At 70.4% G+C, this 42495-nt stretch carries 33 protein-coding genes, 1 tRNA gene and 2 pseudogenes; 17 read left to right on the top strand and 19 right to left on the bottom strand.

Features of this window, described 5'->3' with window-relative positions; genetic code table 11:
* From EES42_RS46415 to EES42_RS27150, 7 genes and pseudogenes are all read left to right on the top strand, one after another.
* Positions 1 to 133: pseudogene (locus EES42_RS46415) on the top strand (amino acid ABC transporter ATP-binding protein); the annotation flags it as partial.
* Positions 134 to 202: 69 nt separating this feature from the next.
* Positions 203 to 1039 (top strand): glutamate ABC transporter substrate-binding protein, encoded by an 837-nt coding sequence (locus EES42_RS27175; RefSeq protein ID WP_124720931.1) that lies wholly within the window; start codon positions 203 to 205, stop codon positions 1037 to 1039.
* Between the two features lie 75 nt (positions 1040 to 1114).
* Complete coding sequence (locus EES42_RS27170) at positions 1115 to 1780, top strand: amino acid ABC transporter permease (protein ID WP_124720930.1); 666 nt, start codon at positions 1115 to 1117, stop codon at positions 1778 to 1780.
* Entirely contained in the window at positions 1777 to 2676 is a 900-nt protein-coding gene (locus EES42_RS27165; protein ID WP_124720929.1) for an amino acid ABC transporter permease, read from the top strand. The genes EES42_RS27170 and EES42_RS27165 overlap by 4 nt, the downstream gene beginning before the upstream one ends.
* Positions 2677 to 2915: 239 nt before the next feature.
* The gene (locus EES42_RS27160) at positions 2916 to 4532 is read left to right on the top strand and encodes an FAD-dependent monooxygenase (protein WP_124720928.1); all 1617 of its coding nucleotides are present in this window, start codon (positions 2916 to 2918) and stop codon (positions 4530 to 4532) included.
* A 225-nt stretch (positions 4533 to 4757) separates the two neighbouring features.
* Positions 4758 to 5276 carry a cupin domain-containing protein gene (locus EES42_RS27155; RefSeq protein WP_124720927.1) on the top strand — a complete coding sequence of 173 codons (519 nt, stop codon included), beginning with the start codon at positions 4758 to 4760 and terminating at the stop codon, positions 5274 to 5276.
* A 20-nt stretch (positions 5277 to 5296) separates the two neighbouring features.
* Complete coding sequence (locus EES42_RS27150; protein ID WP_124721525.1) at positions 5297 to 5704, top strand: rhodanese-like domain-containing protein; 408 nt, start codon at positions 5297 to 5299, stop codon at positions 5702 to 5704.
* Positions 5705 to 5868: 164 nt separating this feature from the next.
* Here the strand turns inward: EES42_RS27150 and EES42_RS44920 are convergent, their stop codons facing one another.
* Positions 5869 to 6150: a hypothetical protein gene (locus EES42_RS44920; RefSeq protein WP_164495330.1), complete on the bottom strand. Its 282-nt coding sequence runs from the start codon at positions 6148 to 6150 to the stop codon at positions 5869 to 5871.
* A gap of 32 nt (positions 6151 to 6182) precedes the next feature.
* Between EES42_RS44920 and EES42_RS27145 the strand changes: the two genes are divergently transcribed.
* Positions 6183 to 7019 (top strand): hypothetical protein, encoded by an 837-nt coding sequence (locus tag EES42_RS27145; RefSeq protein ID WP_124720926.1) that lies wholly within the window; start codon positions 6183 to 6185, stop codon positions 7017 to 7019.
* A gap of 749 nt (positions 7020 to 7768) precedes the next feature.
* Here EES42_RS27145 and EES42_RS27140 read toward each other — a convergent pair.
* Positions 7769 to 8161 carry a hypothetical protein gene (locus tag EES42_RS27140; protein ID WP_124720925.1) on the bottom strand — a complete coding sequence of 131 codons (393 nt, stop codon included), beginning with the start codon at positions 8159 to 8161 and terminating at the stop codon, positions 7769 to 7771.
* A 67-nt stretch (positions 8162 to 8228) separates the two neighbouring features.
* On the opposite strand from EES42_RS27140, the gene EES42_RS44915 reads away from it, so the two are divergent.
* Positions 8229 to 8387: a hypothetical protein gene (locus EES42_RS44915; protein WP_164495332.1), complete on the top strand. Its 159-nt coding sequence runs from the start codon at positions 8229 to 8231 to the stop codon at positions 8385 to 8387.
* Between the two features lie 178 nt (positions 8388 to 8565).
* On the top strand, positions 8566 to 9210 hold the full coding sequence (locus EES42_RS27135; protein WP_124720924.1) for a DUF6197 family protein: 645 nt from the start codon (positions 8566 to 8568) through the stop codon (positions 9208 to 9210).
* Between the two features lie 82 nt (positions 9211 to 9292).
* On the opposite strand, the gene recX is transcribed toward EES42_RS27135, so the two are convergent.
* Together recX and recA are read right to left on the bottom strand one after the other, a co-directional pair.
* Positions 9293 to 9946 carry a recombination regulator RecX gene (gene recX / locus EES42_RS27130; protein ID WP_124721524.1) on the bottom strand — a complete coding sequence of 218 codons (654 nt, stop codon included), beginning with the start codon at positions 9944 to 9946 and terminating at the stop codon, positions 9293 to 9295.
* Positions 9947 to 10027: 81 nt separating this feature from the next.
* Positions 10028 to 11155 (bottom strand): recombinase RecA, encoded by a 1128-nt coding sequence (recA, locus tag EES42_RS27125; RefSeq protein WP_124720923.1) that lies wholly within the window; start codon positions 11153 to 11155, stop codon positions 10028 to 10030.
* Between the two features lie 270 nt (positions 11156 to 11425).
* Here recA and EES42_RS46410 point away from each other — a divergent pair.
* Positions 11426 to 12117 (top strand): annotated as a pseudogene (locus tag EES42_RS46410) (SDR family NAD(P)-dependent oxidoreductase).
* Between the two features lie 30 nt (positions 12118 to 12147).
* Here the strand turns inward: EES42_RS46410 and EES42_RS27115 are convergent.
* Together EES42_RS27115 and EES42_RS27110 are read right to left on the bottom strand one after the other, a co-directional pair.
* The gene (locus EES42_RS27115) at positions 12148 to 13323 is read right to left on the bottom strand and encodes an AI-2E family transporter (protein WP_241196671.1); all 1176 of its coding nucleotides are present in this window, start codon (positions 13321 to 13323) and stop codon (positions 12148 to 12150) included.
* Positions 13324 to 13617: 294 nt separating this feature from the next.
* A complete protein-coding gene (locus tag EES42_RS27110) occupies positions 13618 to 13812 on the bottom strand; it encodes a DUF3046 domain-containing protein (protein WP_114247022.1) in 195 nt (64 codons plus the stop codon).
* Between the two features lie 79 nt (positions 13813 to 13891).
* On the opposite strand from EES42_RS27110, the gene EES42_RS27105 reads away from it, so the two are divergent.
* Positions 13892 to 14806: a hypothetical protein gene (locus EES42_RS27105; protein ID WP_124720922.1), complete on the top strand. Its 915-nt coding sequence runs from the start codon at positions 13892 to 13894 to the stop codon at positions 14804 to 14806.
* Between the two features lie 117 nt (positions 14807 to 14923).
* On the opposite strand, the gene EES42_RS27100 is transcribed toward EES42_RS27105, so the two are convergent.
* From EES42_RS27100 to EES42_RS27090, 3 genes are read right to left on the bottom strand one after another with little or no spacing between them, the layout of a single operon-like run.
* Positions 14924 to 15229 (bottom strand): AzlD domain-containing protein, encoded by a 306-nt coding sequence (locus EES42_RS27100; protein ID WP_124720921.1) that lies wholly within the window; start codon positions 15227 to 15229, stop codon positions 14924 to 14926.
* Complete coding sequence (locus EES42_RS27095) at positions 15226 to 16107, bottom strand: AzlC family ABC transporter permease (protein WP_241196616.1); 882 nt, start codon at positions 16105 to 16107, stop codon at positions 15226 to 15228. The genes EES42_RS27100 and EES42_RS27095 overlap by 4 nt, the downstream gene beginning before the upstream one ends.
* Before the next feature lie 10 nt (positions 16108 to 16117).
* Positions 16118 to 16987 carry an AraC family transcriptional regulator gene (locus EES42_RS27090; RefSeq protein ID WP_124720920.1) on the bottom strand — a complete coding sequence of 290 codons (870 nt, stop codon included), beginning with the start codon at positions 16985 to 16987 and terminating at the stop codon, positions 16118 to 16120.
* Between the two features lie 150 nt (positions 16988 to 17137).
* On the opposite strand from EES42_RS27090, the gene EES42_RS27085 reads away from it, so the two are divergent.
* From EES42_RS27085 to EES42_RS27075, 3 genes are read left to right on the top strand one after another with little or no spacing between them, the layout of a single operon-like run.
* Positions 17138 to 21817 carry an Lhr family ATP-dependent helicase gene (locus EES42_RS27085; RefSeq protein ID WP_124720919.1) on the top strand — a complete coding sequence of 1560 codons (4680 nt, stop codon included), beginning with the start codon at positions 17138 to 17140 and terminating at the stop codon, positions 21815 to 21817.
* Positions 21818 to 21855: 38 nt separating this feature from the next.
* A complete protein-coding gene (locus EES42_RS27080; protein WP_124720918.1) occupies positions 21856 to 22656 on the top strand; it encodes a DNA-formamidopyrimidine glycosylase family protein in 801 nt (266 codons plus the stop codon).
* Positions 22657 to 22706: 50 nt separating this feature from the next.
* The gene (locus EES42_RS27075) at positions 22707 to 23471 is read left to right on the top strand and encodes an SDR family NAD(P)-dependent oxidoreductase (protein ID WP_124720917.1); all 765 of its coding nucleotides are present in this window, start codon (positions 22707 to 22709) and stop codon (positions 23469 to 23471) included.
* A gap of 749 nt (positions 23472 to 24220) precedes the next feature.
* Here EES42_RS27075 and EES42_RS27065 read toward each other — a convergent pair.
* The 9 genes from EES42_RS27065 to EES42_RS27025 all read right to left on the bottom strand — a co-directional run bounded on the left by EES42_RS27065 (position 24221) and on the right by EES42_RS27025 (position 38329).
* Positions 24221 to 24400 (bottom strand): CsbD family protein, encoded by a 180-nt coding sequence (locus EES42_RS27065; protein WP_124720915.1) that lies wholly within the window; start codon positions 24398 to 24400, stop codon positions 24221 to 24223.
* A 214-nt stretch (positions 24401 to 24614) separates the two neighbouring features.
* Entirely contained in the window at positions 24615 to 24998 is a 384-nt protein-coding gene (locus EES42_RS27060) for a helix-turn-helix domain-containing protein (RefSeq protein ID WP_018105285.1), read from the bottom strand.
* Positions 24999 to 25107: 109 nt separating this feature from the next.
* A complete protein-coding gene (locus EES42_RS27055) occupies positions 25108 to 25617 on the bottom strand; it encodes a CinA family protein (RefSeq protein WP_124720914.1) in 510 nt (169 codons plus the stop codon).
* On the bottom strand, positions 25614 to 26327 hold the full coding sequence (pgsA, locus tag EES42_RS27050; protein WP_124720913.1) for a CDP-diacylglycerol--glycerol-3-phosphate 3-phosphatidyltransferase: 714 nt from the start codon (positions 26325 to 26327) through the stop codon (positions 25614 to 25616). Before pgsA ends, EES42_RS27055 begins: the two co-directional genes overlap by 4 nt.
* Positions 26324 to 27799 carry a 30S ribosomal protein S12 methylthiotransferase RimO gene (rimO, locus tag EES42_RS27045; RefSeq protein ID WP_124720912.1) on the bottom strand — a complete coding sequence of 492 codons (1476 nt, stop codon included), beginning with the start codon at positions 27797 to 27799 and terminating at the stop codon, positions 26324 to 26326. Before rimO ends, pgsA begins: the two co-directional genes overlap by 4 nt.
* A gap of 144 nt (positions 27800 to 27943) precedes the next feature.
* Positions 27944 to 28744: a helix-turn-helix domain-containing protein gene (locus EES42_RS27040; RefSeq protein ID WP_124720911.1), complete on the bottom strand. Its 801-nt coding sequence runs from the start codon at positions 28742 to 28744 to the stop codon at positions 27944 to 27946.
* A 204-nt stretch (positions 28745 to 28948) separates the two neighbouring features.
* A complete protein-coding gene (locus EES42_RS27035; RefSeq protein ID WP_124720910.1) occupies positions 28949 to 31717 on the bottom strand; it encodes a DNA translocase FtsK in 2769 nt (922 codons plus the stop codon).
* A 263-nt stretch (positions 31718 to 31980) separates the two neighbouring features.
* Entirely contained in the window at positions 31981 to 32655 is a 675-nt protein-coding gene (locus EES42_RS27030) for a response regulator (RefSeq protein ID WP_124720909.1), read from the bottom strand.
* Positions 32656 to 32899: 244 nt separating this feature from the next.
* On the bottom strand, positions 32900 to 38329 hold the full coding sequence (locus EES42_RS27025) for a HAMP domain-containing protein (RefSeq protein WP_124720908.1): 5430 nt from the start codon (positions 38327 to 38329) through the stop codon (positions 32900 to 32902).
* A 401-nt stretch (positions 38330 to 38730) separates the two neighbouring features.
* On the opposite strand from EES42_RS27025, the gene EES42_RS27020 reads away from it, so the two are divergent.
* Entirely contained in the window at positions 38731 to 41376 is a 2646-nt protein-coding gene (locus EES42_RS27020; RefSeq protein ID WP_206433603.1) for a SpoIIE family protein phosphatase, read from the top strand.
* 33 nt (positions 41377 to 41409) lie between these two features.
* Positions 41410 to 42189 (top strand): 2-phosphosulfolactate phosphatase, encoded by a 780-nt coding sequence (locus tag EES42_RS27015; protein ID WP_346775431.1) that lies wholly within the window; start codon positions 41410 to 41412, stop codon positions 42187 to 42189.
* A gap of 58 nt (positions 42190 to 42247) precedes the next feature.
* Here the strand turns inward: EES42_RS27015 and EES42_RS27010 are convergent.
* Positions 42248 to 42320, bottom strand: a tRNA-Thr gene (locus EES42_RS27010).
* Between the last annotated feature and the right edge of the window lie 175 nt (positions 42321 to 42495).

Genomic DNA, 42495 nt, shown 5'->3' with positions numbered 1-42495 from the left:
GCGCTCGGCCGCGAACCGGGTCGTCTTCATGGCGGACGGAAAGATCGTCGAAGAGGCCACGCCCGACCAGTTCTTCAGCAACCCGCGCAGTGACCGGGCCAAGGACTTCCTGTCGAAGATCCTTCACCACTGATTGATCCTGCGCCTCCGGGCCCCGGACCGGCTGATCACTCACATCGCGTCAACTCTAGGGAAAACCACCATGCAGCTTCGTAAGGTCACCGCCGCCTCGGCCGCCGTGCTCGCACTCGCCATCACCGCCACCGCCTGTGGCTCCAACAAGGACGACGGCGGCTCGGGCGACGGCAAGAAGATCACGATCGGCATCAAGATCGACCAGCCGGGCATCGGTCTGAAGACCCCCGACGGCAAGTACACCGGCTTCGACGTCGATGTCGCCACGTACGTGGCCAAGGAGCTCGGCTACGACGCCAAGGACATCGTCTTCAAGGAGACCAAGAGCGCCGACCGCGAGACGGCGATCGAGCGCGGTGACGTGAAGTTCATCGCCGCCTCCTACTCGATCAACGACGAGCGCCTGCAGAAGGTCGACTTCGCCGGTCCGTACCTGCTGGCGCACCAGGACATCCTGGTCCGCGCCGACGACAAGTCGATCAAGTCGCCGGCCGACCTGAACAACAAGAAGCTCTGTTCGGTCGCCGGCTCGACCTCGGCGAAGAACGTCAAAGACAAGCTGGCCCCGAAGGCGCAGCTCCAGACCTACGGCGGCTACTCGGAGTGCCTGACCGGCCTGGAGAACAAGGCCATCGACGCGCTGACCACCGATGACAGCATCCTGGCGGGCTTCGCCTCGCAGCAGAACTTCCAGGGCAAGTTCAAGCTGGCCGGCTTCAAGATGACCAACGAGAACTACGGCATCGGTCTGAAGAAGGGCGACGCCGACCTCAAGAAGAAGATCGACGACGCGCTCACCAAGATGGTCTCGGACGGTTCCTGGGACAAGGCCGTGAAGGACAACTTCGGCCCGGCCAACTACAAGAACGAGGTTGCCCCGAAGATCGGCAACATCGTCAAGTGAAGCAGGGCTGACCGGGCGCGCCGTCCGTGAGCGGCGGCGCGCCGTGCCCTCCTACACGCGGAAGCGCGGGAGATCGTGTTCGACTTTCTTGAAGGTTACGACCTGCTGGGGGCCTTCTGGGTGACGGTGCAGCTCACCGTCTACTCCGCTCTCGGCTCCCTCATATGGGGAACGCTGCTGGCCGGCATGAAGGTCAGCCCGGTCCCCCTGATGCGTGGCTTCGCCACCGCGTACGTGAACGTGATCCGGAACATTCCACTGACCGTGATCATCGTGTTCTCGTCGCTGGGTCTGAACCAGACGCTGACCATCTCGCTCGGCGCCGATGTCATCGAAGACATCAACTTCCGGCTGGCCGTACTCGCCCTGGTCGCCTACACGGCCGCCTTCGTCTGCGAGGCGCTGCGCTCCGGCATCAACACGGTGCCGATCGGCCAGGCCGAAGCGGCGCGCGCACTCGGGCTGAGCTTCACGCAGGTGCTGCGGCTGATCATCCTTCCTCAGGCGTTCCGTGCGGTGGTCAACCCGTTGTCCAACGTGCTGATCGCGCTGACGAAGAACACCACGGTCGCCTCCGCGATCGGTGTCATCGAAGCCTCCTACCTGATGAAGGACATGATCGAGGCCGAGGCCCAGCTGATCCTGATCGCGCTGGTCTTCGCTTTCGGCTTCGTCGTTCTGACCCTCCCGACCGGCCTGATCCTCGGCTGGGTGAGCAAGAAGGTGGCGGTGAAGCGATGAGTTCCGTCCTCTACGACGCCCAGGGCCCCCGCGCCAAGCAGCGCAACATCCTCTACACGGTGCTGTTCGTCCTGGGTGCCGCGGCGGTGGTGTGGTGGGTGTATGACGGCTTGGCCGAGAAGCACCAGCTCGACTGGATCAAGTGGGAGCCCTTCTTCACCAGTTCCCAGCCGTGGGAGACGTACATCTGGCCGGGCTTCCAGAACATGATCAAGGCGGCGTTCTTCGCCCTGATCATCGCGCTGCCGTTGGGCGCCCTGTTCGGTATCGGCAGGCTCTCGGACCACCGCTGGGTACGGATGCCGGCCGGTTTCGTCGTGGAACTCTTCCGCGCCGTCCCGGTGCTGATCCTGATGATCACCGCGAACGCGGTGTACGCGGAGTACACCACCATCGACACCGATATGCGTCCGCTGTACGCCGTGGTGACCGGACTGGTGCTGTACAACTTCTCGGTCCTCGCCGAGATCGTGCGGGCCGGAATCGAGACCTTGCCCAAGGGCCAGGCGGAGGCCGCCAAGGCGCTCGGCATGCGCAAGAGCCAGATCATGCTGTCCGTGCTGCTGCCGCAGGCGGTGACGGCCATGCTGCCCGCGATCGTCAGTCAGCTCGTCGTCATCGTGAAGGACACCGCGCTCGGCGGCGCCATGATGACCTTCCCCGAGCTGCTGGCATCGGTCCGCCCCATGAGCGCGAACTACGGTGCCAACACCATCGCGTGCTTCACCATCGTGGCCCTGATCTACATCGTCGTGAACTTCGCGCTCACCACGTTCGCGAGCCGGCTGGAGCGCTGGCTCCGCCGCAACAAGAAGAGCAAGGGCACCGCCGCCGGGGGCGCACCGGAGACGATCGGTACGCCGTCGCTCGTCGTCGACGACGGGCGCGCCGTCTGACGGTTCGTCGCATTGCGGTCCCGAGGGGTGGTGGCAGATCTGCCACCGCCCCTCGCCGCCTTCCGGTGTCGCTTGACGCGGGCACCGGCAGTAGGTTGCATACGTTCTGTGATCGCGCCCCCTGTCCTCTCCGCCGCCACGCCTCCTCAACCCGCCGTCCGTCTTTCGAGCCGCTCGCCTCTCGCGTCCGCGTCGTCCGAACGGATCTCAGGATCTGCACGGATCTCAGGAGTCGTGCCGTGGACCCGGTGATCGTCGTCGGTGCCGGGCCGGTCGGCCTGGCGCTGTCGCTCGCCCTCGCGGCGCAAGGGGTGCCCTCCGTCCTGCTCGACGAGGACCCGGGCAAGGACGAGACACGCCCCGCCCGCACCGTGGTGCTGCGCGAGGACACCGCGGCCCTGGTGGAACGGCTGGGCTGCAAGGCGCTGCGGCACGAGGGGGTGCGGTGGGCCGGGTGGCGGTCGATGCGGCGCAAGCAGCTGGTGCGTGAGCTGCCGCTCGGCGAGGACTCGGCCGAGGGCGATGCGTTGCCGGCGCCCATCCATCTGCCGCAGCACGTCCTGACGCGGGAGCTGAGGGGCGCGGTGGCCGCGCAGGAGCTGGTACGGGTGGCCCCGTACAGCCGGATCGACACCCTGGAGCAGGACGCCACCGGCGTCACCGTGCACACCAGGGAGCCGAACGCGACCTGGTGGCGCGGGAGTTACCTGGTGGGCTGCGACGGCGCCAGGTCCACCGTGCGCAAACTGCTCGACGTCCGGTTCCCCGGGCGTACGGCGGTGGAGCGGCATGCCGTCGCGGCGCTGCGCACCGAGCTGCCCTGGCCCGGACAGGCCGTGCTGCACCGGCTGCCGCCGTGGCGCACCGGCGGTGCCGAGGTCACGGCGCGGCCACTGCCGGACGGTGTCTGGCGGCTGGACTGGCTGCTGCCGCCGCCGCGCGGTGAGCTCGTCACCCCGGACGCGCTGATCACCCGGGTCCGGGACACCCTGGCGGGCTGGTGCGGGGAGACGCCTCCGTACGAACTGCTGGACACGGGCGTGTACACGCTGCACCACCGGCTCGCCCTGCGCTGGCGGGTCGACCGGGCCTTCCTGGCCGGCGACGCCGCCCATCTGCTGGGCGCACTGGGCACCCAGGGGCTCGACGAGGGGCTGCGGGACGCCGAGAACCTGGCCTGGAAGCTGGCCCAGGACTGGCACCACGGCACCTCCGACGTACTGCTCGACAGCTACCAGGCCGAGCGCCGGGCCGCGGTCGCCGCGCGGCTGCGCGCCGCGGACCAGTCGCTGCCGATACTGCGTGGCGGCGGAGGGCTGCGGACGCTGGTACCGGGGAGCGCACGGGAGCACGATTCGCTGCTCGCCGACGGACATCTGGGCTGTGGCCCCCTCGGTGCGCCCCCCTCGTACTCGCATTCGCCCCTTGCGCCCCCACGCGCCGAGGCGCACACATCTGTCGGTACGCCCCCCGGTGCGCCGGTGGCCGATGTGCGGGTGACGGCCCCCGACGGCACGACCGTACGGCTCCGGGAACGGCTGGGGCAGGGGCATCTTCTGGTGGTCCTGGTGGCGCCCGGGACCGGGGTCTGGGACCGGCGTCACTGGATGACCGCCGGTGTCATGCCCCGCCTCGCCGCGGCCGTCGACGCCCTGCCGATGAAGGGTGAGCTACTGGTGACCGAGAGCTACCCGGGAGCGTCGGCCCACACCGTCCTGCTGGTCAGGCCGGACGGTCATCTCGTGGCGTCGTTCGGCGGGGTGCAGCCCCGGGACCTCTTCGCGGCGGCGGACGCGGTACGTGGCGGAGCGGTGCGCGCCGCCGTGCGTTCCGACCAGACTGCGGGCATCAATTGACCGATGCGGACGTAGATGGTGTACTCCGGAACGTGACCGACACCGATGTGCGCCTGTGGCGGAGGGTCCATATGGACCTCGTCCGCTATGCGGGCTGCGTGTGTCGGCCGTCCTGCTGAATCGCCTTTTCCTGCCCTGCCGTGCGCGCTGCTGCCGTACGGGCGGGCGTCCGCGCGAACCCTCAGGACGGTCTCTGTGTCTGCCCCTTCGTCACCCTCTGTACGCATGTCCTCCGCCGCCGATGACGCCTCCGGTCCGACGGCCGCGGAGCTGCTCGACTTCGTCCGCCGCGTCGCCTCCGACGCCGAGATCGTCGCCTCGCTCCCCCTCGATCCCGAGGGCCGTACCTGGGTCCAGCTCGAAGGGCCCGGCGGCAGCGAGGCATGGCTGATCGGCTGGCCGCCGGGCACCGGTACGGGCTGGCACGACCACGCCGACTCGGTCGGCGCCTTCACCACCGCGGCCGGCACGCTCAAGGAGCTGTCGCTCGCCGCCCGGCTGCCCACCGACGGCTGGAAGACCCTCGAACTCACCGAGGGCATCGACCGTTCCCGCGAGTTGGCCACCGGCCAGGGCAGGGCGTTCGGCCGCCATCACGTCCACGAGGTGCTGAACGAGTCGGACACCGAGCATGCCGTCTCCGTCCACGCGTACTACCCGCCGCTGCCCCGGATCCGGCGCTACAGCCGCAACGGCGCGCTGCTCCGCCTTGAGCAGGTCGAACGGCCGGAGGACTGGCAGTGAGCGACAGCCACCGGGGCGACATGGAGCCGGCCGGAGCCGGGTCCGGGATCGGGATCGGGATCGATGAGCTGCTGGAACAGGTCCGGGCGGGCTACGTCCGGGTCGGCCCGCAGGAGACATCCGCCGCCGCCGCGGACGGCGCACTCCTCGTGGACATCCGCTATGCGGAGCTACGGGAACGGGACGGGCTGATTCCGGGGGCGCTGGTCGTCGAGCGCAATGAACTGGAGTGGCGCCTCGACCCGCGAGGAAGCCATCGAGCCCCACAGGCGGTGAGCCACGATCTCCGGATCGTGGTGATCTGCAACGAGGGCTACGCATCGAGCCTCGCCGTGGCATCCCTGCGACAGCTGGGCCTGCACCGGGCGACCGACCTGATCGGCGGCTTCCAGGCGTGGCGCGCCGCAGGGCTGCCGGTCGAGGTGTGACCGGTGGGGCCCGGGACGGGCGGGCCCCCGGGACGGGCGGGCCCCCGGGACGGGCGGGCCCCCGGGACGGGCGGTCAGCCAGGACGGCGGCCCACCCGGCCATTCACCGGGCCGACGCCATCCGAACGGCGCCGGCCGCGCCCCGGCCCGGCCCGGTCACCCGTTCAAGGGTTGCGCGCCACGGCCCCCGAGGTGAACCACTGCACAAGCGCAGCCGCGAAGTGCACTCCGGCCCGTGCGGAGTCGAGACTCTCCGACACGGTGCCGCCCTGGTTCCCGTGCCGGGAGGTCTGCCCGTCCCACAGGGTCCGCATCATCGCCTCGACCGGTGCGATCGGGTCCTTGTCGGCGGGCGTCGGGACGGCGACGGTGAACTTCGCGCGTGCGTTCCCGGTCTCACCGAGCATCATGCCGAGCGTCGCCCGTCCGTGCCTGGGCTGGATCACCGCGTGGGCGGCGGACTCGGGGGAGAGAGCATATGAAGGTCGGACTGTCTGAACTCCTGCAACGGTGCATGGACGAAGTCCTGCGAGCGGTGGAAGGCCAGGACCTGAAGTCGATCGACCAGGTGATCGCGTACCTGACGGCGCTCGACGAGGCGCTGCGGGAGGCGGCCGATGCCCTGCCGGTGCTGCGGTACGCGCTCGGTACGGCCTGGCGGGCCCGCGCCGAGGTGGCGGTCTCGGCGGCCGCGTACGACACGGCGGCCGCCCTCTTCTCCGAGGCGGCGGAAGGGCATGCGGAGGACGATCCGCGGCGTGGTGCCTACCGGATGCAGGCGGGCGAGACTCTCATCGCCAAGTTCGACCACTCCGAGGACCTCAAGGACGTCGACGACGCCGTCGCCGTACTCCGGACAGCGTTCACCGAGGTCTCGCGGACCGCTGAGGCGCCGGGCGGAATCGTCGAAGCAGCCGGCAGGCTCGGGCACACTCTCGCGTACCGGGCTCACCTCGCCTCGGACCTTGAGGCGTTGGGCGAGAGCATCCGCATGCTGCGTACGGCCGTGGACCATTGCACTGCCGAGGAGTCGGAGCGGTGGCGCGCTGTGATGGCCAACGCGATGCACCTCCACGGGCGGCTGACCACAGTCTCGGCTGACCCGCCATCACCTCTGGTCACCGAGAACCGCCGCACACTCGACGTATCCGACCCCACCACAGGGAGCTGCTGGAGCAGAACCGGGTGCTGTCCCACCTCGCCTCCCTGGTGGCGGCGAAAAGACTGTCTCCCGGAGCGGCCGTGGATAGGGCGTCCGACCCGGCCTGGTCCCTGGACCCTTCGGTGGTGCTGTCCACTGCGGCGAGCGCGATGAATCTCGCCTCGGGCGGCGAAGCCGGGCAGATGATCGTGCTCGCCCGGCTGCTGCTCGACACCGCCCGTCGCCGTTGGGGCACCGATCCCGGTTCTGTGTGGTGGGCCGTCGGCCGCCTCCACCGCACGGTGGGCCTGCTGGCGCTGGACGAATTCCCCAACGGCCGTCTCTACGAGGAGCTCTGTGCCGGCGCCGACGAGAGGACGGAGCTGCTGCGCGGCCTCCAGCAGGACGTCGGCTCCGACGACGAGGTGGCGCGACAGGCGCTCGCCCAGACACTCGCGCGGGCGCTGCTCGACGCGGCCGACGCGCGCACAGCGCCCTACTTGGCCCTGGTCGACACCCTGGCCCACCCGCTGGTCGGTGCGCAGGAGTTGAGGTCGCGGGCCGCCGAAGGGGATTACCGGGTCAATCGGCGCATCGAGTTCCATGCCGACCAGACCCAGCCGGACGCCTTCACCCCGATGCCCGATCCGCTCGGCCCCTTCAAGGAGGCGGCGCGTCTGCTGAAGGAGGCACAGTCGCTGGCCACCGGCCATCTCCGGGGTTGCGTCCTGTTCTCACGGGCCCGGGTCGAGGCAGTACTCGACACGTCTCACCCCAACGGGCCCGATCCCCGCTGCCTGCCATGGGTCCGCGAGGCGTACGACCTCATCAAGCCGGCCGACGAGCCGGTACGCTCCATTCAATTGCTGCACATGCTCGCGTTGTTCGACGAGGCGCTGGTCCCCGAGACCATCGAGGAACTGCTACCGGTCCCCACCGGATCGGCCACGAGCGCCGAAGGACGAAGGCGCAAGACCGAGATGGTCACGGCGGCCCTCAACCTCGCTCTCGCAACGGGACGCCGGAATCTGATCCGGCAACTGATCGATGCCCTGCCCGAGGAGTCCGCCGGCAGGCCCGATGCCGACCTGCGCAGGCTGCTGATGACCGCCGCGCTCCACGCACTGCCGCAGGACCGGATGGAATGCCCGGCCGGTCCGTTCGACGTCACGGAGTCGTACCGGGCGATGACGGCCCAGGCCGACGAGGAGAACTGGTCCGATCAGCGCCGTTCCGAGACCGTACTCCACCTGATCGCGCACGCCTCGCGCCACAGCGGCGGCAACCGATCCGCACTCCAGGCCCTGACCGAACATGCGAACGAGGGTCGCCGGTCCTCCGCCACACGCTACGTAGTGGCCGCCTCGACCTATCTGGCCTCTCGTGGGAGACGAGCGGATCTCGATGGTGGTGCGGATACCGGCAGGGCAGCTCGCGCAGGCAACGCTCCAGGTGTCCGCCATCGTGCGCCAACGGCGGATGGGGCTGGTCCCGTACCGCGCCGAACTGCCCAAGCAGGTGCGGCAGGTCAGCCTCCGCTAGATCTTTCGTCCAGGACTTTCGGTCTACGCACCCCTGCATCCCTGCACCGGCACTCGGCTCATCGGGGCCCCGAATCCGCCCCGACACACCCGTACGCCACGTCCCGGTGGAGCAATCCCCGTACCCGACGGACATTGGCCTCAACGCCAAGGACCGACGTAACGGAGATCTCGCACCCATGCCGACCTCCTCTCTCGCCCGCACCCCAGACCAGTTCGACGTGCACGCCGCTCGTCTCCATGACACCGAGGCGTGGCAGCAGATCGTCGCCGGCTGGGACCTCACCACCCCTGAACCCGTACTCCCCGCCTCCCCCGGCGCCTCGGTTCGGCCGCCGGGCGGTCAGCCGGCCGACTGGCGCGACCTGCTGTCCGTGCCGGTCGATCAGCTCATCGCCGAATCCGTTCGCGCCCTGCCTGCGACCGCGCCGCGCGAACGGCCGCTTCCCGGGCGGTTGGGCGCGGTCCTCCCCGATCGGCTTCACTCCTGGCGGCGCATCGGCCAGCCCGAGGTACGGCCCTCCACACACCTCGCCTACGCAAGGCAGATCCTGACCGAATGGGGCTGGCAGAACACCCCGTACCGGCTCCGCAACGCACGCGGCGCACGGTGCATCTGCGGTGCCCTCCTCACCGCGCACCGCCTGGGCTACGGCTCCCTCGACACCGTGGACCGGGCCGGCGCCTGGCTCGTCGCCGAACTCCGCTCCCAGGGCTGGACCGGGCTGATCGGGCCCTGGAACCGCTGCCCCGGCCGCACCGCCGCAGATGCGCTCGCCCTGATCGACGCCACCATCACCCGCGCCGCCCTCGCCGGGCAGTGATCACTCCGCCTCCCCCGCAGGCAGTCCGACCATGGACGGCCGCACCCCCGACGCTCCCCCGCACAAGTCCGTACGCACCCGGTCAGAAGGGCTCGTCCAGACCCTCCGTGTCCTCGCCCTCTTCCTCCAGCGCCTGCCGCACGACCCGTAGGGCCATGCCCTCCCCGTACCCCTTGCGCGCGAGCATGCCCGCAAGGCGGCGCAGCCGCTTGTCCCGGTCCAGGCCACGGGTGGAGCGCAGTTTTCGCGCGACCAGCTCGCGGGCGGTCGCCTCCTCCTGCTCCGAGTCGAGCTGCCCGACGGCCTCGTCGATCACGGCGGAGTCCACCCCCTTGGTGCGCAGCTCACGGACGAGAGCCCGGCGGGCCAGTCCGCGCCCGTGATGCCGGGACTCCACCCAGGCGTCCGCGAACGCCGCATCGTCGATCAGCCCGACGTCCTCGAAGCGCGAGAGCACTTCTTCGGCCGCCTCGTCCGGGATCTCCCGCTTGCGCAGAGCGTCCGCAAGCTGCTTGCGCGTGCGCGGGGTCCCGGTGAGTAGGCGCAGACAGATGTTGCGCGCCTGCTCGACCGGGTCTCGCGGCTCCCCTTTCTCGGCCCTCGACGAGGAAGGGGAGCCGCTGCTCCTGGTGCGGGAACGGGCACGGCGGCCCGCCCCCTCGCCGAATCCGGCGTCCGAGCCCGTGTCACGGCCGGGACCGGCCTCCGGCTCGTACGCGCCCTCGGACCCGGCCATGTGCCCGGCGGCGCTTCCGCGGCCGGGTCCGGCGTGCTGGTCAGTGGCGCCGACCGGCCACTCCGTACGACGCGTCACGGTCTAGCTCTTGGCCGCCGCGGTCTTGGCCGGCTTGGACTTTCCGGCCGGGGCGGGCACCGACTTCGCGCTCTCGGCCGGAGCCGCGGCACCGCCCGCCGCGTCCGCACCGGACTCGGCGGCGCTGTCGTCGGGCCTGACTCCGACACCCAGCTTCTCCAGGATCTTCTTCTCGATCTCGTTGGCGAGATCGGGGTTGTCCTTGAGGAAGTTGCGGGCGTTCTCCTTGCCCTGGCCGAGCTGGTCGCCCTCGTACGTGTACCAGGCGCCCGCCTTGCGGACGAAGCCGTGCTCCACGCCCATGTCGATCAGACCGCCCTCGCGGCTGATGCCCTGGCCGTAGAGGATGTCGAACTCGGCCTGCTTGAACGGCGGCGCGACCTTGTTCTTGACGACCTTGACGCGGGTGCGGTTGCCGACGGCGTCGGTGCCGTCCTTCAGCGTCTCGATCCGGCGGATGTCGAGGCGCACCGAGGCGTAGAACTTGAGCGCCCGGCCACCGGTCGTGGTCTCCGGCGAGCCGAACATCACACCGATCTTCTCGCGGAGCTGGTTGATGAAGATCGCGGTGGTCTTGGACTGGTTGAGCGCGCTGGTGATCTTGCGGAGCGCCTGGCTCATCAGACGGGCCTGGAGACCCACGTGCGAGTCACCCATCTCGCCCTCGATCTCCGCGCGCGGCACGAGCGCCGCGACGGAGTCGATGACGATCAGGTCGAGGGCGCCGGAGCGGACCAGCATGTCCACGATCTCAAGGGCCTGCTCGCCGTTGTCCGGCTGGGACAGGATGAGGCTGTCGATGTCGACGCCGAGCTTCTTCGCGTACTCGGGGTCGAGGGCGTGCTCCGCGTCGATGAAGGCGACCGAGCCGCCGAGCTTCTGCGCGTTCGCCACCGCGTGCAGCGTCAGCGTCGTCTTACCGGAGGATTCCGGTCCGTACACCTCCACCACACGGCCGCGCGGCAGACCGCCGACGCCGAGGGCCACGTCGAGGGCGGTCGACCCGGTGGGGATGACTTCGATGGGCTCGTTCGGCCGCTCACCGAGGCGCATCACCGCGCCCTTGCCGAATTGCCGTTCAATCTGTGCGAGTGCGGCGTCCAGCGCCTTCTCGCGGTCGGTTCCTGCCATGGGTTCCACCCGATTTGCTTGAGTCGATCGCTTCACGTCAAAGACGCTAACCCCTGCCACTGACAATGGGCCTCGACGTCCTCCCGGCCTGTGGACAACTCCACGGTCGGGCCCGGGAAAACCCGGCCGGAATCCCATGAGAATGGATGTTCGATTTTGGTGTCAAGCGCACCGCGCCGAGCCGATCTGCACCCAGGGTAGCGCCCTAGCATTCCACTTCCGGAGAGTCAAGATCGAGCGGTCGACGCCGTGCCGAATCTCAACTACATGATGACAAAGCAGACAGAGAAAGCGGCTCTGTCCGCCGGGGCGACGCGGGGTGCGGGCCGTGGCATCGCCGTTCAGCTGGGTGCGATCGGGGCGACCGTCTACGTCACGGGACGGACGGACGGGCGGATCGGAACGCTCGGAGATGGACCGCCCGGAGACCGTGGAGGAGACCGCGGCTCTCGTGGACGAGGCGGGCGGGTGCGGGATCCCGGTCCGGGTCGACCATCTGGTGCCCGAGGAGGCCGAAGCGCTCGTGGCCCGCATCCGGAGGGAGCGGGGCTGTCTGCACGTCCTCGTGAGCGACATCCGGGGCGCGCGGATCGAGTGGGACAGGCCGGTCCGGGAGTCCTCCCTGGACACCGGACTGCACACGTTGCGCCTGGCGGTGGACACCCACGCGATCACCAGCCATCACGCGCTCCCGCTCCTGATCGGGACATCGGGAGGGCTGGTCGTCGAGGTGACGGACGGGACCGATGAGTACAACGCCGGTCACTACCGGGGGTCCTTCTTCTACGACCTGGCCAAGGCGTCGGTGAACCGGATGGCGTTCGCGCAGGTCCCTGTCGAGCGGACAGCCGGCGAAGGTCTACGGCTTCACCGATCTCGACGGCGGCCGGCCCGACGCCCGGAGATACGTCACCGAGGTCCAGGCCCCGGGCCGGCCCGCCGACGTGACGGGCTGTCGCTGACAGCCGGAAGAGGGCCGAAGCCCGACGCGGTCAGGCGCGCGCCGGGCCCTCCGGTTCCCCGGCGGTGGCCTGTCCGCCCCCGCCGACGCCCTCGGCCTCGGGGGCGCGCCAGGAACGGCGCAACCGCGTGAGCACCGGCTCGCCGCGCCGGCGGCCCCGGCCGTGCATCCGCGGGTCGTCCGTCACCTCGTACCGCTTCACATACGCGCCGAGGAACGCCTGGAGCGTGGCGACGGCCGGGATCGCGATCAGCGCGCCCACGGCGCCCATCAGGGCCGTGCCCGCGATGACCGATCCGAAGGCGACCGCCGGATGGATGTCGACGGTCTTGGAGGTGAGCTTGGGCTGCAGCGCGTAGTTCTCGAACTGCTGGTACACCACGACGAAGCCGAGCACCCACACGGCGTACCAGGGATCGACGGTGAACGCGATCAGCATCGGCAGGGCGCCCGCCAGATACGTACCGATCGTGGGGATGAACTGGGAGACCAGCCCGACCCAGACAGCGAGCGCGGGCGCGTACGGAACGCCGAGGATCACCAGCAGGATGTAGTGCGCGATCCCGGAGATGAGGGCCATCAGACCGCGCGAGTAGAGGTAGCCGCCGGTCTTGTCGACCGCGATCTCCCAGGCCCGCAGGACCTCCGCCTGCCGGGCGGGCGGCAGCACGGAACACAGCGCGCGCCGCAGCCTGGGGCCGTCGGCCGCGAAGTAGAACGAGAACAGGAAGATCGTCAGAAGGCGGAACAGCCCGCCGAGCACGGTGGTGGAGATGTCGAGCACTCCGGTCGCACTGTTCTGGACGTACTTCTGCAGCCAGTCGGAATGGAGCACGCTGTCCTGGACCTCGACCCTGGAGAGGTCGGTGTGGAAGCTCTTGTTGACCCAGCTGATCACCGAGTCCAGATACTTCGGGAACTCGTCGACCATGTCGACGATCTGGCCCGCGAGCATCGAGCCGAGCAGCACGACGAAGCCCACCCCGGCGATCAGCACCGCCAGGAAGACCAGGAAGGTGGCCAGTCCCCGGCGCATACCGCGCGCCGCCATCCGGCTCACCGCCGGCTCGATGGCGAGCGCCAGGAAGAACGCGATCAGCACATTGATCAGCAGCCCGATGAGCTGGTCGAACGCCCAGCTGCCGAGCCGGAAGCAGGCATAGAGCGCCAGGGCCAGAACCATGGCGCGCGGCAGCCACGCGGGCATGCGCACCAGCCCGCTGCCGACGGGCGCGGAAGATGGCGCGGCCGGCGGGACGGGCGGTGTGGGGGGCGGCTGGGTCTGTGCTGTCTCGTCTGTCGGTGCCACGGTTCCAGTCTCGCCTACGGTCGCGGCGAGCAACCGCCCGCCCCGGACAACAGCACAGGTCCGGCCGCTGACGAACCGGAAATCGGCGTGTGTCCGCGAGGGACCGGAGGCCTGCGCCGGGGCGCGGCGGGCCCGGAAACGTCGCCGGTGGGCGACGGCCCCGGCGTCAGCGGTACGGCCGTGGGCCTCGGGTCAGCGCTTGTCCGCCGGGATGCCGACCGCGGTACAGACACCGCGCCAGACGTCCTTGGTCTCCCAGCCGGCGGCCAGCGCCTGGTGCACCGTCTGCCCGCCGAGTTCGGCCATCACATGATCGCGTGCGAAGGAGTCGGCATACCCGGCTCCGAAGTGGTCCGCCATCCGTTCCCAGAAAATCGTCAACCGCATGACCTCAGTATCCCGCTCCTGAGAGTGCAGCCGGGCCGCTACGTCTTGCCGAGAGCGCTTACCGTCCTACGGTCGGTCCATGGCTGGAACCGGAACAAGTCCCCTCAACCGTGCCGAGCAGTTCATTTGGCTCACGGCCCGTGTCCTGGAACAACGGCGGTTCGCTCATCACTTCCTGGAAGGAAGTGCGGACGCCGTGGAAACCGCACTCGCCGCCTATCTGAACGAGGACGGCGGCTACGGGCACGCGCTCGAACCCGATCTGCGCGGCCCCGTCAGTCAGCCACTGCACACCGCGCACGCGCTCAATGTGCTGGACTCCATCGGGCGCTGCGACGGGCTGCGGGTGGAGCGGATCTGCCGCTTCCTCACCGAGGTGTCGACCAAGGAGGGCGCGCTGCCCGCTCTGCTGCCGACGCAGCGCGGCTATCCCGCCGCGCCGTTCATCCCGATCGTCGACGATCCTCCCGCGGAGCTGTTGACCACCGGTCCCGTCGTCGGGCTCCTGCATCGCAACGGGGTGTGGCACGCCTGGCTGTTCCGGGCCACCGATTTCTGCTGGGCCGCGGTGGACGCGCTGGACAGGTCGCATCCGTACGAGATCGAGGCGGCGCTCGCCTTCCTGGACGGCGCTCCGGACCGGTCGCGGGCGGAGGCGGCGGCCGACCGGCTCGGGCGGCTGGTGCGGGATCAGCGTCTCGCGGTACTGGATCCGGAGCGGCGGGCCGAGTACCCGGTCGCGGCCGGATACGCGCCGGGTGAGCAGCATTTTCCGTACGACTACGCCCGTACGCCCGATTCGCTCGCCCGGCACTGGTTCACCGACGAGGAGCTCTCCCGCTCGCTCGACCATCTCGCGGCCGAGCAGCAGCCGGACGGCGGCTGGCCGGTCGACTGGCGGCAGTGGGCCCCGGGGACGGCCCTGGAGGGGCGGCCCATCGTGACGCTCAAGGCGCTGCTGACACTGCGCGCCCACGGCCGCAGCCTCTACTGAGGCCCGGTCGCCGGCCGGTTCCAGGCGCACGGGTGCCGGTCCTCCACCGACGTGGGTAAGGGGCGCGGTCCCGTGGACCGAGCCCCTTACACATCCACGCGGGGATCTGACCGGGATCTAACCGAGGGCGCGTACCCCTGCGGTGACGGCCACGGCGACGCCCACGACCACGAGGAACGGCGCGCGCAGCACCAGCGCGAGCGCCGCCGCGGCCAGGCCGGCGCCCCTGGCGTCCAGCGCCAGGTGCTGCCCGTCGCCGAACGTCTGCTGCGCGGTGAGTGCGGCCAGGAGCGCCACGGGCAGCAGTGCGGCGAGACGCTGGGCGAGCGGGCGCTCCAGTACGCCTGCGGGCACCAGCAGTCCGAGGAGCTTGGCGAGATAGCAGCCGACAGCGGTCAGCGCGATGGCGATCCAGACGTTCACCGGTCCTCCTCCGTGTTCGTCTGCGTACTCGTCTGCGAGTGCTTCTCCGCGTGCTTCTTCTTGGTGGCCGTTTCCCCGCCCGTTCCCTTCATGCGTCCGCTCAGGAACAGGACGGCAGGTGCGGCGAGCGCCGACAGCAGGACCGGGACGCCTGCGGGGACCACGGGCAGCAGGCCGAGTGCGAGCAGGACCGCGAGCGCGGCGGTGACGCGTTCCGTGGTGCTCTTCAGCATCGGCGCGAGCAGGGCGAGGAAGACCGCGGGCGATGCCGCGTCCAGCCCCCAGGTGTCGGTGTCGCCGAGCGCCTCGGCGCCCAGGGCTCCCAGCAGCGTGGTCAGGTTCCACAGCACATACAGGGTCAGTCCGGTGACGGCGAAGCCGATCCGTGCCGCCCGCCGGGTGGGCTGCGGCAGTGTCACGGCGGTCGTCTCGTCGATGACCCACTGGGCGGCGAAGGGGCGCAGCGCCCGGGGAAGCGCCAGCAGCTGGGACAGCCGCAGGCCGTAGAACGAGTTGCGTACGCCGAGGAAGAAGGCCCCGGCGGCCGCGGTGTACGGATTGCCGCCCGCGGCGAGGGCACCGACGAGGGCGAACTGCGAGGCGCCGGTGAAGACGGCGAGACTGAGCGCGCAGGTCTGCAGCAGGCTCAGTCCGGAACCGGCCGAGGTGACGCCGAAGGCGAAGCCGGAGAGTCCGACGGCTATCCCGACGCCGAGCGCATCGCGTACGACGGCCGCGTCCGGCTTCGCACCGGTCGGCTCCGCACCGTCCGGTCCTGCACCGGCCGCAGCCGGCCGCTCTCCGGGGCCGACCGCGTTGCCGTGGGGTGCGTCGGCCGATTCGCCGACGCCCTCTGGGAATGTTGTCTGTTCTGCCACGCCCGGAACGCTACGTGGGCAGATCGGGACCGGTCTTGTACGTTCTTGCACGTTCGCGCTGGTACGCGCCGGGTGGCACCCCCACGATCCGGGTGAAGTGACGGTTGAGATGCGGCTGGTCGGTGAAGCCGACCTCGGCGGCCGCCTCCGCGGGCGCCGTCCCCGCGTCGAGCATCCGGCGCGCCGCCCGCACCCGGGCATCGGTGAGCCAGGCGTGCGGCGGCATCCCGTACTGCTTCTTGAAGGCTCTCAGCAGCGCGAACGGACTGGTGCCCAGCTCCGCCGCCAGTGCCTCCAGGGTGGGCGGCGCCGCCATCCTGCCTTCCAGCACCGCGCGGGCCCGTGCCGCGTCGCGGGCGCCCGCCGAGCGGGGCGCGCGGACGGGCAGCGCGCTGCCGTACCGGCCCAGCAGTCTCGTGACCATGACCCGCAGCACCGTGTCGGCGGCGAGTGCGTTGCCCTCCTCGGCCGCCCGGTGGACCTCACCGATGAGCCGGGCCGCGTACGGGTCCACGACGCTGGTCTCGGTGAATCCGACCGTGCCGCGCAGGCTCGTCGTGTCGGCCGCGATGTCGTTGATCACCTGGGAGGACGGGTAGAGCGTGGCGTACACCCAGCCCTCCGGCACACCTGCGCGGGCCGTGTGCGGCACCTCCGGGTTGATCATGACGACGGTGCCGGGGCCGGCGTGGACGGTGCCGCCCGGCAGCCCGACGTCCTCGACCCCGCGGGTGATGGTGCCGAAGACATAGCCCTCGTGGCTGTGGCGCGGGAAGGTGTGGCGCACATACCGGGCACGCAGCAGATCGAGGTCGGGCAGTTCCGCGTACTGCCAGTACCTCGCCCACTCCCCCGATCCCGACTCCGGTATCGCCGCCATGCACGAATTCTCGCAGCTCCGGGACAGGGCCGCCGGGGACGGCCGGGCGGCCGTCGCAGGTGGGCGGGGTGCACGGCGCATGAGCCGTCGCGAGTGACGGGGTGCACGGCGTCGGGGCCGTTGTCAGTGGTGGGGTGCACGATGGGGGACATGGCCGGCTCTGCGCTCGATTCGTTCTCGCCCGCGACCCGCGGCTGGTTCGCGGGTGCCTTCAGTGCGCCCACCGCCGCACAGGAGGGCGCCTGGCGCGCCATCGGCGAGGGTTCGGACGTGCTGGTCGTCGCGCCGACCGGCTCCGGCAAGACCCTCGCCGCCTTTCTCGCCGCGCTCGACACCCTGGCGTCCGTCCCACCGCCCGCCGAGGCGAAGAAGCGCTGCCGCGTGCTGTACGTGTCCCCCCTCAAGGCGCTCGCGGTCGATGTGGAGCGCAACCTCCGCTCACCGCTGACCGGCATCCGTCAGGAGTCGGTACGCCTGGGGCTGCCCGAGCCCGAGGTCCGGGTGGGGATCCGCTCCGGCGACACCCCGCCCGCCGAGCGCCGCTCGATGGCGACCCGGCCGCCGGACATCCTGATCACCACCCCCGAATCGCTGTTCCTGATGCTGACCTCGTCCACCCGGGAGGCGCTGTCCGGCGTCGAGACGGTGATCCTCGACGAGGTGCACGCCGTGGCCGGCACCAAGCGGGGCGCCCATCTCGCCGTGTCGCTGGAGCGTCTCGACGAGCTGCTGCCGCGGCCGGCCCGGCGGATCGGTCTGTCGGCGACGGTCCGTCCGGTCGACGAGGTGGCCCGCTTCCTCTCGCCCCGGCGCAAGGTGGAGATCGTCCAGCCGCCGTCCACCAAGCGGTTCGACCTGTCGGTGGTCGTGCCGGTCGAGGATCTGGGCGAGCTCGGCGGTTCCCCCGCCACCGACCCCGACCAAGCGGGCCAGGCGGAGAAGCCGTCGATCTGGCCCCATGTCGAGGAGCGGATCGTCGACCTGGTCCAGCAGCATCGCTCCACCATCGTCTTCGCCAATTCCCGTCGCCTCGCCGAGCGGCTGTGCAACCGGCTCAACGAGATCGCGTACGAGCGGCTCACCGGCGAGACGATCGCCGAGTCCCACTCCCCCGCCGAGATCATGGCCGAGTCCGGTGCGGCGAAGGGCGCCCCCGCTCTGCTCGCCCGCGCCCATCACGGTTCGGTCTCCAAGGAACAGCGCGCCCAGGTCGAGGAGGACCTCAAGGCGGGCCGGCTGCCGGCCGTCGTCGCCACCTCCAGCCTGGAGCTGGGCATCGACATGGGCGCCGTCGACCTGGTCATCCAGGTGGAGTCGCCGCCCTCGGTCGCCTCCGGTCTGCAACGCGTCGGCCGCGCCGGGCACCAGGTCGGCGCGGTCTCCACCGGAGTGGTCTTCCCGAAGTACCGGGGCGATCTGGTACAGGCGGCCGTGGTCACCGAGCGGATGCGGGAGGGCTCCATCGAGGCGCTCCGGGTTCCGTCCAACCCGCTGGACGTGCTGGCCCAGCAGCTGGTCGCCATGGTCTCCCTGGACAGCTGGCAGGTGGACGACCTGCTGGCGACCGTCCGTCGCGCCGCCCCGTTCGCCTCGCTGCCCGAGTCCGCGTTCACCGCCGTGCTGGACATGCTCGCCGGCCGCTACCCCTCCGACGCCTTCGCCGAGCTGCGCCCCCGCGTGGTCTGGGACCGGGTGGCCGGCACGGTCACCGGCCGCCCCGGCGCACAGCGGCTCGCCGTCACCTCCGGGGGCACGATTCCCGACCGGGGGCTCTTCGGGGTCTTCCTCGCGGGCGCCGACCCCAAGAAGGGCGGCGGCCGGGTCGGCGAGCTCGACGAGGAGATGGTGTACGAGTCCCGGGTCGGCGATGTCTTCACGCTGGGCACCACGTCCTGGCGGATCGAGGACATCACCCGTGACCGGGTCCTGGTGTCGCCGGCCCCCGGCGTTCCCGGCCGGCTGCCGTTCTGGAAGGGCGACCAGCTGGGCCGCCCGCTGGAGCTGGGGCGTGCGCTGGGGGCGTTCCTCCGCGAGATCGGCGGCCTGTCGCAGGAAGACGCCCGCGACCGTCTGCTCGCCGCCGGTCTCGACACCTGGGCCGCCGACAACACCCTGTCGTACATCGACGAGCAGCGCCGCGCCTGCGGCCATGTGCCGGACGACCGGACCGTCCTCGTCGAGCGGTTCCGTGACGAGCTGGGTGACTGGCGGGTCGTAATCCATTCCCCGTTCGGCGCACAGGTGCACGCGCCGTGGGCGCTGGCGCTGAGCGCCCGCCTCGCCGAGCGGTACGGCATGGACGCCCAGGTGATGCACGCCGACGACGGCATCGTGCTGCGGCTGCCGGACGCCGACCTGATGGGCCTGGACCTCCTGGACTTCGACCCCGCGCAGGATCCGGCGCAGGACCCGGGCCACGGCCCGGCCAGGGATCCGGCGCCGCCGCCGGGCCTCTCGTACGACAGCGAGCAACCGCCCGTCGGCGCGGCGGACGTGACGTTCGAGCAGGGCGAGATCGGACAGATCGTCACCGACCAGGTAGGCGGTTCGGCCCTGTTCGCCTCCCGGTTCCGCGAGTGCGCGGCCCGCGCCCTGCTGCTGCCGCGCCGCAGCCCCGGCAAACGCACCCCGCTGTGGCAGCAGCGCCAGCGCGCCGCACAACTCCTCCAGGTCGCATCGGAGTTCGGCTCCTTCCCGATCGTCCTGGAAGCGGTCCGCGAATGCCTCCAGGACGTCTTCGACGTACCCGGGCTCACGGAGCTCATGGGTGACCTCGAAGCGCGCCGGGTCCGGCTGGTCGAGGTGACCACTCCGGAGCCCTCACCCTTCGCGCGCTCGCTCCTGTTCGGCTATGTCGCCCAGTTCCTGTACGAGGGCGACTCCCCCCTGGCCGAGCGGCGGGCCGCCGCGCTCTCGCTCGACTCCCACCTCCTGGCGGAGCTCCTCGGCCAGGCGGAGCTGCGCGAGCTGCTCGACGCGGATGTCCTGACCGAGCTGGAGCAAGAGCTCCAGTGGCTGACCGAGGACCGCCGGATCAAGGACGTGGAGGGCGTCGCCGATCTTCTCCGGGTCCTCGGTCCGCTCACCGACGAGGAGTTGGCGGAGCGCGGCGCCCGACCGTCATGGGCTCCGGAGCTGTCCGCGGCCCGCCGGGCCATCCGGGTCCGGATCGGTGGAGCCGGTCACTGGGCCGCGATCGAGGACGCGGGCCGCCTGCGGGACGCGCTGGGCACCGCCCTCCCGGTCGGCGTCCCCGAGGCGTTCACCGAACCGGTGAAGGACCCCCTCGGCGATCTCCTCGGCCGGTACGCCCGTACGCACGGCCCGTTCACCTCCACCGGTGCCGCCACCCGCTTCGGCCTCGGCACCGCCGTCACGGACGGGGCGCTGCAGCGGCTCGCCGCGTCCGGCCGGATCGTCCAGGGCGAATTCCATCCCGCCGGCATCGGCCAGGAGTGGTGCGACGCCACCGTACTGCGCAGACTGCGCCGCCGTTCGCTCGCCGCGCTCCGCCACGAGCTGGAACCGGTCCCGCCCGCCGCCCTCGCCGGCTTCCTCCCGAAGTGGCAGCACCTGGGCAGCAACAGCCTGCGCGGAATCGACGGACTGGCCCGCGCCATCGAGCAGTTGCAGGGCGCACCCGTCCCGGCGTCGGCGCTGGAGAAGCTGATCCTGCCGGGCCGGGTCACGGACTACACCCCCGCGATGCTCGACGAGCTGACCACCACCGGCGAAGTCGTCTGGGCTGGCGCCGGCGCCCTCCCCGGCAAGGACGGCTGGCTGTCCCTCTACCTCGCCGACAGCGCACCCCTGCTCCTCACGCCCCCGCACCCGCTGGAGCTCAGCTCGTTGCACGAGTCCGTCCTGACCGCCCTGGGCGGCGGATACGGACTGTTCTTCCGGCAGATCGCCGATCAGGTCCGCGCCACCACTCATCCGGACTGCTCCGATCCGCAACTCGCCGACGCCATCTGGGAGCTGGCCTGGTCGGGCCGGCTCACCAATGACACGCTCGCCCCGCTGCGCTCGCTGCTGGGCTCCGGCCGCACGGCGGGGTCGACCGCCCACCGCGCCAGACGCAGTGTCCCGCGCGGGCGCTACGGCTCGCTCACCTCCGCCGCCCGGCCCGCGTCCCGCACCGGCCCGCCCACCGTCTCGGGCCGCTGGTCCCTGCTGCCCGCCGTCGAACCCGACCCCACGCACCGTGCTCACGCACTGGCCCGCACCCTTCTCGACCGCCACGGGGTGGTGACCCGCGGAGCCGTCCAGGCCGAGGGCGTCGAAGGCGGCTTCTCCGCGACGTACCGCGTCCTGTCCGCCTTCGAGGACAACGGGCAGGCCCGGCGCGGGTATGTCGTCGAGGGCCTGGGGGCCGCACAGTTCGCGATGGACGGCGCGGTGGACCGGCTGCGTGCCACGTCCACCGCCCGCGACCGTACGGAGCCGGGTGCCGCGCGCCACGCCCTGGTCCTCGCCGCGGCGGACCCGGCCAACGCGTACGGCGCGGCACTGCCCTGGCCCGAGCCGCCGGACGGTGCCGGGCACAAGCCCGGCCGCAAGGCGGGCGCCCTGGTGGTGCTGGTCGACGGCGAGCTGGCGATGTACATGGAGCGCGGCGGCAAGACGCTGCTGGCCTGGCCCACCGATCCGGACGACCCGGCGCTCCTCGCGGCAGCCGGGGCGCTGGCGGCGGCCGCCCGCGCAGGCGCGCTCGGCACGGTCACGGTGGAGCGCACCAATGGCACACCGTCCCTGACCTCCCCGCTCGGCCGCACGCTGGAGGCAGCCGGCTTCCTCGCGACCCCGAGAGGGCTCCGCCTGCGCGCCTGAACCACCAGCGCGCCGCTCCCCACCCGCATCATGGAGGCATGCCCGAAGGAGACACCGTCCTGCAGACCGCCGGACGTCTGCACACCGCACTCGCCGGTCAGGTCCTCACCCGCTCAGACCTGCGCGTCCCCCGGTTCGCCACCGCCGACCTCACCGGCCGGACGGTCCTGGACGTCGTCTCGCGCGGCAAGCATCTCCTCACCCGCGTCGAGGGTGGCCTCACCCTGCACAGCCATCTCCGGATGGACGGTGCCTGGCGCGTCTACGCCCCGGGCGAGCGCTGGCGCGGGGGCCCCACGCACCAGATCCGCGCGATCCTCGCCAATGCCGAGCACACCGCCGTCGGCTACCGGCTGCCCGTCCTTGAGCTGCTCCGCACCCGGGACGAGAGCAAGGCGGTCGGTCACCTCGGCCCCGATCTGCTGGGCCCCGACTGGGATCCCGACACCGCTCTGCGCAATCTGCTCGCCGACCCCGGCCGCCCGCTCGGCGAAGCCCTGCTGGACCAGCGCAACCTGGCCGGAATCGGCAACATCTACAAGGCCGAGCTCTGCTTCCTGGCCCGCGCCACCCCCTGGCTCACCGTCGGCGAACTGCCCGCCCCCACCGTCGTACGCCTGGTCACGACGGCCAAGCAGCTGCTCGAAGCCAACCGCGACCGCCCCATCCGCACGACCACCGGAACGTCCGCGCGCGGACCCGGCCCGAAGGAACGGCTCTGGGTCTACGGCAGGGCCGACCGCCCCTGTCTGCGCTGCGGCACCCCGATCCGCGCCGCGGACCAGGACTCCCGTCCCGCCTACTGGTGCCCGCACTGCCAGTCGGGCCCCACCGGCTGAGGCCCGCCAACTGGTTGACGACCCGTCAGATCCAGTCGTACCGTCCGGTCATGCCCCTCACCGCGTACGACCTCACGGGCCGCTCCGCGTTCATCACCGGCGCCGCGGGCGGCATCGGCCGGGCCTGCGCCGTCCTGCTCGCCGCCGCGGGCGCCACGACGCACTGCGCGGACCTCGACGAGAAGGGCCTGCTGGAAACCCAGGGCCTGATCACCGAAGCGGGTGGCACATCCCACATCCAGGTCCTCGATGTCACCGACCGCAGTCGGGTCGGGGCCGCGGTGGCCGCCGCGGGCGACCTCGACATCCTGGCGGCCGTCGCCGGGATCATGCATACGAGCAACGTCCTGGAGACCTCGGACGAAGATCTCGACCGCGTCCTCGCGGTCAATTTCAAGGGTGTGCTGTACGCCTGCCAGGAAGTGGCCCGCGGCATGATCGCGCGCGGTACGCCCGGTTCACTGATCACCATGGCCTCGGGGGCGGTCGACTCCGCCGGCCCGGGGCTGCTCTGCTACAGCGCGGCCAAGGCGGCGGTCGTCCAACTGACGAAGACACTGGCCACGGAGCTGGGGCCGCACGCGATCCGTGTCAACGCCGTCGCTCCGGGCTGGATCCGTACGCCCATGACCGCCCGCCACGACTCGGACCGGCAGCACCGGGTCGAGGCGACGATGGCCCGGATCTCCCCGCTGGGGCGGGTGGGCGAACCCGAGGACGTCGCCCACACCGTGCTTCATCTCGCTTCCGACGCGTCGGCCTTCATGACCGGCCAGATCCTCCGCCCCAACGGCGGCGTAGCCATGCCCTGGTGACCCGCGTGACCTGTCGGAGCCGCTCCGCACACCGCTCCCCGACGGCGAACCGGCGAACCGCCCACCGAACCCCGAGGACCGGCCACCAGGTGCCGTCGGCCCCCGAGCCGTCCGCTCTCGCGTCCTTCCGGCCCGCACCGGCCGTCGCGGCCACATGTACGGGCAGCAGACTCAGTCCCCATCCACCCGCCGCCACCGCACCCTCGACGAGCCCCGCATGGGCCGGTTCCAGCGCGAGCCGCAGTACGGCCCACCACCACACTCCGCCGAGAACGAGCGCCGGCACCCATCGCCGTACCATGGCTGCCTCCTCCGGCCGAATCTAGTGCGGCGCACTCACCCGGCGGGAGAGCGCATCGGCGCACCACCGGCGCGCTTCGCGCAGCCGCAGACCGTTGCACGCTCTTGCCCGGAACTCCGGGGCGTGCCGCGCCGGATGGGAGCCCGCCACGGCCGGACGCCCTCCGGCACAGAACCGGAATGAGCGGCCCCACCGCACCGCAGCCGGACCGCACAGCGACACAACAACGCTTTGTTCACACCGCGCCGCAAAAAACACCGCGCCGCGACACACGGCGCCGTGCCGAGACCACACCGAGACCGCGTCGCTCCGCGATCCCGCCGGCCGGTGTGCCGCTCCCCGCAGTCTCGCCCGGCAGTGCCCGGACCGCATCCAGAACGGAACGGGAGCCGGCCGGGCACCACCGGACCCCCGCCGTTCTCGACGAGTGGGGGCCCGGTGGAAGCGGTCAGTGCTCGTCGCGGCGCAGGGAGTCCTTCATGCCCTCCGCGCGCTCCTCGGCGCCCTTGGCCCGACCCTTGGCCTGGTCCATCTTGCCTTCGGCCTCCTTGCGACGGTCGCCGGTCATCTTGCCCATGGCTTCCTTCGCCTTGCCCTTGATCTTGTCCTTGGCGCCTTCGTCAACCATTGCGACTCCTTCGGGTAAGGGGATTTCGCTGCCCGTTCGGCATCACCCACGATGACACAAACGAACCAAATCGGTCATTTGAGAGCCATCTGCCCCCGCCTGCCCCGAACACCCGAACCCCGGTGCCTCCCCGAGCACGCAGAAGCCCCGGCCACCCCCGCAAGGGGGCGACCGGGGCTCCACCACACACACGCTTCGCACCGGACCACGCGGGTCAGGCGGCGACGACATCCACCGCTTCCGCGGGCGCCTTGATGGTCACCCGTCCCGTCGGCACACCCGCCACCGACGTCACGGAGACGGAATTGAGCATTGGGCGTACCGGCACAGGCACCGGATCGCTGGCTGCTGCCGACTCGGCCAGTTCGGCCAGCGACAGCTCATCGCTCACTTCACGCATGAGCTCGGACATCCGTACGTCAAGCGCGTCGCAAATGGCGGAGAGCAGTTCGGAGGATGCCTCCTTCTGCCCCCGCTCCACCTCGGAGAGATAGCCGAGCGAGACTCGGGCGGACGAGGAGACTTCGCGCAGAGTACGGCCTTGGCGCTGGCGCTGCCGACGCAGCACGTCACCAAGCAGGCGACGGAGCAGAATCATCGGTGGCTCCCTCCTCGGACCGCGTAGCCGCATCCTTCACGCCCCACCGTACCGCCTTGCGCCGCGGCCGTGCGGGGAGCGATGTCGTGTTCACTCAGGGCTGCAAACATCAATTCCCCCCGTTCTGTTCCGTATCCTGTGCGCTTGCATTCCTGCCGAGTTCGGCGGAGAGCAACTCGAGCACGCTCCGTACGCTCTCTTTACGGATGTCCGCCCGTCCGCCGTTCAACCTCAGCTCAGCCATATTCTCCACGCCGTCCGGCCCGGACACCGCGACATACACCGTCCCCACGGCCTTGCCGTCCTGCGGTTCGGGGCCCGCGACCCCGGTGGTGGCCATGCCCCAGTCCGCCCCGAGAACACGGCGCACACCGGCCGCCATCTGCCGCGCCACCTCGGGGTCGACCGCCCCGCGCTCCGCCAGCAGCACGCCGTCCACCCCCAGGAGATCCCGCTTCAGGGCCGTCGCGTACGCCGTCACGGAGCCCCGGAAGGAGTGCGAGGCACCCGGCACCGATGTCAGCTCCGCCGCGACCAGACCGCCGGTCAGCGACTCCGCGACGGCAAGGGTCTCACCACGCTCCACGAGCAGCTCCAGCACCCGGGCCGCGGCAGTCACCGCTCGGCCTCCGCCGAATCACGGCTCCCCGGGGCCCCCTGGGCCGATCCCGCCGCTACGGCGGCCCGCTCGGCCGCGAGCCCCTTGCGGCGCAGCACGACGGCCTGGCGCACATAGTCGAGCCCGGTGACGACCGTCAGCACGACGGCCACCGCCATCACCCAGAAGCGCAGGGTGGCCAGTGGACCGGTGAGCGCCAGGACGTACATCCCGACGGCCGTCCCCTGCGCCAGGGTCTTCATCTTCCCTCCGCGACTGGCCGGAATCACCGCATGCCGTATCACCCAGAAGCGCATCAGCGTGATGCCGATCTCGCGGAAGAGGATCACGCCCGTGACCCACCAGGGCAGATCGCCGAGATACGAGAGACAGACCAGTGCCGCGCCCATGATCGCCTTGTCCGCGATCGGGTCGGCGATCTTCCCGAAGTCGGTGACCAGGTTGTACGTGCGCGCCAGATGACCGTCGAACAGGTCGGTGATCATGGCGACGGCGAAGGCCGCCCAGGCGAACGACCGCCAGGCCGGGTCGTACCCGCCGTTGTGCAGCAGCAGCAGCACGAAGCCGGGCACCAGCACCAGCCGCAGCATGGTGAGCAGGTTGGCGATGTTCCACAGGCTGGCCTGATTGACGGCCGCAGTGCCCAGCTTGCCGCCGCGGACCGGCTTCGCGCCGGAGCCGCCTGCCGCGGATGCCGGGACTCCCGTCATCTGGCTGCCTCCACGAGTTCGGAACACTCGGCCACCAGGTCCACTCCTTCGGTGCCCACGACCTTTGCCTCGACCATAAGGCCGGGTACGAGGCCGTCGCGTGTGGTGAAGAGCACCTGGCCGTCCGTCTCGGGAGCCTGGTGGGCCGCGCGGCCCACCGCACCGTCCTCGTCGTCCACGGACTCGACCAGCACCTGGAGCGACTCGCCCAGGCGCTCCTCGGCACGCTGCGAGGTGAGCTCCTCGGCCAGCTGCGAGATGTGCGCGAGCCGCTCGGCGATGACGTCGGCGTCCAGCTTGTTCTCGTAGCCGACGGCCTCGGTGCCCTCCTCGTCGGAGTAGCCGAAGACGCCGATGGCGTCGAGCCGGGCACCGGTGAGGAAGCGTTCCAGCTCCGCCAGGTCGGCCTCGGTCTCGCCGGGGAAGCCCACGATGAAGTTGGAGCGGGCACCGGCCTGCGGCGCCTTGTTCCGGATGGTGTCCAGCAGCTCCAGGAACCGGTCGGTGTCACCGAAGCGGCGCATCGCCCGCAGCACACCGGGGGCCGAGTGCTGGAAGGACAGGTCGAAGTAGGGCGCGACCTTCGGCGTGGAGGTCAGCACGTCGATGAGGCCGGGCCGCATCTCGGCCGGCTGGAGGTAGCTGACCCGGATCCGCTCGATGCCCTCGACGTCGGCGAGCTCCGGCAGCAGCGTCTCCAGCAGCCGGATGTCGCCGAGGTCCTTGCCGTACGAGGTGTTGTTCTCGGAGACCAGCATGACCTCCTTGACGCCCTGCTCGGCCAGCCAGCGGGTCTCCTGCAGCACGTCCGAGGGGCGCCGCGAGATGAAGGAGCCGCGGAAGGACGGAATGGCGCAGAAGGAGCAGCGGCGGTCGCAGCCGGAGGCGAGCTTCACCGAGGCGACGGGGCTGGTGCCCAGCCGGCGGCGCAGGGGCGCCCGCGGCCCGGAGACCGGCGCGACGCCGTCGGGGAGGTCCTCGGGGGCGGGGGCCGGTGCGGCCTCCTGTGCGTGGCCGGGAAGCGCCACGGCCGCGTCCTGCCGTTCGGCGGGGCTGATCGGCAGCAGCTTGCGGCGGTCGCGCGGGGTGTGCGAGGCGTGGATGCCGCCGTTGAGGATGGTCTGGAGGCGGTCGGAGATGTCGGCGTAGTCGTCGAAGCCGAGGACGCCGTCCGCTTCGGGCAGGGCCTCGGCGAGGTCCTTGCCGTAACGCTCGGCCATACAGCCGACGGCGACCACGGCCTGGGTCCGGCCGTGGTCCTTCAGATCATTGGCTTCGAGCAGGGCGTCGACGGAGTCCTTCTTGGCGGCCTCGACGAATCCACAGGTGTTGACGACGGCGACATCCGCGTCGGAGGCATCCTGGACGAGCTCCCAGCCGTCCGCTGCCAAGCGGCCTGCGAGCTCCTCCGAGTCCACCTCGTTACGGGCGCAGCCAAGAGTGACAAGGGCGACGGTACGGCGTTCGGGCATGGGCTCAAGACTACTTTGTCCCGGCACTCGCCCTGCCGCGCAGGGTTCCACCGTTACACCGAGTAACAATGCGGCGAGCGCCCGGCGGGATTGCCGGGCGCTCGCCGTGTGTCGGGACCGTCTGGGGAAGCGGTGCGTACGGGGTCAGCCGACCGCCGGGTCGCCCTTGGTGTACGAGAGCCGCTCGACCTGGCCGGGCTGGAACTTGTCCTCGACCTTCTTGCCGTTGACGAAGAGCTCGATCGAGCCCGCGTCGCCGAGGACGAGGTCGACCCGCTCCTGGTCCTGGAAGGTCTTGGTCTGGCCCTGCAGCAGCAGACCGTCGAAGAGCAGCCGCCCGTTGTGGTCCTTGGCGGAGATCCAGCTCTTGCCCTGGCTGGCGTCGAGCCGGACCGTCACCTTGTCCCTGGGGGCCGCGGCGATGGCGCTGTCGGAGGGTGCCGGCTTGGGGTCGACGGGCTTGTCGGACTTCGGTGCGGGGCTCTTCTTGTGCGGCGCGGGGCCCTCCGCGACCTGGGTGGCCGCGGGGCTGTCGTCGCCGCCCTTGAGGAACGTGAAGCCGACGAAACCGACGACGGCGACGATCGCCGCGACCATGGCCGCCGTCCAGTTGGGCCGACGGGGTTCGGAACGGATTCTCTCGGCTTCGAACAGCGGCGCCGCGGGCGTGGGTGCGGGACGGCCGCCGTGTTCCGCGTCGTACTGCGAAACCAGCGGTTCCGGATCGAGCTCGACCGCACGCGCGAGCGTACGGATATGGCCGCGTGCGTACACGTCGCCGCCGCAGCGGGAGAAGTCGTCCTCTTCGATCGCGTGCACGATGGGGATGCGCACCCGGGTGGACGAGCTGATCTCTTCGACCGTGAGACCTGCGGCGATACGAGCCTGCTGGAGCACTCGACCGATCGAAGGCCGGTCGTCTTCGGGGGAGTTGCCGATGGACACGGGGGCGCCTTTCGAGCGTGAGCCACCTGCTGGGTGTTCAGTCTAGGGGTGGTACGAAAGGGTGGGGCAACCGGGAGGAAGGACTTTGTCCTCCATCGGACTCGAAGGCCGTCCGATTCTCCGGACCGCCCCGGGAGGGACAATTCTGCCGCCCCTTCCTCCAAGTTGACGTACGACCCGGCGAAACGGTTGCCCGTAACACCCTTACGAACCGGTTTCCCCGCGGATCAGAGCCAACACCCCGTCCAGTTCGTCGGGCTTCACCATGACGTCGCGCGCCTTGGATCCCTCGCTGGGTCCGACGATGTTCCTCGACTCCATCAGGTCCATCAGCCGGCCCGCCTTCGCGAAGCCGACCCGCAGCTTGCGCTGAAGCATCGAGGTGGACCCGAACTGGGTGGAGACGACCAGTTCGGCGGCCTGGCAGAGCAGATCCAGGTCGTCGCCGATGTCCTCGTCGATCTCCTTCTTCTTCGCGGTGCCGACCACCACGTCCTCGCGGAAGACCGGCGCCATCTGGTCCTTGCAGTGCTGGACGACGGCGGCGACCTCGTCCTCGGTGACGAAGGCGCCCTGCATTCGGGTGGGCTTGTTCGCACCCATCGGCAGGAACAGACCGTCACCCTTTCCGATGAGCTTCTCGGCGCCGGGCTGGTCGAGGATGACCCGGCTGTCGGCCAGGGACGAGGTCGCGAAGGCCAGCCGGGAGGGCACGTTCGCCTTGATCAGGCCGGTGACGACGTCGACCGAGGGCCGCTGGGTCGCGAGCACCAGGTGGATGCCGGCGGCGCGGGCCAACTGGGTGATGCGGACGATGGCGTCCTCCACGTCGCGCGGAGCCACCATCATCAGGTCGGCGAGCTCGTCGACGATCACCAGCAGATACGGGTAGGGCGAGAGCTCGCGCTCGCTGCCCTCCGGCGGCTTGACCTTGCCGTTGCGGACGGCCTGGTTGAAGTCGTCGATGTGCCGGTACCCGAACGCGGCGAGGTCGTCGTACCGCAGGTCCATCTCCCGCACGACCCACTGGAGTGCTTCGGCGGCACGTTTCGGGTTGGTGATGATCGGCGTGATCAGGTGCGGGATGCCCTCGTACGCGGTCAGCTCGACGCGCTTGGGGTCGACGAGCACCATGCGGACGTCGTCCGGGGTCGCCCGCACCATGACCGAGGTGATCAGGCAGTTGATGCACGACGACTTGCCGGAACCGGTCGCACCGGCCACCAGCACGTGCGGCATCTTCGCCAGGTTGGCCATCACATAGCCGCCCTCGACGTCCTTGCCGAGCGCGACCAGCATCGGGTGGTCGTCCTCGGCCGCGTCCGCGAGGCGCAGTACGTCGCCGAGGTTGACCATCTCCCGGTCGGTGTTGGGGATCTCGATGCCGACCGCGGACTTGCCCGGGATCGGGGAGATGATCCGGACGTCGGGGCTGGCAACGGCGTAGGCGATGTTCTTGGCGAGCGCGGTGATCCGCTCGACCTTCACCGCCGGGCCGAGCTCCACCTCGTACCGCGTGACCGTCGGACCTCGGGTGAAGCCGGTGACGGCGGCGTCGACCTTGAATTCGGTGAAGACATTGGTCAGGGCCGCGACGATCGCGTCGTTGGCTGCACTGCGGGTCTTGCCGGGGCCGCCGCGCTCCAGCAGGTCGAGCGAGGGCAGCGAGTAGGTGATGTCGCCGGAGAGCTGGAGCTGTTCGGCGCGGGCCGGCAGAGGCTGGGACTGCGAATCGGGCACCGGCTTCGTCAGATCGGGCACGCCGCCCGAGGGCGCCTGCTGCTTCCCTCCTCCGGAGGCGGGCTCGCCCTCCCTGGCGCCCGGCACCGGTGTGCCCTGGCGTTCGCGCTCGACGGAGACGCCCTGGGTGAGGTCGGCGACGATCGGCGAGGGCGGCATGCCGTTGAGCACCGCCCCGTCGAGTGCCGCGGCCGCGGCGGCCGCCACGTCCACCGCGTCCATGGTGCGGTTCGTCGCGGGCTGCACGGAGGGCCTGCGCGGCCGGCGGCGCTTGGAGAGCGCCTCGGCCTCGGCCTGCTCCGGGTCGTACTCGTCGGGCGCTTCGGAGCGGCGGGCCGGGGAGCGGCGGGAGCGCGCGGGAAGCTGCTCGCGCCACTGCTCCTCGTAGCGCTCGTCGTCGTTCTCCTCGTCCGCCTCGGGGTCGTACTCCGGGTGGAGAAGGCCCAGCTTGGTGCCGAGCAGCCGGAGCCGTTGCGGAATGGCGTTCACCGGGGTGGCGGTGACGACCAGCAGCCCGAAGACGGTGAGCAGCAACAGCAGCGGTACGGCGAGGACCTCGCCCATGGTGTAGATCAGCGGCTTGGAGGCGGCCCAGCCGATGAGCCCGCCCGCGTTCTGCATCGCCGTGGTGCCGTCCTCGCGGCCGGGCGATCCGCAGGCGATGTGGACCTGTCCGAGCACCCCGATGACGAGGGCGGAGAGCCCGATGACGATGCGTCCATTGGCCTCGGGCTTCTCCGGGTAGCGGATCAGCCGTACGGCGATGGCGCCGAGCAGTATCGGTACGAGCAGATCGAGCCGGCCGAAGGCCCCGGTGACGAGCATCTCCACGAGGTCGCCGACGGGCCCGCGCAGGTTCGACCAGGTGCCCGCGGCGACGACCAGCGCGAGGCCGAGCAGCAGCAGTGCGACGCCGTCCTTGCGGTGTGCGGGGTCGAGCCCCTTGGCGCCCCGCCCTATGCCGCGGAACGTCGCTCCGACGGCGTGGGCGGTGCCGAGCCAGACGGCGCGCGCCAGGCGGTACACACCACCGGTGGGCGACGGGGCGGGCTTGGGCGGGGCCGCCTTCTTCGCCGCGGTCTTCTTGGCGGGCGCCTTCTTGGCGGGCGCGGTCTTCTTCGCGGCGGTCTTTTTCGCGGGCGCGGCTTTCTTGGCCGGCCCCGCGGTACGGCCGACGCGCTTCGCGGTGCCCGCCGTGCCCTGGGAACCCTTGCCGGACGTACGTGAGGCCATGGTGCCGAGGTTACCGTTGTCGGCGGCTGTGAACACGTGCGACTGCTGCTTCACCCGACCGTGTCGCCCCACAGGGGCCGCAAACTGACGCCACCTCACCGCGAGTGCCCCGTTTCCGGCCGTGTACCGGCAGGCCGGAAGGGCCAGTTGGGCCCGAGCCCCGCACAACCACCCGTCCCCCGGCGGAAAGCCGCGCCCCGGACCGCCGCCGCCGGACCCGGTCCTCCCCCGATACGCGGACGCGGTGGATGTGGCGTGCGGCGTTACGAGGGAAGGCCGACGCTGCCGCTTCCGGTGCCGGGCTCCAGGGCGTCGAGCGCCCGGCGCAGCCCGGTGAGCTTCCGCTCCAGATGGGCGGCGGTCGCCACCGCCGCGGCGTCCGCCGACTCGTCGTCGAGCTGCTTGGAGAGCGCCTCCGCCTGCTCCTCGACGGCTGCCAGCCGGGCGGAGAGCTCGGCGAGCAGCCCGGCGGGCTCGCCCGCGTGGTCCGCGCCGCCCGGATCGCCCTCGATCTGGAGCCTCAGCAGCGCCGCCTGCTCGCGCAGCTTGCAGTTCTTCATGTACAGCTCGACGAAGACCGAGACCTTGGCGCGGAGCACCCATGGGTCGAACGGCTTCGAGATGTAGTCCACCGCGCCTGCCGCATAACCCCGGAAGGTGTGATGCGGGCCGTGGTTGATCGCGGTGAGAAAGATGATCGGGATGTCCCGGGTCCGTTCCCGCCGCTTGATGTGCGCGGCGGTTTCGAAACCGTCCATGCCCGGCATCTGGACGTCCAGCAGAATGACCGCGAAGTCGTCCGTGAGCAGCGCTTTGAGCGCTTCCTCCCCTGACGATGCCCGGACCAGTGTCTGATCGAGCGCAGAGAGGATGGCCTCCAGCGCCAGCAGATTCTCCGGCCGGTCATCGACCAGGAGGATCTTGGCCTTCTGCACCATGGCCCGTCCTCCTCGCCCCGGAATTGCACCGGGCGCCGCCCCAGGGGACGACTCCCTTACGCCGTCCGTCCTTGTGCCGGTCATGGTAGCCGTACCCCGCCCGTCGCCACACCCTGTCACCGCGATGTCACTGTGCACACAGCCGAAACGCGGTGGGGGACGAGAAGGTTCCCCGTGCAGAGCCTTCTCACACCCCTGCGAGCACAGTCGATCAGCAACTCGGCTGGATTCCCTCGATTAATGATCACTCTCCGCGCATCCACTGCTCCATTACGGAAAGAAGATGATCAGGATCGACAGGCTTGGTGACATAGTCGGAAGCACCGGATTCGATCGCCTTCTCCCGGTCGCCCTTCATCGCCTTCGCGGTCAGCGCGACGATCGGCAGCCCGGCGAACTGCGGCATCCTTCGGATCGCCGCCGTCGTGGCATAGCCGTCCATCTCCGGCATCATGATGTCCATCAGTACGACCGTCACATCGTCGTGCTGTTCCAGGACTTCGATGCCCACGCGTCCGTTCTCCGCGTACAGCACCGAAAGACCGTGCTGCTCCAGCACGCTGGTGAGCGCGAAGACGTTGCGGATGTCGTCGTCGACGATGAGCACCTTCTCGCCGCGGAACCGGAACGTCCTGCGGACCTCGGGCTCCTCCTGCCCGGCGAGCGTCCACGGCTCCGGCGGAGCCGCCGAGGCGGTGCTCCGGGGCGGCAGCGCGGGCCGCCGTTCCGCGCTCCCCAGGCTCTTGCGGCGACGCCGCATCAGCCCGGCCGCACCGCCCGCGTCCGGTGCCGCGGCAGCCGGGTCGGCACTCTGGCCGGCCGCCGGCAGCAGCCCCTCCTCGGCCGCGACACCGTGCCCCTCGATGGGACCGGGACCGATCTGCGGGTACCCCTGCGGCGGCAACTCGCTCGGGTGCAGCGGCAGATACAGCGTGAAGGTCGAGCCGCGGCCCGGCTCACTGGCCGCGTGGATCTCGCCGCCCAGCAGCCGGGCGATCTCCCGGCTGATGGACAGTCCGAGCCCCGTGCCGCCGTACTTGCGGCTGGTCGTACCGTCCGCCTGCTTGAACGCCTCGAAGATCACCAGCATCTTGCTGGAGGCGATCCCGATACCGGTGTCGGTGACCGAGAACGCGATCAGGTCGGCGTCCGCGTCACGCAGCGAGCCGGCCTCCAACAGCTGCTCACGGATGGCGTTCGGCACGTCCTCGTTGGCGTGCCGGATGACCAGCTCGACCGCCCCGCTGTCGGTGAACTTCACCGCGTTGGAGAGGAGATTGCGCAGCACCTGCAAGAGCCGCTGCTCGTCCGTGTGGAGCGTCGCGGGGAGTTCCGGCGAGACCCTGACGGAGAAATCGAGCCCCTTCTCCGCGGTGAGCGGACGGAATGTCGCCTCCACGTAGTCCACGAGCTGAACCAGTGCGATCCGGGTCGGGCTGACATCCATCTTGCCCGCCTCGACCTTCGTCAGATCGAGAATGTCATTGATCAGCTGGAGCAGGTCGGAACCGGCCCCGTGGATCGTCTCGGCGAATTCCACCTGCTTCGGCGAGAGATTACCCTCGGCATTGTCCGCGAGCAGCTTGGCCAGAATGAGCAGCGAGTTGAGCGGCGTACGCAACTCGTGCGACATGTTCGCCAGGAATTCCGACTTGTAGCGCATCGAGACGGCGAGCTGCTCGGCGCGCTCCTCCAGGACCTGCCGGGCCTCCTCGATCTCGGTGTTCTTGACCTCGATGTCGCGGTTCTGCTGGGCCAGCAGTTCGGCCTTCTCCTCCAGTTCCGCGTTGGAGGCCTGGAGCGCCTTCTGCCGGTTCTCCAACTCCTGTGAGCGGTCCCTCAATTGCTCGGCCAGCTCCTGCGACTGTTCGAGGAGCTTCTCGGTCTTCGTGTTGACGCTGATGGTGTTGACGCTCGTCGCGATCATTTCGGCGAGCTGGTTGAGGAAGTCCCGCTGAATGTGGGTGAACGGCTGGAACGACGCCAGCTCGATGACACCGAGCACCTTCCCCTCGAAAAGCACCGGCAGCACGATCACATGTGCGGGAGGCGCCTCACCGAGGCCGGAGGAGATCTTCAGATAGCCCGGCGGAACGTTGTCCACCTGAATGGTCCGCTTCTCCTCCGCGGCGGTCCCGATGAGCGTCTCGCCCGGCCGGAAGGAGGTCGGCATCGAACCCGCCGAGTATCCGTAGCTGCCCCGCATGCAGAGCTCGTACGAGTTGTCCTTGTCGCTGTCCTGGCCGACCGCGCCGGTGTCCCCGGTCGGCATGGCCAGGAAGAACGCGCCGTGCTGCGCGGAGACGACCGGGGTCAGCTCGCTCATGATCAGCGAGGCCACGTCGTCCAGATCGCGGCGTCCCTGCATCAGCCCGGAGATCCGGGCGAGGTTGCCCTTGAGCCAGTCCTGTTCCTTGTTGGTCGCCGTGGTGTCGCGGAGGTTGGCGATCATCGTGTTGATGTTGTCCTGCAGGGCCTGGATCTCGCCGGCCGCGTCCACATCGATCTTCAGGTTGAGGTCGCCGCGGGTCACCGCCGTGGCCACGGCCGCGATGGCCCGCACCTGGCGGGTGAGGTTCCCGGCCATCTCGTTCACCGACTCGGTGAGGTCGCGCCAGGTGCCGTCGACGTCCCGGACCCGGGCCTGACCGCCCAGCTGCCCCTCCGTACCCACCTCACGGGCCACCCGGGTCACCTGCTCGGCGAACGAGGACAGCTGGTCGACCATCGTGTTGATGGTGTTCTTCAGCTGCTGGATCTCACCGCGCGCGTCGATGTCGATCTTCTTGGTGAGGTCGCCCTTGGCGATCGCCGTGGTGACCGCGGCGATCTGGCGCACCTGGCCGGTCAGGTTGGACGCCATCGAGTTCACCGACTCGGTGAGGTCCTTCCACGTCCCCGAGACGCCCGGCACCCGTGCCTGGCCGCCCAGTTCGCCCTCCGTGCCCACCTCGCGGGCGACCCGCGTCACCTCGTCCGCGAACGAGGACAGCGTCGTCACCATGGTGTTGACGGTGTCCGCGAGCTCGGCGACCTCGCCGCGCGCCTCGACGGTGACCTTCTTCCTCAGGTCGCCGTTGGCGACCGCCGAGGAGACCCGGGAGATGTTCCGCACCTGACTGGTCAGGTTGTTGGCCATCAGGTTGACGTTGTCGCTGAGGTCCTTCCAGATGCCGGTCGCACCCGGCACCCGGGCCTGACCGCCGAGGATGCCCTCGGTACCCACCTCACGGGCGACCCGCGTCACCTCGTCCGCGAAGTTGAGCAGCTGGTCGACCATGGTGTTGACGGTCGTGACCAGTTCGAGGATCTCGCCCTTGGCGTCGACGGTGATCTTCTTGGAGAGATCGCCGTTGGCGACCGCGGTGGTGACCTCGGCGATGTTGCGGACCTGCATGGTCAGGTTGTTGGCCATGCCGTTGACGGACTGGGTGAGATCCTTCCAGGTACCGGACACCCCCTGCACCTCGGCCTGACCGCCGAGCATGCCCTCCGTACCCACCTCGCGGGCGACCCTGGTCACCTGCTCGGCGAAGTTCGAGAGCTGGTCGACCATCGTGTTGATGGTGTTCTTCAGCTCCAGGATCTCGCCCCGGGCATCCACATCGATCTTCTGCGACAGATCACCGCGCGCCACCGCCGTGGCGACCTGCGCGATGTTACGGACCTGAGCGGTCAGGTTGCCCGCCATCCCGTTCACCGAATCGGTCAGATCACGCCACACACCGGCCACGCCGGGCACCTGCGCCTGCCCGCCGAGCCGCCCGTCGGTACCGACCTCGCGGGCCACCCGGGTCACCTGCTCGGCGAAGGCGGAGAGCTGGTCCACCATCGTGTTGATGGTGTTCTTCAGCTCCAGGATCTCGCCCCGGGCATCCACATCGATCTTCTGCGACAGATCACCGCGCGCCACCGCCGTGGTCACCTGGGCGATCTGACGTACCTGCGAAGTCAGGTTCCCGGCCATGAAGTTGACGGAGTCGGTGAGCTCCTTCCAGGTGCCGGAGACGCCGTCCACCCGGGCCTGGCCGCCGAGCCGGCCCTCCGTACCCACGTCACGCGCCATCCGCGTCACCTGGTCGGCGAAGTTCGAGAGCTGCGCCACCATCGTGTTGACGGTGTTCTTCAGCTCCAGCATCTCGCCCGCGACGTCCACGGTGACCTTCTGCGACAGATCGCCGTTGGCCACCGCGGTCGTCACCTGCGCAATGTCCCGCACCTGCCCCGTGAGGTTGCGGAACGCCGCGTTCACCGAGTCGGTGAGGTCCTTCCACGTCCCCGCCGCGCCGGGCACCTCGGCCTGGCCGCCCAGCCGGCCCTCAAGACCGACCTCCCGGGCCACCCGGGTCACTTCCGAACCGAAGGACTGGAGCTGGTCCACCATCGTGTTGACGGTGTTCTTCAGCTCCAGCATCTCGCCGGCCACGTCCACGGTGACCTTCTGCGTCATGTCACCGTTGGCCACCGCCGTGGTCACCTGCGCGATGTCCCGCACCTGGGTCGTCAGGTTCCGGAAGACCGTGTTGACCGAGTCGGTGAGGTCCTTCCACGTCCCCGCCGCCCCCGGCACCTTCGCCTGCCCGCCGAGCAGACCCTCGCCACCGACCTCACTGGCCACCCGGGTCACTTCGTCCGCGAAGAGCCGCAGCGTGTCGGTCATCTGGTTGATGGTCTCGGCCAGTTGCGCGACCTCGCCGCGGGCGCTCACCGTGACCTTCTGGGACAGGTCGCCGTTGGCGACCGCCGTGGTCACCTCGGCGATCCCGCGCACCTGGGAAGTGAGGTTCCCGGCCATCGTGTTGACGGAGTCGGTGAGGTCCTTCCACACACCCGCCACGCCCGGAACGGTCGCCTGACCACCGAGCTCGCCCTCCGTCCCCACCTCGCGGGCGACCCGGGTCACCTCGGAGGAGAACGACGAGAGCTGGTCGACCATCGTGTTGACGGTGTTCTTCAGCTGGAGCATCTCGCCGGCCACATGGACGGTGACCTTCCGCGAGAGATCCCCCTTGGCGACCGCCGTCGTCACCAGGGCGATGTCGCGCACCTGCGCGGTCAGCCGGTACGCCATGGTGTTCACGGAGTCCGTGAGGTCCTTCCACGACCCGGACATCCCGCGCACCTGGGCCTGTCCGCCCAGTTTGCCCTCGGTACCCACCTCGACCGCGACCCGCGTCACCTGCTCGGTGAACGCCGACAGCTGGTCGACGAGGCTGTTGACCGTACGGGCGACCTTCAGGAACTCGCCGCGCAGCGGCCGTACCGTCTCGTCCGACGTGTGCGACCGCAGTTCCATCCGCTGTTCGAGATCACCGTCGGCCACCGCCGACAGCACCCGCCCGACCTCCGAGACCGGGCGGGCCAGATCGTCGACCAGCTCGTTGGAGGCGTCGATCGCGGCGGCCCAGGAGCCCTCGCAGGCGCCCGTCTCCAGCCGCTCGGTGAGCTTCCCCTCGCGTCCGACCATCCGCCGCACCCGGGCCAGCTCGCCGGTCAGATGCAGATTGCGGTCGGCGACCTCGTTGAAGACCGCCGCGATCTCCGCCATCACACCGTCGCCCGAGACGGTCAGACGCCTGCGGAAATTCCCGTCGCGCATCGCCACGAGACCCGCCAGCAGTCTGTTGAGCGCTGCCGCGTCGACATCGATGGTTCCATTGCGCTGTTTCTTCACGGACTGTCCGCCTTTTGTGCGCGTGCCTGTGCCCCGCGCCGCCACGCCAGACTCCACCGTGTCCCTCCCGCAGGGGTTGACCGTATCGCTCGGGCCTTATCTGGGAGCTTGCCCAGTTCTTCTTTGGCTCATCGCCACGGCCCACCGTCGACGGGTGACCATGGGGACGTCAAATCGTTGAAACGTACCAGGCCGGACGCAGCCGGGGTGCAACCTCCGATGGTTGTCCCGCATCCCTCCATCGGGATGGCCACACTTGTCCGGTCACAGGTCGGTTCCTGGCCGCTCCTGTCCGAAGTCGCCCCTCGTGTACCCGGCACACAGACCGAGCGTCTAGCCTGGCAGGCGAATCGAAGCGGCGAGAAACGGGCACAGGACTCGGGGAAGCGACGAGACACCACATGGGGAGTTCTGTGATCACCGCGCGCGCGGCCGCCACCTTCGACCCGGTCGGGCGCTCCGTCGCGACCGCCCGCGCCTTCGTCCGGGACACCCTCCAGGGGTGGGGCTACACGGACGTCGTCGACGACGCGGTCGTCCTCACCAGCGAGCTGGTGACCAACGCCGTGGTCCACGCGGGCACCGCCGCCGACGTGCTCTGTCTGCGCACGGAGGACGGCGTCCGGATCGAGGTCTCCGACCACTATCCGGAACGCGAAATCCCGCTCCAGAGCACCGGCCCGGACTTCGGCAGCCCCGACCGTGAGAACGGCCGCGGACTGCTGCTCTGCGCGGCACTCGCCACCCGGTGGGGCGTCGAGTACTCGCCCACCCGCAAGCATGTCTGGTTCCAGCTCGATCTTCCCGAACGCCCGGTGGGCATCCGCTCGGCGGGACCGCTGCTCCCCGTGGGGCTGCTCCCGGTCGCCGACGAGCGCGTCCGGGTGGCGGTCGTCCAGATCGACAGCTCCGGCGCCATCGCCGCCTGGAACGAGGACGCCGCGTTCCTCTTCGGCCACACCGCGGAACAGGTCACCGGCAAGCAGCTCACCGACTTCACGGCCTGGCCCCAGACCCCCGGCACCAACACGGGCATCGTCGACGCGCTCCAGCTCTCGCGCTGGGAGGGCAGCTACGGAATCCGCGGCGCCGACGGCCGGATCATCCCCGTCTACGCCTCGCATCTGAGGGTCCGCGACACCCACGGCGAACCCTCGACCGTCTGCCTGCTCGTCCGCGACTACGAACGCGCGGTGCTCCAGTCACCGGCCCGCACACCGGTGTCCGACACGAACGCCGAGAGCGGCAAGACCGACCCGTTCGAGATCTTCATCGGCTCCCCCGCCCCCGACGACCTCGACGGTCTGCTCCAGCGCACGGTCGAGCGGGCCCGCGACATGCTCGACGCCGACGCCGCCTTCCTCCTGCTGGCGACGGACGACGAAACGGAACTGGAGGTACGGGCCACCACCGGTCTGCCCTCCGCCCGCCAGCGTTTCGCCCGCGTCCCGGTGGAGGCCGGAACGGGACGGTACGGATCCGCCCGGATGCCCGCCGTCCACGAGGACCTGGACAATGTGCCGGGCGCCGTCCCGCTGCTCGGCGGCACCGGGATGCGTTCCGTCGTCACCGTCCCGCTGAAGGTCGAGGGGCGGCTCACGGGCTCCCTGGGCGTCGCCGCCGAGGCTGCCGGCCGCTACTCGAACGAGGAGGCCCTGCGCCTGCAGTTCGCCGCGGACCGGATCGCGCTCGCGGTCGAATCGGCCCGGCTGGGCGAGCTGGAACGGCTCCGCCGCGGCTCCCTGTCCTTCCTCGTCGAGGCCTCCGACCTGCTCGCCGGCACCCTCGACCGGGACCAGACCCTGGCGTTGATGGCCCAGATGACGGTTCCCACCCTGGCCACCTGGTGCGCCGTGTACACGATCGCCGACCAGGCGTCCGAGCCGTACCTCTCCTATGTACTGCACGAGGACGAGGAGCGCATCGACGGCCTCAAGGCCCTGCTCTCCAAGATCGCGCCACCGGACCCGGTGCCGACCCCCGGAGCACGCGTCTGGGCTGCCCCGTCCGAGGCCGCCCACCAGGCGGCCCTGCGCACGTCCATGCGCACCCTCGGCCTCGGTGAGACCGGCCGGCTCGGCGAACCGGGCAGGCTCGGCCCCGGAATCCGTACGACGCTGGCCACCGCGGCCGCCGTGGGCGGGGAGACGGTGGTCCTGCCGCTCGTGGCCCGCAACCGCGTCATCGGCATGCTCACGCTCGGGAAGCCCTCCGACGACCACTTCCGCCAGGAGATCCTGGAACTGGCCGAGGACCTCTCCCGTCGTGCCGCGTTGGCCCTCGACAACGCGCGCCTCTACTCGGAGCGCATGGCGATCAGCCAGTCCCTGCAGCGCAGCCTGCTGCCGCCGGGGCTGCCCGAGGTCCCCAATGTCGAGATCGAGGTCATCTACCGCGCGGCCGGCGAGGGAAACGAGGTCGGCGGCGACTTCTACGACGTCTTCCCGATCCGTGACGGCGCCTACGGGTTCGCCATCGGCGACGTATGCGGTACGGGTCCGGAGGCGGCGGCGGTCACGGGTCTCGCCCGCCACGCCCTGCGCCTCCTGGCCCGCGAGGGCTTCGGCGGCCCCGCCGTCCTGGAGCGCCTCAACGCCGCCATCCTCGACGAGGGCGCCCGCAGCCGCTTCCTGACCCTCCTGTACGGCGAGCTGTGGCCCCAGGAGGACGGCAGCGCACTCCTCAAGGTGGTCTGCGCGGGCCATCCGCTGCCGCTGCGCCTGCACCAGGACGGCTCGGTCGAAGCGGCGGCCGAGCCGCAGCCCCTGCTGGGCGTGATCGAGGACCTCGAACTGTACGAGCAGATGGTCACGCTCGCCCCGGGCGATGTCCTGCTGTGTGTCACCGACGGCATCACGGAACGCCGGGAGGGCACCCGCATGCTCGGCGACGACGGCCTGGCGGACGTCCTGGCGACCTGCACCGGCCTCACGGCGGGTGCGGTGGCGGCACGCATCCTGCGGGCCGTGGAACGCTTCGCCGCCGAGCCGGCCTCGGACGACATGGCCATCCTCGCCATGCGCGTCCCGGAACCGCCCGCCGCCTAGTACACCGACGCCCCCGTGGCCGGGGGCAGTTGGGTGCCTGCCATCGTCATCGCCATGGACGACGACTGGTATCTGCAGGCAGGCAGTGGTGCACGGTTCGACTGGGGCCCCACGGGCGCCGAGCGGCTCTCGTCGGCGGTCGCGTGTCTGGTGGTGATCGACGTGCTGTCGTTCACCACCTCGGTGACGGTGGCCGTGGAGTCCGGCACCCGGGTCTTCCCGTACGCCTGGCGTGACGCCTCGGCAGCGGCCTTCGCGGACCGCGTGGACGCCCGGCTGGCCGTGGGACGGCGCATGGCCACACCCGCATCCCCCTGGTCGCTGTCTCCGTCGGCGCTGAGAGACGCGCCTTTCACTCCACGGCTGGTCCTGCCTTTTCCCAACGGCTCGTCGATCGCCGCCGCGGCCGGTGGCTCGACGGTCGTCGCGGGCTGTCTGCGCAACGCGACCGCGGTGGGCCGTTGGCTCGCCCGCAATGGTTACGGAACACCCGCCCGCCCGGTTGCCGTGATCGCCTCGGGCGAGCGCTGGCCGGACGGCAGCCTGCGCCCCGCCCTGGAGGACCTGCTGGGCGCGGGAGCCGTTCTCTCGGCGCTCAGCAAGCATCGTGGCGGTCCCCTGTCGCCCGAGGCGGCCACAGCGGCCGCGTGCTTCGAGACGACGCCGGATGTCGTCGCCACAGTGACCGCCGGCGCATCCGGGCAGGAGCTCGTCTCAGGTGGCTTTCCCGAAGACGTACGCATCGCAACGCAGTTGGACGCCTCCGACACGGTGCCGGTCCTCACCAACGGAGCGTTCACGGCAGCCGGATGACTTCCGCACCAAACAGGAAAGGCCCCCGCCAGTGGCGGGGGCCTTTCCTGTTCTTCGGAGCCCCAATGCGGAATCGAACCGCAGACCTTCTCCTTACCATGGAGACGCTCTACCGACTGAGCTATTGGGGCGCGCTGCGCTGTGCAACGAGATAAAGCATACCCCGAACTCCGGGATGCTCAAAACCACTGGTCGCAGCCGACTCTGACGGGCTCTCACCGGCCTCGCACCACCTCTCACACGGTGATGCCTGAGCTTCCCGGACGAGACCGGGCCGGCCCGTGCCCGTCGTCGCCAGCCGCCCGT

The organism is Streptomyces sp. ADI95-17, from assembly GCF_003846175.1.
Taxonomy (GTDB): Bacteria; Actinomycetota; Actinomycetes; order Streptomycetales; family Streptomycetaceae; genus Streptomyces; species Streptomyces sanglieri.
Note: the sequence above shows the minus strand (reverse complement) of the source record. Positions and strands in the feature narration are given on the sequence as shown.

Coding starts and splice junctions, on each gene's coding strand:
- recX (WP_124721524.1), bottom strand. CDS start 9,946: ATGGCCGGGTCCGAGGGCGCGTACGAGCCGGAGGCCGGTCCCGGCCGT.
- EES42_RS27030 (WP_124720909.1), bottom strand. CDS start 32,655: ATGGTGCAGAAGGCCAAGATCCTCCTGGTCGATGACCGGCCGGAGAAT.
- EES42_RS27140 (WP_124720925.1), bottom strand. CDS start 8,161: ATGTTCGGTCAGGGCCTGGAGTGCGGATCGGTTGCCGCCGCTGTGGCG.
- EES42_RS27165 (WP_124720929.1), top strand. CDS start 1,777: ATGAGTTCCGTCCTCTACGACGCCCAGGGCCCCCGCGCCAAGCAGCGC.
- recA (WP_124720923.1), bottom strand. CDS start 11,155: ATGGCAGGAACCGACCGCGAGAAGGCGCTGGACGCCGCACTCGCACAG.
- EES42_RS27145 (WP_124720926.1), top strand. CDS start 6,183: ATGAAGGTCGGACTGTCTGAACTCCTGCAACGGTGCATGGACGAAGTC.
- EES42_RS27155 (WP_124720927.1), top strand. CDS start 4,758: ATGTCCTCCGCCGCCGATGACGCCTCCGGTCCGACGGCCGCGGAGCTG.
- rimO (WP_124720912.1), bottom strand. CDS start 27,799: ATGCCCGAACGCCGTACCGTCGCCCTTGTCACTCTTGGCTGCGCCCGT.
- EES42_RS27115 (WP_241196671.1), bottom strand. CDS start 13,323: ATGCCCGCGTGGCTGCCGCGCGCCATGGTTCTGGCCCTGGCGCTCTAT.
- EES42_RS27035 (WP_124720910.1), bottom strand. CDS start 31,717: ATGGCCTCACGTACGTCCGGCAAGGGTTCCCAGGGCACGGCGGGCACC.
- EES42_RS27060 (WP_018105285.1), bottom strand. CDS start 24,998: ATGATTCTGCTCCGTCGCCTGCTTGGTGACGTGCTGCGTCGGCAGCGC.
- EES42_RS27175 (WP_124720931.1), top strand. CDS start 203: ATGCAGCTTCGTAAGGTCACCGCCGCCTCGGCCGCCGTGCTCGCACTC.
- EES42_RS27080 (WP_124720918.1), top strand. CDS start 21,856: ATGCCCGAAGGAGACACCGTCCTGCAGACCGCCGGACGTCTGCACACC.
- EES42_RS27135 (WP_124720924.1), top strand. CDS start 8,566: ATGCCGACCTCCTCTCTCGCCCGCACCCCAGACCAGTTCGACGTGCAC.
- pgsA (WP_124720913.1), bottom strand. CDS start 26,327: ATGACGGGAGTCCCGGCATCCGCGGCAGGCGGCTCCGGCGCGAAGCCG.
- EES42_RS27020 (WP_206433603.1), top strand. CDS start 38,731: ATGGGGAGTTCTGTGATCACCGCGCGCGCGGCCGCCACCTTCGACCCG.
- EES42_RS27075 (WP_124720917.1), top strand. CDS start 22,707: ATGCCCCTCACCGCGTACGACCTCACGGGCCGCTCCGCGTTCATCACC.
- EES42_RS27090 (WP_124720920.1), bottom strand. CDS start 16,987: ATGGCGGCGATACCGGAGTCGGGATCGGGGGAGTGGGCGAGGTACTGG.
- EES42_RS27150 (WP_124721525.1), top strand. CDS start 5,297: ATGGAGCCGGCCGGAGCCGGGTCCGGGATCGGGATCGGGATCGATGAG.
- EES42_RS27065 (WP_124720915.1), bottom strand. CDS start 24,400: ATGGTTGACGAAGGCGCCAAGGACAAGATCAAGGGCAAGGCGAAGGAA.
- EES42_RS27110 (WP_114247022.1), bottom strand. CDS start 13,812: ATGCGGTTGACGATTTTCTGGGAACGGATGGCGGACCACTTCGGAGCC.
- EES42_RS27085 (WP_124720919.1), top strand. CDS start 17,138: ATGGCCGGCTCTGCGCTCGATTCGTTCTCGCCCGCGACCCGCGGCTGG.
- EES42_RS27105 (WP_124720922.1), top strand. CDS start 13,892: ATGGCTGGAACCGGAACAAGTCCCCTCAACCGTGCCGAGCAGTTCATT.